Here is a 57,093-nt window from a genome sequence, read left to right as displayed (position 1 = left end):
AAGAAACGCCCATCAACTGCTATGAATTCGCCAAGCTGGTGGCCGAGACTGACCTGCCAGCGGGGGTGTTCAACGTGGTCGGTGGCAAGGGGGCCAGCGTCGGCCATGGGCTGTCGAGCCATGCCGGTATCGACCTGGTCAGCTTTACCGGCAGCGTCGCTACGGGGGCACGGATCATGGCGGCGGCAGCGCCGAACATCACCAAGCTCAACCTTGAACTGGGCGGCAAGGCCCCGGCGATTGTGCTCGCGGACGCTGACCTGGACTTGGCGACGAAAGCCATTGTTGCCTCGCGGGTGATCAATACGGGCCAAGTGTGCAACTGCGCCGAGCGGGTGTACGTGGCGCGCAAGGTGGCCGACGCCTTCGTCGACAAGGTGGCCAAGGCCATGGCAGCGACCCGATACGGCGACCCGTCGCGCCAGGCTGACCTGGACATGGGGCCACTGATCAATCAGGCCGGTCTCGACAAGGTAGCGCAGATGGTGCGCACGGCGGTCGGGCAGGGCGCCCAGTTGGTGACCGGCGGGCAGGTAGCGGACCTGGGGGCCGGGTTCCATTACCAACCGACCGTGCTCGCGGGCTGCGCCGCCGACATGGAGATCATGCGCAAGGAAATTTTTGGGCCGGTGCTGCCGATCCAGGTGGTCGATGACCTGGACGAGGCGATTGCCTTGGCCAATGACAGCGAGTACGGGCTGACGTCTTCGCTGTACACCCGCGACCTGAACGCGGCGTTGAAGGCTAGCCGCGAGATCGATTTTGGCGAGACCTACATCAACCGCGAGAACTTCGAGGCCATGCAGGGCTTCCATGCCGGGGCGCGCAAGTCCGGGATCGGCGGGGCGGATGGCAAGCACGGGTTGTATGAGTACACGCGCACGCAGGTGGTGTACATCCAGGGATAAGGGTTGGCTTTTCTGGCCTCTTCGCGGGCAAGCCCGCTCCTACAGGTGAGTCCACAGGCTTGAAAACTGTGGTGTACCTGTGGGAGTGGGCTTGCCCGCGAAGAGGCCGGTACAGTCACCCCAACTGGTTCGGCTGAACGATCCCGTACCGCTTCATTTTCCGATACAACGTCGACCGCGAAATTCCCGCAGCCTCTGCCGCCAGGCTCATGTTCCAGCGCTCTCGCTTTAAAACCTCCAGCAAGTGCCGCGCCTCGGCATCTTCGACCTGCTGTTCCAGCACTTTTGGCCTGGCAGGCACTGCACGGTCCAGTAGCTCCTCCGGCAAATCTGCCAGCTCAATGACCCCACCTTCCCCCAGCGCGACCGCCTGGCGCAATGTATTGAGCAACTGCCGCACGTTCCCCGGCCAGGCATACCCCAGCAAGCAACGCTGGGCCTGATCGCTCAAGCGCAACACAGCCCCTCCCGGCAACCCCGCCAACAACCGCTCGATCAATTCACGTCGGTCACTGCGCTCACGCAATGCCGGCAACGTCATGCGCATGCCGCATAGCCGGTAGTAAAGGTCTTCGCGAAAGCCTTTATCGCCAATCATGGCTGGCAGGTCCTGGTGCGTTGCCGAAATCACCTGAATATCCAGCGTCACCGGCGCCTCTGCGCCCAGTGGTACCAGTTCGCGTTCGGCAAGCACCCGCAGCAGGCGCGTTTGCAGGTGCGTTGGCATGTCGCCGATCTCATCCAGGAACAACGTGCCGCCATTGGCCTGCTCCAGCTTGCCTTTCATGCCCTTGCGATTGGCACCTGTAAAGCTGCCAGCGCGGTAGCCGAACAGTTCGCTCTCGATCAGCGACTCGGGTATCGCCGCACAGTTGAGCGCGACGAAGGGTTTGGCGTGGCGCTGGCTAGCCTGGTGCAAGGCACGGGCGAAGGCCTCCTTGCCAGTACCGGTTTCGCCGTTCAGCAAAATGGCGATGTCCTTGTCGAGCACCTTGCGCAGGCGTTTCACCCCCTGTTGCAACTGTGCATCCTCGCCTGCCAATTGCTCAAGCGTGGGGTACGCCGCCCGCGCGGGCAGGGGCCGCGACGGCGTGGATTGGCGGTAGCCGGCCGGTATGCGCAGGCCGACGTCCAGCAGATGCGCTTGCACATGCCCGTGCAATTGAGTGCCACGGGCTCCGCCGCGCGTAAGGTCGAGCAACTGGTCAATGTTGGCGGGCAGCACCTGCTCGATCGCCACGCCCAACAGCGTGCCGGCATGCGCCAGGAAGGCAGCCCGATTGGCGCCGATCACCCGGCCGCCTTCGTCCAGGGCCAGCAGTTGCTCGGCGGCAAGGTCGGAGAAATCATCACGCGGCTTGATGGCCAAGGTCAGGCAGTCGCGGTAGCGCTGGCGGAAATGGCTGTTCTCGATCAGCCGGGCGTACAGCGTCACCAACTGCAAGGTCAGGTGCTGGGCCTGCTTGGGGCCGTCGTTATAGAGGCAGGTCGCGTTGAGGCAGCCGAGCAGTTGGTTATGGGCATCGAAGATCGGTGCCACCGAGCAACTGAGCCGGGCGTTGGTTGCCAGGAAGTGTTCCTGACGGTGGATGGTCAGCGCTTGCTGCGAGGCCAGTGCAGTGCCGATGCCGTTGGTACCGGCGATCGACTCGTCCCAGCGCGCGCCGACAATCAACCCGGAGCGGGTGTAACGCTGGTGGTCGGCTGGCAGGCGGGCATCAAGGGTGATGCCGTCGGCGTCGCTGAGCAGCACGGCAAAACCGGCGTCCACCACACGCCTTGCCAGGCCACTGACGCCTTGGCTGGCGATGCTCAGGTAGGCCTCGTGTTGGGCCTGGTGCTGGCGGATTTCGGCAGCGCTGAGGATGTTGTCGACGTGGCGCAGTTCAGGGTGCAGGCGGTGCTGGGTGATGCTGCGGTACCAGGATTCGGCAATCACCGGTTCTGGCGTCAGGCCGCGCTCGGCGAAGTGGCAGTCGACGAAGGCGGCCAGTTCACTGGCGCGGGGTGAAGGGGTGTGCGCGGCCATGGGCGCTCCACGAAATACTTGTTATTAGAGGTGGGGAAACCATAGCTGATTTTTTCCCGGAAAAGTCAGCCAATCAGCTTCAGCGCCTCGTCCAGGCGCAACGGCCGCTTCATCCGCTGCGACAGCTGCGCCATGGCATCCGAGTAGCCCTTGGCGATGACGGCCTCGACTTGCTCATCCACGCATTGCAGCGCGACGAAATCGCCTTGCTCCGGCTGGCCAACGAACTCGATGCGGTTCCAGTCCCGTGCATGCCCCAGGACTTCATAGGTGCGCCCATGCTGGTAGGTCCAGAAGAACGGCACATCTTCGTAGCGGCGCTGCTCGCCGAGCATGTTGGCCGCAGCGATCACGCCGTGTTGCTGGGCCAGGCGCCAGTGTTCGATGCGCACGGGCCGGCCAGCCAGGGGGAAGGTGGCGATATCACCAGCGGCCCACAGCCCGGGTGCCGCACGCATTTCGGCATTGACCGGCAGCGATTTATCGTCGGCCAGCGCCACCCCTTGCACATAGGCTGTGGCAGGTTTGACCCCGGTGCCCAGCAATACCAATGGCGCCTGCAGCCGTTCACCGTTGGCCAGCAACACGGCCTCCACCTTAGCCTGGCCTTCGAAACGTTCGACTTCGGTGGGGCCGTGAAAGACCACGCCTTTGCGTTCGGGCAGTTCGCGAATGCTGCGCCCGATACGTTCACCCAACTGTTTGGCCAACGGCACCTCATGGCGGGTGACCAGGTGCACCTGCAGGCCGTACTTGCGCAGTGCAGCGGCGGCCTCCAGGCCGATGAAACCGTCGCCGACGATCACCACCGGCTGCCCGGGTTCTGCAGCGTCGAGCAACAGCGCGGCGTCCTCACGTGAGCGCAGGGTGAATACACCCGGCAGATCTGCCCCCGGGAGCGCTGGACGTTGCGCTTTACCGCCCGTTGCCAGTAGGCAAGCGTCATAGTCGATGTGCTGGCCGTCGGCAAGGATGATCTGGCGTTTCTCGCTGTTGAGTGTGCGGACCTTGCCGTGCTGACGGATCAGGTGGCCTTTGCGCAAGTCATCCGCTTCGAGCAGGGCAGGGACTTCATCAGGTGGCATTTGCCCAGCAATGACGAATTTACTAAGCGCGGTCCGGTCGTAGGCTGGCTGGTGTTCCTGGTCGAGCCAGACCAGACGGCCGGCGAAACCGTGCTGCAGCAGGGTAGCGACGGCGGCACTGCCGGCGGCGCCGGCACCGACTACCACGAAACAACGGGCATCGCTGTGCCGCGGTGGCTCGGCCTTGGCCAGGGGTTGGTCATCCACCCACACCTCATCACCTTTGACCCACGCACGGTAGCGGCGCAGGTCGGCCAGTGCCGGCGGTTCGCACACCGCACCTTCGTCCACGGCAAACGCCGCCTTGTGCCATGGGCAGACCAACAGCCCCGAGCAGATCACGCCCTCTTCGAGCGGGGCGCCAGCGTGCGGGCAGTTGGCCTGGTAGGCATGCACCAGGTCGCCCTGGCGGATCAGGATGAGTTCTTCACTGCCGGCCTGCACACGCAGGGGGCGGTTGGGGTCGAGCTGATCGAGGCGGGCCACGGCGTGCTGGGTCATGGGGGTTCTCCAAAGGGGCCTTTGGAACCATTTGACGCCTGTGGTGATGAGTTGCTGACCCGAGCCGACGATCGGGGGCATTGCCCTGTAGGAGCAGCCTTGTGCTGCGAAGAGGCCGGTGATCACACAGCAAATGTTCGCTGCTATCACCGGCCTCTTCGCAGCACAAGGCTGCTCCTACACAGGCGTTCTAGTTGGCCTTGGCCGTGACCAACGCCCCTGCGCGCGTTACCCGCAGCGCCACCAGGCTACCGACCACGATCAATGCCGCCAACGAATACAGCGCAGCATCGGTCGAGCCGGTCTGGTCCTTGATGAAACCCACCAGGTACGGGCTGAGGAAGCCGGCCATCTGGCCCACCGAGTTGATCAGCGCAAGGCCGGCCACGGCTGCACCCGCGCTGAGCAGGGCGGTAGGCATTGGCCAGAACATCGGCAGGCCGGTGAGGGCGCCCATGGTGGCGATCGACAGGCCAAGAATGGCGATGGTCGGGTTGCCGGCGAAGTTGACCGCAATCAACAGGCCAATGGCGCCCATCAGCATCGGCACGACCAAGTGCCAGCGACGTTCGTTGCGCCGGTCTGCCGAACGCCCGCAGACGATCATGAACACACCCGCCAGCAGGTACGGAATGGCGCTCAGCCAGCCAATCAACAAGGGGTTGTCGAAGCCCATGTTCTTGATGATCGACGGCAGCCAGAAGTTGATCGCGTACACACCGCTCTGGATGCAGAAGTAGACGAAGCCGAACGTCCAGATCAACGGGTTGGTCAACACCGCGAGCACGCCGTCACCGGTGGTGGCGGGTTTGCTCGCGGCATCGGCCTTCAGGTCGGCTTCGATCAATTGGCGTTCGGCCGGGCTCAGCCAGGCGGCTTTCTGGTAGCCGTCGCTGAGCAGGCGAATTGCCAGGCAACCCAGAACGACGGTGGGTAGGCCCTGAATCAGGAACAGCCATTGCCAGCCGGCAAGGCCATGCTGGCCGGCGGCGAAATGTTCGAGGATCCAGCCGGAAAACGGCCCGCCCAACAGCCCCGACACCGGGATCGCCGACATGAACAAGGCCATGATGCCGCCGCGACGGGCCGCCGGGAACCAGCGCGAGAGGTACAGCACCACGCCAGGGAAGAAGCCGGCTTCAGCCGCGCCGGTCAGCAGGCGCAGGGTGTAGAACTCGGTGGGGGTGGTGACGAACAGCAGGCAGGTCGAGAGGCTGCCCCAGGCGATCATCATCAGCGCGATCCAGCGCCGTGGGCCGAAGCGGTTGAGCGCCAGGTTGCTCGGCAGGCCGCAGAGGACGTAGCCGATGAAGAAGATACCGGCGCCAAGGCCGTATACCGTTTCGCTGAATTTAAGCGCGTCGAGCATCTGCAGCTTGGCAAAGCCGACGTTGACGCGGTCCAGGTAGTTGAACAGGTAGCAGATGAAAATGAACGGAATCAGCCGCAAGGTGATGCGCCGGTACAGCGCATTGCGGGTGGTGTCCGTGCCTTGGTCAGGGGCGGGGCTGTGTGCCATGATCGGGTTCTCTGTTGTTATGGTTGTCACCGCGTCGCCTGTTCCGGCGCTCGCCCTGACGAGTCTCGGGGACAGCGGCGTGCCTGTCTTTGTGCTTTTGCACAGCGATTGACCAGGGGCGCTGTGCCAGGGACCAAAGCCTACCACCCTAAGGACCCTTGAATGTTCGAACTCGACCATGACCTGGCGCAGGATATCGTTGATCGTGCGATGGCCATTTTGCCGTGCAACGTCAATGTCATGGACAGCCAGGGGTTGATCCTGGGCAGTGGCGAGCCGGAGCGCATCAACACCCGCCACGAGGGCGCGCAACTGGTGCTGGCCAACGGCCGGATCGTCGAGCTCGACGTGGACGCGGCCAAGTGCCTCAAGGGCGTGCAGCCCGGGGTGAACCTGCCATTGATGCTCGATGGCCGGCTGATGGGGGTATTGGGCCTGACCGGCGACCCGCAGCAGCTGCGTACCTATGGCGAACTGGTGCGCATGACTGCTGAAATGCTCCTGGCCCAGCGCCACCTGCAGGTTGAACAGCAATGGCGGCGGCAACGCTGCGACGACCTGCTGGCCTTGCTGTTAGGCGGCAGCGGCGATTCGCCTCGGCTGCTCGATGAAGCCCGTCAGCTTGGCCTGAAGCCGCAACTGCCAAGGGTACCTTGCCTGTTCGAGCTGGAATCAGGGCCGCCTGCCGAAGCCCTGTCGTCCTGGCTGATGAGCCGTTACCCGGACAGCTGGTGCGTCAGCCCCGCACGGCAATCGCTGCTGTGGTGTCGCCCGGCGGGCCTGGTGCTGGACGACGCGCGGTTGCTGGAGCGCCTCGAACGTCACGGCTGGCAGGTTGAGCGCTTGGCCCTGGGGTGCATGGCGCAAAGCCTGGAGCAACTGCGCCGTGGTTATCGCCGGGTGCGCGACCTGCTGGCTTATGGGCAAGAGGTGCTGCCGGCCGAGCGCCTGCTCAGCCTTGAGCGGTACCGGCTACCGGCCTTGCTGTGGCGGCATCGTAATGACGATGCGCTGGATGAGCTGTTGCAGCCGCTGCAACGCATCCGCGCCAAGGACGCCAGTGGTCAGCTGATTGCGACCTTGCGCGCCTGGTGTGCCCATGATGGCCAGAGCCAGGCCTGTGCCGACGCCTTGGGCATTCACCGCAACAGCCTGCGCTACCGGCTGGAGCGGATCGCCGAGCTGGGCGAGGTCGACCCCTTGCGGATGGAGGGGATGCTCAGCCTGTACCTGGGGTTGCAGTTGTTGCGAGCTGAGTGAAACGCGGGCCGAAGGCATTTGCCCAAACAACGCCTCCGCCGTCTTGTGCATTTGACCGAGGCCACCTTGCCAGGCAACTGTCAGCATGCCGCTCATCTGGACAGGAGAATCCCCATGAAGATCGTCATCGCCCCCGACTCGTTCAAGGACAGCCTCGACGCTGCCGGTGTCGCCCGCGCCATTGCCACTGGCCTGGCCGAGGTGTGGCCGGATGCCGAACTGGTCGAATGCCCCATGGCCGACGGCGGTGAAGGCACCATGGACGCCATCTTGGCCGCCAGCCAGGGCGAATTACGCCGCCTGGCTGTACGTGGGCCGTTGGGGCACAGCGTCGAGGCCGGCTGGGGTTGGCTGCCGCAGAGCCGCACGGCGATTATCGAAATGGCCCAGGCCAGTGGCCTGCAATTGGTGCCCACCCAGCAGCGTGATGCCTGCCGCAGCAGCACCTGGGGTACGGGCGAACTGATCGCCGCCGCCTTGGCTGCGGGTGCCCGCCGCATTGTCTTGGCCATTGGCGGCAGCGCGACCAATGACGGCGGCAGTGGCATGCTGCGCGCCCTGGGGCTGCGGCTGCTGGATGCCGAGGGGCAAGCACTGGAAGAAGGGGGGCTGGCCCTGGCAAAGCTGGCACGTATCGATGCCAGCGACCTCGACCCTCGGCTGGCCGAGGTCCAGGTCGAGGTTGCGGCCGACGTCGACAACCCACTCTGCGGTGCCAATGGCGCTTCGGCAATATTCGGCCCGCAGAAAGGGGCAAACCCGCAGCAAGTAGAAGCACTGGACCAGGCACTGGGGCACTTTGCCGATCACTGTGCGCAATTGCTGGGCGAGGACGTGCGTGATTTCCCGGGCTGCGGCGCTGCAGGCGGCATGGGCTTTGCGGCCAAGGCGTTCATGGGCGCGCAGTTCCGACCTGGCGTCGAGGTGGTGGCTGAGTTGGCCGGCCTGGACGGGCTGGTACAAGGCGCCGACCTGGTGCTGACCGGCGAGGGGCGTTTCGATGCCCAGACCCTACGTGGCAAGACGCCAATGGGCGTGGCACGGGTCGCCAAGCGCCATGGTGTACCGGTGGTGGTGCTGGCAGGCACGCTGGGGGAGGGGTATCAGCAGTTGTATGGCCATGGCATCGACGCGGCTTTTGCGTTGGCGAGCGGGCCGATGAGCCTGGAGCAGGCGTGCGCCAACGCCCGCGAGCTGCTGCAGGCGCGCGCCGGTGATATCGCCCGGCTGTGGCGCTGCGCGGTGTAAGCGCGGTCAGAGATTTCCGTGTAAGTGCAACTAGTGTGGGGGCTGCTTTGCAGCCCTTTCGCGCCCTAAGGCCGCGCCTTCACGTCCATGCCGAAGTTATGAGACTTGGCAAATATGGAAATTATCTTTGTTTGATATCTCGCCATAAACAAAGGCCGAATCGCTGATTTCGATCAGAAAAGCACTACATACAACCCACGCAAAAAGCTCTATTTCGGCCCAGTAATACCGCCCGACTCTCACCGCTACTTACTATTAAGTATTTTACTTAACCCCCGTCGCTCGCCAATTCTCTGCACTGTTTATTCGAGAGGGCGAGTCGATGTTAGTTCATGGTGATAATGATTTCGGCGTGTTGAAGGATGCCGAGGGCGAACTTCAACAGCAGGTCGGGCGTGTGCCCGATGCCGCATTCTATGAACGCAAGTTGCAAGCAGTCTGGACGCGTGCACAACACAGTAGCCATTACGCAGGGATTGGCCCCTACAGCTTCACAGCGTTCCAGCAATTGCCGCTGACCGCCAAGGCCGCGCTGAAAAGCCAACCCCTGGCGTTTTGCACCGTAGCCCTTGGCGATGCGGCCAAGTACTACGCCACCACCGGCACCACCGGCGAGCCAACCCCAACCCCGCGCCTGAAACACGACATCATCTGGAATGCCGTCAGCGTCGCCAGCCACTGGCGAGCGGTACTGCAGCCCGGGGCGCGGGTGGCCAACCTGATGCCATCGGACATCGTGCCGGTCGGCGACCTGATCGCCAACGTCTGCGAATACCTCGACGTGTCGCATGTACGGCTCTATCCCTTTACCACCGGCATCACCGACTGGGAACGGGTGTGCACGACCTTCGACACCTACCGGCCCACGGTGCTGTTCATCGCCCCCGGCGTACTGGTGCAACTGACCCGCTACCTCAAGCAGCGGGAGCTGCTCGACACGTTTGCTCAGTCGGTGCGCACGATCATGCTGCTGGGCGAGGTCAACACCCAGCCGTTTCGTGACCGTTTGGCCCGCGGGTGGCACTGCGAGGTACACGACGCCAGTTATGGCAGTACCGAGACCGGCACGCTGGCAGCCGTAGGCGCGGACCAGCAGATGCGCCTGGCCACGGCCACCAATTATTTCGAGCTGCTGTTGCCGGACGGCAGGCTGGTAACGCCCGCCGAAGGCCTGACCGGCCGCCTCGTCGTCACCCCGCTGAACCTGTACGCGCGGCCGTTACTGCGGCTGGACACCGGCGACAGCGTCACCCTTACCGCGCCTTGGCAAGCCGGGCAGAGCAGCCCCAGCCTGTTGGTCAATGGCCGCGACAGCGACAGCATTGCGGTGGCCGGGGTGGACCTTGAGATTCGCGCCGTCGAAGAGGTGGTCTACGGCGCCTGCGACGCCACCGGTTATGTGATCGAAATCGATCGCCAGAACGACAGCGCCGCGTTAATCCTTGAACGTGACGTGCACTGGGACAACGCCCAGGAAGGCCCATTGCAAGCGCAGCTGCTGGCACGTTCCGAGCAACTGATGGGGCTGCGCTGGAGCCGTGTGCTGTTCGTCAACAACTTGTCGGCCATCAACAAGAGCGGTGGCTCGCAAAAAAGCTGGAAGAAGACCAACCTGCGCTTCGTGGGGGGCAAGCAATGACCACGTCACCCCTTGCCCAAGGGCACGGCCTGGGCAACGGCCAGCCTGACTTGTGGTGCACGTACGCCGCGATCCGCAGCCTGGCCTGGGTCGAGCGCCTCGACAGCGTCGATACGCCGGCCCTGCACAGCTATATCCAGTCCCGGCGTAACCGCGACGGGGGGTTCGCCTGGAGCAAGGGCATGCCATCCGACGCCTGGGCGACTTTTTATTGCACCGAAACGCTCAAGGACCTGGGTATCGCCATCGACCATGGCGCCCAAACTGCCGATTGGCTGCAAACGCTGTTCGACGGTGATGCTTACGCCATGTGCCCCGGGCAGACGGCGGATGTCTGGGCCACCCACTATGCCGTGCGCACGTTAATCGAGGTGTGCCAGGGGCAGGTGGCCGATGCCCCGGCGTTGTACGCCTGGCTGGAAGGGCTGCAGTGCAGCAATGGCGGCCTCAGTTGGTCCGCGGACTTTGCCCAGCGCAACTTGGCCGACACCCGTGCCTGCTTCTACGGCGTAATGGCCGCACGAGCCCTGGCCCAGCAAGGGCTGCCCGCACCGCGGTGGGACCTGCCGCGGTTGATTGCCTGGTTGCAGGCGCAGCAGGTGGAAAGCGGCGGCTTTCGTTTCAGCGAGGCTGCCGAGCAGCCGTGCCTGTGGGCGACCTACCGCGCCACGGCTAGCCTTGCGGCATTGCACGCGCAGCCGTTGGCGCGCCACGCGTGTATCGCCTGGATCGACGCACTGCGTCGGCCCAGTGGCGCTTTCGTGCGTTGGCAGGGCTATGACGGCGAGGACGTCTGGGCCGCTTTTTGCGCGGTGGGCTCGCTCAAGGCGTTGGGAGAGCCGGTGGCCCACCTGGCAGATGACATTGCACGGTTCATCGCGACCTTGGCGCTGCCTCAGAGTGGCTACACCTATCGGCAAATCGACAGCGCGGCGGATGTGCTGACCACGGCGGCTGCCGTGCTTGGCGATCAGCTGAGCGCTGCGCAGCGGGCGGCAGCCTTGCACTGGATCGAAGGCTGCCAGATGCCTAACGAGCCTGGGCTCATGTACATGCCAGGGCGGGGCGCTGAAGTCCGCTGCACCAATTGGGGCCTGGCGGCGGGCGCCTTCGCCGGCCAGCCAGCGGCGCGCAAGGCGGTGGGGCACTGGCTGGCCTCATTGCAGAACCCCGATGGTGGCTTCGGGTTCTGGGAGGGGCGCGGGTCGGACTTGGTGTCCACGGCGTCTGCGGTGGCGATCCTCCAGCAACTGGGCAATAACGCTGGGGTCGACCTCGTGGCGCTGGAGGCCTTTGTGGCCAGTTGCGCTCAGCAAGGTGGGCACGCCGCCTACCCACGAGGGCAGGCGTCCTTGCGTGCCAGCCTGCAAGCCTTGATCTGCCTGAACCATGTGGGCTGGGATGTGCGCGAGCAGGCAAACGAACTGCTGGTTGCGCACAAGGTGCGCCAGGGCGGCTTCGCCAACCTGGGGCAGCGCATCCCTGATTTGCTCAGCACCTACCAGGCCGTGGCGTTTGGCGCCGCGCAGGGGTTGCCGGTCGACCGCGCGCACCTGCAGTTCTTTCTCGACAAGGTGCGCAGCGGCCAAGGCCATGCCTGGTCGCCGCTGTACCTGGAGGGCCACGACGCACTGTCCGATTGCCTGGGGCGCCTGTTGCAGGCGTTTGCCGAAGGCAGGCGTCAGCACCTGCCCAACCTGCAGCTGTCGTGAGGAGCAGGCATGCCAACCATTACTGTTACCTGCGCACCACTGCAGCCCATCGAGCGCAAGCGCCTGGCCCTGGCGTTCACCCGCCTGCTGAAAGCGCAGGGCGCCTATACCGCGCACTGCATGGTGTTTTTCAATCCGCTGGAACCGGGGTGCGTGTTCAGCGCCGGCATGCCGTTGCCGACCGTGGATGGCAGCGGCGTGGCGTTGCAGTTCTACCTGCGCATCACCCTGTCGGTGGCGCGCGACGGGCTGGCCCATGCGGCCTTGGCCGAAGGCCTGCACCGTTGCCTGGTCAGTCACTACCCGAACGCTTTCATCTATTTGCAGTTTGATCCGATCCTGCCAGAACACGTGTTCTACAGCGCGGGAACGGCATTGATCAATGCCCACCATCAACAAGGAAAACCAGGCGCGTGAGCAACCTTTCTATTGAGCAGCAGATTCGTCAGGCACTGGCGCAACTACTCGGCGACGAGGTCAACGCCATCGATAAGCGCGACAGCTTCCGCGATTTTCTAGGCGAACGCTTCGACAGCCTGATGGCCGTCGAAGTCATCACCGCCATTGAAGCCTGTTTCGCCATCGAAGTGGATTACCTGAGTGACGACGTTCGCTACTGGTTTGAAACACTGGAAAAGATGGAGCAGTTCGTCGCCCAGAAACGCGAAGACCAATTGACCCTGCAGGCCACCCCGTGAGCGGCGATCATCTGTTCACCACGTCGGGCTCCACCGGCGCGCCACGCCACTGGCTACGAAGCCACGCGCAGATGGTCGACGAGGCCGCGCTGATTCTCGGCCGCTGGGCGGCTGACGCGACCGAGGTCCTGTCGTTCGCGCCGAGCTGCCACAGCTATGGGATGATCCTGGGCGAGGTCGGTGCGCAATGGCTGAGCGCGCGGTTACAGGCCTGCTCGCTGGAACAGCAGCAGTTACCGCAACTCGATGGCGACGGGCCCTGTGTGATCCTCGCCATTGCCAGCACCTGGCGGCTCTTACCTGCACTGCTGGCGCGCCTGTCAGCACGGCGTTCAGTACTGGTGGTGCACAGCGCATCGCTGTTGCCACCGGACGCATTGGCCACCGTGCACCGTTTCGCAGGGCCGCAGGTGCGCTTCATCGAGCTGCTGGGTGCCACCGAAACCGGCGCCATGGCCTATCGCGCGCTGGATGCGCAGAGTACCGCAGAGCAACCGTGGACGCTGCTGAGCGATGTCGAGTTGCTGAGCCCGATCGGCGCAGCCGGCCCGCTGGACGTCAGCAGCCCACGCATCGCGCGGGAGCAGGGCGCTGCAACCCCGGCACACCATCATCGTTGCGATGACCTGGTACTGCCATTGGACGCGCGACGCTTTCAATGGCTGGGCCGGGCCAGCAGCCTGATCAAGGTCAACGGGGTTCGGCTCGACCTGGCGCGCCTGGCCAGCGAGTTCGGCCAACGCCTGCAGTGCCCGACCCTGGCCTGCGTGGCGGTGCGCGATGGGTTGCGCGCCGAAGCGTTCGAAGTGCTGTTCAGTTCGCCAACGTTAACCGAACAGGCCGTGCGCGAAGCGCTCAAGCACTGGCCTGCGCACCACCCGCGACCGGTCGCCGTGCGCCGGGTCGCGCACCTGCCGCTGTCTGCCACTGGCAAGCCCCAACCGTGGGCCGCCTCATCCACTGTCAAGGACTACACCCATGAGCCACGCTGATACCCAGGGCACCATCGCCCATTACCTGAACCACTGCGGTGCGCCGCTGGCCAGTGGCCGCGAACAGCCCGAATACCTCGGCCTAAGCCTGCGCAAGCGCCTCGAACTGCTGGAACGCAGCCCTGCGCTGGCGGCTGATTGGGCTGCACAGTATGAGGCGTGGCGCGATCACGCCGACAGCCACTATCGCTGCCTGACCAGCACCCGCCCAGCCGAAGCGCCGTGGGTCCGGCTGGGGGTGAAGGACACCGTGGACGTCGCCGGCCTGCCGACCCGCCTGGGGCTGCGCAGCTACCGTCACTACCCGCAACGCAGCGCCGAGGCGCTGAGCCACCTCGACCCGCGTATCGCGCTGACCAGCAAGGTGGCGACCACCGAGCTGAACATCGCGTTCGGCGCAGGCTGCCGCAACCCGCATTTCCCGACCATCGACCCATCGGGTTCCAGCACCGGTTCTGCGGTTTCCGTGGCTGCAGGCCTGTGCGACATCTCGTTGGGTACCGATGTGCTGGGCTCGGTGCGTTGGCCGGCGTCCCACTGTGGCATGGTCGGCCTGCGCATGACCCACAAGGCCGCCAGCCTGGCCGGTGTATTCCCGCTGTCGCCACGCATGGACGCCTTGGGTTGGGTGACTCGCAGCGCCGACGACCTTGCCCTGCTGCTGCCGATGCTGGGCTTGGGGCCGTTGCTGGGCGATCAGCAGCCGCTCAAGCAGCAGTACCGTGTCGGCGTGCTTGAACACGCGCTCGACCCTGCGCTGACCAGCGCACCAATGCTCGACATGTTGAGCCAGGACCGTATTGCACTGGCCGACCTGGGCATGGCCCCGCGTGAAGTGGCCATGCCCGACCTGTGGGCCTGCCGTGGCGATGCTTGGCAGCTGTGCGCGCGCGACGCTTGGCTGGCATCTGCGGCCTGGGCGCGGCGCTTCGACTGCGAACTGCATTGGTCAACGCTTAGCGCGCTCAAGGTGGGTGAAGGGGTAAGCGACAGCGACTACTCGCGCATTCATGCCCGCATGGACGCCGTGCGGGCGGGTATCGATGCCTGGTTCGAGGCCGCCCAGGTGGATGTCGTTATTTTCCCGATGGACCCGAACCGGCCCTTCGACCGGCGTAGCCCACAACCAGGTGATTCGACCATTCCGTCTCCGGACGATCACGACTACGCCCAGAAAATCGGTTTCACCCCTCTGGCCAGTTTCAGCGGCCTGCCGGCGATTACCGTGCCGATCGCCCTCAGCGCTGACGGCAAGGCGCCCCTGGCGATACAGATCATGGGTCGACGCGACAGCGAGCAACAGTTGCTGGACATCGCCAAACGTGTGCAGGCGTTGATCGGCCTGCTGCCTACCCGTCGTCTTCAGGTGTAAGGGGCGAACCATGTGCGGAATTACAGGCTGGGTGGACTACACCCGCGACCTCGCGCAACAGCGCCAGGTGCTCGGCGCCCTGACCGATACCCTGGCCTTGCGCGGGCCGGATGCCAGCGGCAGCTGGCAGCACCGCAACGCCTTGCTGGGGCATCGGCGCCTGGCCATCATCGACCTGAGCGGTGGCGTGCAGCCCATGACCTACCGCTTCGCCACGGGTGAGGAAGTCGCACTGGTGTACACCGGCGAGGTCTATAACCACCATGCTCTGCGCGAGCGGTTGCGCCAGGCCGGGCATGTGTTTAAAACACGCAGCGACACCGAGGTGGTGCTGCACGCCTACCTGGAGTGGGGCGAGCTGTGCTGCGACCATCTCAATGGCATGTTCGCCTTCGCCGTGTTCGATGGGCGCGATGGCCACTTTCTGCTGGTGCGTGACCGCTTGGGGGTCAAGCCGCTGTACTATGCCCGTCACCAGCAGGGGCTGCTGTTCGGCTCTGAGATCAAGGCGATTCTTGCTCACCCCGAGGTTGCCAGCACCCTGGACGCGGTCGGCTTGGTGGATGCCTTGAGCCTGTCCCGTGGCACCACCCGCACGGCCTTTCGCGGGGTCAGCGAATTGCCGCCGGGGCATCGGTTGTCCTGGCGGCCCCAGGGGCAGGTGAAGATCAGCCGCTACTGGCAGTTGCAACGCCGTGAGCATCAGGACGACCTGACGACCACGGTCGAACACACCCGCGAGCTGCTCGACAATGCCTTGGGCGAGCAGTTGCATGCTGATGTGCCGGTTTGCTCGCTGCTGTCCGGTGGCCTGGACTCGACCCTGCTGACCGCCATGGCGCAACAGCGGTTAGTGGCCGAGCAGGGCGGGGCGGTGAATTCGTTCTCGGTGGATTTCGTCGGCCAGGCCGAGCAGTTTCAGAGTGATGCGTTTCGCCCCGAACGTGACCAGCCTTATGCCCTGGCGGCGGCCCAGTATATTGGCAGCCGGCACCAGACCATCCTCATCGACAACCGGGAGTTGGTGTCGGACCCGGCCCGCCTGGCGGTGTATCGCGCCAACGACAGCGCGGCCACCTTCGGCGACGTAGACACCTCGTTGTACCTGTTGTTCAAGGCGATCCGCGCGCATTCCACGGTGGCCATCTCCGGTGAGGCGGCAGATGAAGTGTTTGGGGGCTACGCCTGGTTCCGCGACCCGCAGGCCGTGGCCGCAGCGCGCTTCCCTTGGTTGTCGCGCATGCAACTGCTGCAGCCCGAGCTGATCAACCCTGAGTTCAACCGGGCCTGCGATTTTGCCCAGTATCAGGACAGCTGTTATCACCAGGCCCTGGACAGCGTCGAGCATCTGTCAGGGGACAGCCCGCAGGAACGGCGCATGCGCGAAATCTGCCACATGCACCTGCAGCGCTGGCTGCCGATTCTGCTCGACCGCAAGGACCGCCTGAGCATGGCCGCGAGCCTTGAGGTGCGGGTGCCGTTCACTGATCATTCACTGGTGGAGTACGTGTACAACGTGCCGTGGTCGATCAAGGGCAAGGATGGCGAGGAAAAATGGCTGCTCAAGCAGGCCGGCGCCGACCGGGTTCCGCCTGCGGTGTTGCAACGGCGCAAAAGCCCGTACCCAACGTCGGCGAACCTGGCCTATGAGCGCTTTCTGCGCGAGCGCATTCGGCAGTTGCTGAAGGCGCCAGACAGGCCCGTGTTCCAGGTCATCGACCACGGCCGGCTGGCCGCCGAGTTGCGCCAGCCCGAGGGCTATTTCAACTCGCAACTGCGGCGTAACAACCTGGAGACGGCCCTGGCGCTGGACACCTGGCTACGTGAGTACCGGTTGACGGTGTAGGGCTACAGGATCAGAGGGTTCTGCAGGGTGTCGCTGAAGCGCTTCGGCGCGCCCTGGTCGAGCATGGCGATGAAACTGCCCAGGGCCGGCGAAGCGTTCTGGATGTTCCAGTTCATGTACAGGCCCATGGTTGGGGTGGGCTGGTCCTTGATCGGGCGGATCGGGCGGAATTGCACGCGCTCACGCAGCGTCGAGTAAGCGATCGATTCCGGCACCAGGGCCACGCCGAAGCCACAGGCGACCAGGCCGATCAGGGTGTGGATCTGCGCCGCCTCCTGCACCACCTTGGGGTAGAAACCGGCCGATTCGCACAGGGCGATCAACTGGCTGTGGTAGCCACTGCCCAGGGCTTGCGGGGTGAAGACGAAGTCCTCTTCGGCAAAGTCGCGCAGGTCGACCAGCGGCTGATGGGCCCTGGCGTGGTTGGCGGGCAGGGCCATGATGATCTGCTCGTTGAGCAACAGCCGCGACTCGATGGTATCGGGCGGCATCGGCAGCTTGCGCATGAAACCGATGTCGGCTTCGCCGGCCATCAAGGCCTTGGCCTGCGAGGCTGAGGGCATCTCGCGGATGGTCAGGCGCACATTCGGGTAGACCTCGCGGAACCTGCGCAAGGTCGTGAGCAGCGACTCGTAATACGCAATGGAGATGGCCGTGATGGTCAGCTTGCCGCAGATCCCTTCCGAGACATTGCGCGCGTACTCGATGCCTTGCTCCAGCTCTTTGAGCGTGCGGTAGGCGGTTTCCAGAAAGGCCATGCCAGCGGCAGTCAGCTTGACCCCGCGCTTGTTGCGCAGAAACAGGCTGAAGCCGAGCTTTTCTTCAAGGCGGTTGATCGCTTGGCTCAGGGGCGGCTGCGCCATGTGCAGGCGGATGGCGGCCTTGTGGAAGTGCAGTTCTTCGGCCACGGCGATGAACTGCCTGAGCAAACGTGTCTCGATCATTCTATGTTCCTTCATCGACTTGCCGGGGTGCCTGGCAGGCGCCCCCCCTGCAAGGCGGCCATCATAGTGCGTGGCCACCGAGTGACAAAGCCTCGGTGATATCCCTGAGATATCAAAGTTGCATGCTTTTAATATTAAGTCATTGATTTTTTTATTGTTATCCTAAAAAAGGAGAATCGAAGGTGCCCTGCAATGCCAATCACAGACCCATTCAAGAACAAAGTCGCGATCATCACCGGTGCTGCTCGGGGCTGGGCCTGGCTTACGCCATGGCACTGGCCGAGCGAGGCGCCCGCGTGGTCATCAGCGACCTGGGGACTGACCGGGCAGGCCAGGGCGAGGACCCGTCGGCGCTGGCCCAGGCACTCGCGGCCCTGCAGGCCAAGGGCTACAACGCGATCGCCCATGCCGGGCAACTGGAAGACGAAGGCGCCTGCCAACAATTGATCGAGCTGGCCATCGCGCAGTTTGGCGCACTGGATATCCTCATTCACAATGCAGGCTGGGTCGATTACCAGGGCATCGAAGCGCAGGAAGAAGCCTTTCTTCAGCGCGCGCTGGGCATCAGCGTGCACGCCCCGGTGTGGCTGGCCAAGCATGCCTGGAAGTACCTCAAGCATTCCGCCGCCCCGCGCGTGGTGCTGACCACCTCGGACCGCGCCATGTACCAGCGCTATTCGCAGCCGGGGCTGGTGGCCTATTCAGCCGGCAAGATGGCCCAGGTCGGCATCATGAACGCCTTGAGCATGGAAGGGATGGAGCACGGCATCCTGGTCAATGCCATCTCGCCCGTGGCCAAGACTCGCATGTGGGGCGTGACCCAGGCACCGGAAGAGCTCAAGCCCGAATGGGTCACCCCAGGGTTGTTGTACCTGGCCAGCTCGCTGTGCCGCGATACGGGCTACATCCTGCGTGCCAGCAACGGGCAGTTCACCGCCACCCGTTTCACCGAGAACAGCGGCGTCAGCTACCCACGCGACCTGGCGCGGGTACAGGCGGGCAACTTCAAGGAAGTGGCCGAACGCTGGAGCCGCATCAAGGAATGCCACTACGTACCGGTCAAGGTCGCCAACACCCGCGCCGACCTGGGCGAGAGCCCGGTTTGGGACGCGCGCAGCGGCGCGCTGTACTTCGTCGATATCACCGATGGGCGCATCAATCGGTTGAACCCGGACGGCGAGGTCGAAAGCCTGTATGAGTCGGCCGCACGCATTGGCGCCCTGGCCCTGACCGACCAGGGCAACCTAATCTTCACCGAGGATTCCAGTGTCGCCATTCTGGACGTGAACGCGCGCAAGGTGCGGCAATACTCCGTGCCGGTTCACCCGCGTTCCACCTACCGTTTCAACGATGGTGCCTGCGACCCCCAGGGCCGTTTCGTCAGCGGCCTGATGGACGAAGCCCCAAGTGGCAAGACCGGCGCCTTGTTCCGTTTCGACGCGGAACTGAGCGACCAGGTGATCCACGATGGCATGGCGCTGCCTAACGGGCTGGCCTGGTCGGAAGACGGGCACAGCGTTTACTTCGTCGACTCGGTCGCCCGCGCCATCTACCGCGCCGTGTACCTGCCCGAAGGCCGCTTGACCGAGGTTACGCTGTTTGCCGAAACGCCTGCCGAGCTGGGGCGCCCAGATGGCATTGCGCTAGACCGCGAAGGCGGGCTGTGGGTGTGCCAGTTCAATGGCAGTTGCCTGCTGCGTTACGACCGTCACGGCCACCTGACCGACCAGGTGGTGATGCCGGTGACGCGCCCGACCAGTTGCTGCTTTGGCGGTGAAGGGATGACCACCTTGTATATCACCACCGCGCGGTTCGGCATGAACGCTGTGGAGCTGCGGCACTACCCGGATGCCGGCGACCTCTATGCAATTCGCCCGGAAATCGGCGGCATTGCGCGCCACGCCTTCAAGGAATGATGTTGTGCACCTGGCTGGCCGGTAACACGGCCAACTCGCCAAAGCGTTGCGCCGAGTCAATGTAGCGCAGTGCTGACTTGGCGTCCTTCCAACCCACGTAGCTCATCAACGACTTCAGTTCCCAACCATTGGCCGTGGCCCACGTGGCGAAACCACGGCGCAGCGAGTGGCCGGTGTACAACGCCGCCGGTACCCCGGCACGCTCGAGCATGCGCCGGAGCAGCCCAACCAGGCTGTTGCTGTTGAGCGGCGTGTCGCTGAGGTTGCCCCAGCGGTCGAGCTTGCGAAACACTGGGCCATGGGCGATGCCAGCCACTTCGATCCACTGCAGGTACGCGCTGACCGGGCACAATGCCTTGAGTGCTGGCGTGCGGTGCTGCACGCCAAGTGCTTCGCGGTCACCCTTGCTGCGAGGCAGGAACAAGGTGATACCGACACCGGCTTCAGCCTGGATATGCTCGACGCGCAGGCGCGCCAGCTCATCCCCCCGAAACCCTCGCCAAAACCCCAGCAACAGCAGCGCCGTGTCGCGACGCGCTCGGCGCAGGGTAGTCAAGTCATGGCATTCGCGTGCCTGGCGGGCTTCGTCCTCGAAGCATTGCACGGCGGTTTGCAGGTGTTGCAGCAACAGCGGTGCAGCCTGTTTTGGCGGTGTCGGGTGCAGGGTGCGAATACCGCGCAGTACCTGGCGCACCAGCGGCGCCTTGGTCGGGTCGGGGAAGCCCTGGCTGATGTGCCATTGGCTGAGGGCCGCGAGGCGTTGACGCAAAGTGCTCACCGCGTGCTGCTCGGCGTGGTCGGCCAGGTAACGGGCCACGCCCTCGGCGGTGGCGGGCAGAAAGCCACCCCACTGGGTCTCGAAATGGTCGATGGCAGCCTGGTAGCTGCGCCGCGTGTTGTCACGGGTGGCGGCGCGGACGTAGCGCTCGATGTCGGTCATGGTGCTGCGTTCATCCTCATCCAACGTCCCCATGATATTGGGTATTCAGTATATCGCCGGCTGTAGGGAAATGGACAAATTGATCCGGCTCCCAGGATTGAAGACTGGTAAATTTACCAGTTACCTCTCAGGGAGGGCAGCGGTAAGCTCAAGCATACAGTTCAGTCGACGGTGGGCAGCATGGTTCTCGAAACACAATACTTTTATCAAGGCAGCCACCCAAGTGTTGTGATGAGCACCAGGGGGAAGTTTGTTTTCGTTCGTAGTGGACCTCTGCCGTTGGCTGAGTTTCGGCATGACGAGACCTTAAGCCGTACGTTATTACTGGCTTGTGATGGCAACCACTCGGTACTTGATCGGTCCGATCATACGGCTCACCCACTTGAACCTTGTCGCTACACAGCCTATGGGCATGACAACAATGCCCTCAGTACGAGACTCGGCTTTAATGGGGAGCTACAACGCCTGCAGGAGCATCTTTACCTATTAGGCAATGGCACACGCATTTACAGTCCATCCCTCATGCGCTTCTATACGCCAGATTCTTTTAGCCCTTTCGGTGCAGGCGGTTTCAATGCCTACATCTACTGCAGTAACGATCCGGTAAATTATACGGATCCCTCGGGGCACGCGGGGAAACCCAGAGGAATGAATACGCCAGAAAGAATCCACCCTCCCAGTTCCCCCATTGGCGCACCGCTCTCGACGCCTAGTTGGGATGCTAGTTGGGATGAGGGTTTATATCCTCTGCCATCTCCTGCTGCCATACCTACCTCCCCAGTGCCCGCGCCGGCTGTTTCAAACAGTCCCGTAGCAAGCCCCCTCGCACAGACGGGTAGGCAATCACCCGATCCCGTAACAATCCCCCCCGCACAGATGGGTAGGCAATCACCCGTTCCCGGAACTTCCTCAGCTTTGTATCAACCACTTGGGCCGCTCGTCAGGCGTTACGGTTTTACAATGACTAAAGAGGGCATTGCAATAGCCCAGGTCCCAGCGTTGCTGAGGTGGAACGATTCTATGACTACCTCCGTGGGAAAATTAAGTGTTGAGCAAACTAAGTTGGCTCGCAAGTTAGTGATCGAAGGTAAAATGCAGGGTTCATCTGGAAATATAGAATGGCACAAGTTGGGCTTTATTGTTGAAGTGCCTGTCCGCAAGGGCATCTGGCAATCAGTATTGGCCAAAGCGAAAAGACTACGGAAATCTAATTAGTTGCGGGCCGTGCAGCGGTATAAGTAGGTTGATGACGGTAAGATTATTTGCCATCAAGGTTTCGCTGTATCCGCCAAAGGCGTCTGCAAGCGTGTGGTTTCTTCTTCGATGTAGGTCATCAGCGCAGCGACCTCGGCATCGCCCAGGCGCATGTTGGGCATCGCCAGGCGGTTGTATTGCTCGTACAGCAGCATCGCCAGTGGGTCTTTTTGCGCAAGCATCTGATCTGGCTCTTTCAGCCAGCGGCTCAGCCAGCGGGCATCGCGTTGCCGGGTCACGCCTAACAGGTCGGGGCCGATGCCCCGTTGCACGCCTGGCTCGGCGTCGCCCAGGGTATGGCAGGAAGAGCAGCGGGTGCGGAAGATCTGCTCGCCGCTGCTGGGCGAGCGGACTTCCGGCGCATGGGCGTAGTCGTTGGCCATGGCACTGGCTTGCTTCCAGTTGTGCAAGCTGTTGCCCAGGCGGTCGGCGAGGATGTAGGGGCTCTCGAAGGGCGAGGCTTTCATCCAGCGGCCGGTGGCCTGGTTGCCGATGATCAGGCTCAGGTTGTGGTCTTTGGAGCGGCCGTTTTCCAGGCCTTCTATGTACAGGCCCAAGCTTCTGCGCAATTGCTCGATATCGGCAGGCTCGCCGGTAAGCAAGGTCCAGCCAGGCCCAATGGCGAATTTTTCGGCGTAACGTTTGAGGGTGGCCGGCGTGTCGTTGTAGGGGTCGATGCTGATGGAGTAGAGGAATATGTCCTTGCCGACCCGGTCGCCGAGGATTTTCTGCACCTGGCGCAGGCGCGCGGTTTCCACCGGGCAGGAGTCGGAGCAGCCGCTGAAGATGAAGTTGATGGCGACGACCTTGTCTTTGATCAGGTCATCGAAGAAGTGCACTTTTTCACCGTCCTGGGTCAGCAGGGGGGTATTGGGGAAGTAGTCGGCGCCCCAGGGGGTGGCGGTTTCTTGGGGTGGGGCTTGCCGGGGTTGCACGGGCCAGAACGGGATGCTGGCAGCGAACAGCGACAGCACGAGCAGAACACGCCATGAGCCAGTCATGAAGTCGTCCTCCGTAAAAGATCCTACACAAACCGTTGTAGGAGCAGCCTTGCGCTGCGAAAAGGCCAGTGAAAGCACCGAAATTGCATTGTGTTGTCACTGGCCTCTTCGCAGCACAAGGCTGCTCCTACAGCTGATTTGCCTACTTGATGCTGATTGGCGCTGTCACGCTTTGCCCCAGCGTCGACGTCACGGTCGCTGTCGCCGGTGTTGCTGGCCCGTTGCCGGTAGTGGTGGCCGACAACCTCCAACGGGCACCTGTGGTGGCCGCGGTCAGCGTGGCAGCACCCAGGTTCAACGGCCCGCTGGTGGTGGCCACCGTCACGTTGATGGCATTGCCGGTAGCCACCGAGGTGGTGCCCGCCAACTCCCAGGTGTAGCGGTTGCCGCTGCGTACTTGCACCGAGGCACTGCTGACCTGGATGTTGTCGACCGGTACTGCCGGGCTCACCGCGATGCTGACCGCCGCCGGGGCGACCGACTCGGCACCCTTGGCGTCGCGCGCCGAGTAGTTGAAGCTGGCGGTAAACGGTTTGGCGACGGTGGCCGGTGGGGTGTAGGTCACCGTGGTGCCGTCGGTGCTGGTGGTACCCATGCCCGAATCCGGCTGGCTGAGGCCAATGACGGTCAAGGGCAGGTTGCGCTCGGGGTCGGTGTCATTGGCCAGCACATTGAGCGTGATCGCCTTGCCGGCCATGGTGGCAGCACTGTCGTTGACCGCAACCGGTGGCTTGTTGGTATCGTCGTTATCATTGTGGCCAGACGTACGGAAAGTCGGTAGGCCTACAGAAGCGACATATTCCACACCGTCCCAACCCGGCAACGGGGTAGGCATCACCTGGAACTGGCCAGGGTGTTCCAGGTCCCAGCGCAGCAGCATCGACGAGTCTTCGTGCTGGGTGTTGTGGCAGTGCTCCATGTAGGTGCCGGCAAACTCGCGGAAGCGGATGGCCATTTCCACTTCTTCCGACGAATCGGCATCCGGCCCGATGCGGTAGACGTCCTTACGCGCCCACTTTTCCCACTCTGGCGGTGCCTTGCCGTCGCGGCTGAGCACGATGCCTTCCTCGAAGTGCACATGCACCGGGTGGCTCCAGCCGTTGCCGCCGTTCTTGATCTTCCACACTTCCAGGGTGCCGTCGCCGCTAAAGCCGCCTTGGGTGGCTTCGCTGGCCAGTTGCGGCGCTGCGTTGATGCGACGTGGGTCCATGCTGTAGCCGAAGCCGCCATCGGTCTTGATGGTCCAAGGGTCGGTGTCGGTGCCGTCTGAACGGCCGAAGATGAACTCGCGGTGGCGGGCATCCTTGAGCTTGGCCTGGTCGGCCACAGCGTTGCGGTCGAGGGTCAGCGGGATCATCTTCAGGCCTGCGGCCTTGCCCGGCTTGGCCGGTTCATAAGCGACTGGGTCCATGCTCAGGTCCTGGCCGCTGTAGGGTTGCACCAACAGTTGCAGGAACTTGCCCACCACCGGGTCGCCTTGGTCCCACTGCGGGCCCTTGCTGGTCTGCTTGATGACCGCCTTGTATTTCTCCGACAGCACGTCCGCCAGCGAAATAGCCTGGTTCGGGCCCTTGCCTGACTGGTGTTCCATCAGGTTGACGAAGTACAGCTTGTCGCCTGCCTTGATGCCGTTCTTGGCGAAGTTGATGATGATGTCGTAACGCTCGGCGATGGCTTGCAGCGGCAGAATGCCGTTGTTGTCCTTGAGGTCACCGTCACCGTTGAGGTCCAGGGTGCCGTCGAATGGCACGGCATGTTCCATGATGTTGCCGTCGTTGGCGATCATGTGGAACGGCACGCGGGCATACGACACATTGGAGCCAGTCGGCCCCTTGAATTCGCCACTGCTGCCAGCGATTTCACGCACCACGGCAAATTTGAAGTAGCGCGACACCGACCCATTGAGGATGCGGAAACGGTAGCTACGCGCCCGTACTTTCAGCTTGGGTTGGTACTGCCAGTTGACCAGGATCTGGTCGCCGAGGAAGCCGTCGGTGTTGAACGGGTTGAACCACAATTGGCCGTTGGCATCCCAGGCTTTGTCGGCAATCACCAGGTTGACGTCGTAGTCGCGGTTGCCCCACGGCATGGCCGAACCACTGGGGAAGCGCAGGTTGACGCCATCCTGCAGGGCCTCGTTGCCGCGGTCCAGGGCGCTGTAGTAGTTCATCATCACGGCGTTGCCTTTGTAGACGTTCTGCGCCGTGAAATCCATCATGTGGTCGTGGAACCAATGGGTACTCATGGTTTCGCGCCAGTCGCCACGAATCTTGATGCTGCCGTTTTCGCAGGTTTTAAGGCCCGGCGAGGCGTCGTTGACGTACAGCGTTTCGCCCGGTGAGCAGGGGAACGCCGCGCGCGGGTCCTGGGCGCGGGTGTTGATGGTGTCGTAACCGGCCAACTGCACCGGCCACCGGTAGTCGTAGTACTGGCCGGGAAAGAAGTAGGCGTTGGCAAAGCCATCGCTTTCGGCCGGGGAGTGGCCGTTGTGCTCGTGGGTGGAGATGGTGTGCAGGCCAAAGCCGCCGTTGGCCGACGGGTCGATCGGCAAGGCGTTGTAATGGCGCATCAAGATCGGCTGACCATAGCGGACCATCAGCAGCTTGGGCGGGAAGGTGCCGTCGAAGGTCCACAGCGATTTGTGGTTTTGTAGAGGGAAACTTGGGTGGAAGCGGGTGTCGATGCCCTTGGTGGTGCCCAACGTGGTGGGGATGTCCGAGGTCTGGTAGTACAGCCCGCCCGGCGCGAACTCGCCGACCGCATAGTTGTGCATTTGCTTGCGGTCACGCAACCCTAGGTTGATGCGTGCGCCAGCTTGGGCGGTCTTGAACGCAGCCTGAGGGTAGAACTCGTTCCAACGCTGATGGGACCAGCCTTTTCCTGGGGGGCGGCCTTCAGCCGGCGAGCCGACCGGGTGGCGGTTGAGAAACATCTCGATCTGCGCCTTCCGGGTCCAGCGACGTACCTGGGTCTTGTGGCACGAAGCCGACCAGCCGGCCACGACGGGTTTGCCAGTCGCGCTCATTGAAGGTGTCGAGTGCCTGGCCCTGCAGCCACAGTTGGCCGTTTTGCCGTGCTGTAGCCGGCAGCAGACCCGCCAGGGCGGCAGCGGTGGTGGACTTGCCTGAGCCGGACTCGCCGACCAGGCAGACGATTTCGCCCGCGCCAATCTCCAGGTCCAACGCCTGTACGGCGGGTTGTTGGCTGCCGGGGTAGTCGACGCGGAACTGGCGGATACGAACCAGTGGCGAACTCATCACGCTGCTCCTTGAAGTTGTTGCAGGCTACGCGCCAGGTGTTGAGTAGCCAGGACCACCGCAGCCACCACCAGGCCCGGCAAGGTGGTGTACCACCAGGCGACGACCATGTAGTTGCGCCCCTCGGCGATCAGCAAGCCCCATTCCGGCTGGGGCGGCGGCGCGCCGAAGCCCAGAAAGCTAAGCGCCGAGACGGCCAGCACAGCGCTGGCGAATTCCAGTGCGGCCAGGGCCAGCAACGGCCCCGCGGCATGTGGCAGCACGTGGCGGCAAAGGTTGGTCCAACTGCCAACCCCGGCCACCTGCGCCGCTTCGACAAAGCTGCGGCGGCGCCAGCGCAAGACTTCGCCACGGGCGAGGCGGGCGAACATCGCCACCGAGGAAAGCCCCACGGCGAGGGCGATTTCCAGCGTGCCGAAACCCAGGGCGGTGACGATGGCCATCGCCAACAACAAGGCAGGAATCGCCATCAGGACTTCCACCCCCATCACCAGCAGCCGGTCGGCGACGCCACCGAACCAGCCGGCAATGCCCCCCAGCAGGCTGCCGGCGACCAGGGCGATCAGTACCGCGATGCTGGTGGCCTGCAGCGACAGTGCCGCGCCATGCACACAACGCGCATACAGGTCGCGGCCCAGGTGGTCCGTGCCGAACCAGTGGTCGGCGGAGGGGGCTTGCAGGGCCTGGCGTGGGTCAGCCAGCAGCGGGTCGGCGCTGCTGAACAGGTTCGGCCAGAAGGCCCAGCCCAGCACCACGATGAACAAGGCCACGCTCAGCGTCAGTGGCAGGCTGGGCCAGCGCACCGGGCGTGCCAAGCGGTAGGCAGGTTGCAGGATCATAGGCGGCTTCCTTGGCGGATACGGGGGTCGAGCAACGGGTAGGCCAGGTCGGTCAGCACGTTGGTCAGCACGTACAAGGCGGCGGCCAGCAGTACTACGCCCTGGACCACAGCGATGTCCTGGCTGGCAACAGCACCTTGGGCCAAGCGCCCGATGCCATCACGGGAGAACACGGTTTCAGTCACCACCGCGCCGGCCAGCAGATTGCCCAGCAGGGTGCCGGCCAGGCTCAGCAAGGGGATCGCTGCGTTGTGCAGAATATGCCCGCCAAGCAGCCGCCATGGCCCGACACCCTTGCTGCGCAGGGCCTGAACAAAGGGCTGTTGGCTGACCGTGACGATCGAGCGGCCAAGCACCTGGGCGATCATCGCCGCGCACGGCAGGGCCAAGGTCACGGCCGGCAGAACCAGGCTGGCCAGGCCTTGCCCACCCATGGCCGGCAACCAGTGCAGTTGAAAGGAAAACAGTTGCAGCAGCACCAGCCCGACCCAGAAGGTCGGCAGCGACACCACCACAGCGGGGGCATTGTGCAGCACGCTCTGCAACGGTCGCTGGCGCACGCGATGGGCCGCGAGCGCTAGGCAGATGCCCAGTGGCAGCGCCAGGCCAAGCGCCGTCAAGGCCAACGCCAGCGTGGCCGGCAATGCCGCTGCAAGGGCTGCGTTGACCGGCTTGCCGGTCTGCAGCGAAGTACCCAGGTCTAGCTGCAGCAACCGCCACAGGGCACCGGTGTACTGCTGCCAGAGGCTGCCGTCGAGGTGATAGCGAGCGCGCAGCTCAGCGACCTTGACCGGGTCTGCCGAGCCCGGTTCGCCGCTTTGCGCCAGCAGGATCGCTACCGGGTCACCGGGCAGCCCATAAAGGATGGCAAACGACAGGCTAAACGCTGCCCACAGCACCAGCAGTGACTGGGCCAGGCGCCACAGGTGCGCGGGGTGATGGTTCAGGGCGTTCATCGGTCAGTGACTCCCCGGCTGTGCCAGCCAGGTGTCGTAGAACTGCAAGCGGGTCGAGGCCTCGTAATGCAGGCCGCGCACCGCATCGCGGAACGCCGTGACCGTAGCGGCCTCGACCAGCGGGATCACGTGGCCCTGCTCGAGCAGCTCGCGGCTGGCCTGGTGGATCAACGCTCCGCGCCTTTGCACATCGAGGCTGGCGGCCGAATCGATCAGGGTCTGGTCCAGTGCCAGCGGGCCTCGCACGTTGACGTTGCGCCCGCTGGCGAGGAACACCGTGCGCAGCACGTCCGGGTCGGCGCGGGTCAGGTTGAAGAACCACAGTTCGTAGTTCAGCGATGCCTGCAGCAGGCTGACTTGGCCGATGGTGGACTTGTTCAGGCGCAGCTCGATGCCGGCCTGGCGCAGTTGCTGCTGTACCAATTCCAGCACCGGTGTGCTGGCCTGCCAGTAGTCGAGGGCAAAGCTCAAGCGCTTGCCTTCACGCTGCCGCCAACCGTCGGCGCCCTTGTGCCAGCCGGCGCTGTCCAGCAATTGGCCGGCACCTTGTGGGTCGTAGGCGAGCACCGCGCTTAGGTCCTGGTAGTAGGGCGTGCTACTGGCGAGCACGGAACTTGCTGGTTTCTGGTAGCGGGAGATCACGCCCTTGAACTGGCTGCGGTCGATCGCCTTGTTCAGTGCCTGACGCACCTTGGCATCGTCCAGCGGCGGGCGGGACTCGTTGGGCGTCAGGTTGAAGACGATGCCTGGGTTGGACCGCGCGATGGACGCAATACCCTGGGCCTGCAGCACCGCTTCGTCCTGTACCGGCACGCTGGTGTTCACGTCGATTTGCCCGGACAGCAGGCTGCCCAGGCGCACACCGGACTCGGGCAGGATGTGAAACTCGATAGCCTCCAGCCAGGCACGGCCCTTGTGTTCGGCCAGCGAAGACGGCCAGGCGTAATCGGCGCGGGCCTCGATGCGCACCAGGCGGTTGTGCTCGAAGCTTTTTACGTTGAATGGCCCGGAGCCCACCAAGGCGCCCTGACAGCGTTGTTCGGCGCTACGTGCCAGGGTACTGGGTGCCAGCAGCCCCAGGCTCATGGTCGAGGTCGCCTGAAGGAACTGCGCGTTGGCCTGTTTGAAGCGGATGCGCACGCTCAGCGGCCCAATGACTTCGACGGTTTCAAGGCCAGCCAAGTAAGTGCTGGCCAGTTGTGCCTGGGCACCGAGGGCGACGATGGCCTCGAAATTGGCCTTGACCGCTGCGGCGTCCAGCACGCTGCCGTCGCTGAAGGTCACCCCTTCACGCAGGTGAAAGGTGAACTGGCGCGAGTCGTCGCTGACTTCCCAGCGCTCGGCCAGCCAGGGCACTATCTCGGCGGTCTGCGGGTCTTGGTCGGTCAGCGAGTCCACCAGTTGCCGGCCAACGTTGAGGGCGGTGTTGTTGCCCGCCTGTTGCGGGTCGATGCAGTTGGGGTCGCCGTCGAACGCCACCCGCAGCACGCCGCCATGCTGCGGCTGCGCCGGGGCGCCCGTGTTGGCCTGCTGCACGCTTTTACCATCGCAGCCGGCCAGGCTCAGGGCGATGGCCAGGCTCAGTGTCGCCAGGGGTCGGAACATGGGCTCTCCTTAAAAGAAGCGGTTGGCGCGGTAAGGCAGGCCTAGGTTTTGCCGCAGGGTGGTGCCGGCGTATTCGCGCTGGAACAGGCCGCGGCGTTGCAGCTCTGGGATCACGCCATCTACGAAGTCATCGATGGCTGAGTGCAGGCCGCTGAACATGATGTTGAAGCCATCGGCGGCGCCGGCTTCGTACCAGGCCTGCAGGTCGTCGGCGATGCTCTGCGGGGTGCCGATCAGGATGCGATGGCCGCCGGAGGTGAGTTGGTTGAACAGTTGACGCACGGTCGGCCGCTCGCGGCGGATCAGGTCGAACACCAGCTTTTGCCGGCTCTGGTGGGTGTTGGTGGTGAAAGTCTCTGGGGGCAGGGGCACTGCTTCGTCGAAGGGCAACTCCGAGAGGTCGTAGCCGAGGCTGGCGAAACGCGAGATGGAACTGAGAAAGGCTTTGGGCTCCAGCAGTTCTTGCTGGCGGTCGTACTTGCCCTGGGCTTCAGCCTGTGTCTTGCCCACTACCGGCGAGACGCCCGGCAACACTTTCAGTGCATCGGCACGGCGCCCAAAACCGGCGGCGGCCTGCTTGGTCTCCTGGTAGAACGCCTGGCCTTGGGCGATGGTGTGCTGGGCGGTGAAGATCAATTCGCCAACCCGCGCTGCCAGCCGCTTGCCAGCCACAGAAGCGCCGGCCTGGGCGACAACCGGATGACCTTGCGGCGATCGCGCCACGTTGAGCGGCCCGCGCACTTGGAAGTGTTCGCCTTGATGTTCGAGCACATGCAGTTTGTCGATGTCCAGCCAGGTACCAGTGGCCTTGTCCTGGACAAACGCATCGTCGGCCCAGCTGTCCCACAGGCCGCTGACCACGTCGTAGAACTCTTCGGCACGGGCGTAGCGGTCATCGTGTTCGACGTGCTCCTGGCGGTTGAAGTTTTCGCCGCCGCCCAGCGACGTCACCAGGTTCCAGCCGGCTCGGCCTCCGCTCAGGTGGTCCAGTGCAGCGTATTTGCGGGCGATGTTGTAGGGCTCGTTATAAGTACTGCTGGCCGTGGCGATCAGGCCGATATGGCGGGTGCTGGCGGCCAGCGCCGGGGCAAGGATCAAAGGGTCCCAACGCACGCTGTTGGGGCCACGCTGCAGGGCCAGGTCGAGTTTGACGTCGAGGGTGTCGTTGAAAAAAAGCGCGTGAAACCGCCCGGCTTCCAGCTTGCGGGCAATGTATTGGTAATGCTCCAGGCTCTTGAAGGTATCGAGCGGTGCCTCCGGTAGGCGCCAGGCGCTGCCGCTGAGGGTGCCGGGGATGAACGCGCCGAGTATGAACGGGCCGTGGCTCATGGTGTTTCTCCTGGCGCCCGCCACACACGGCGGGCGCTGTGTAGGTAGGGTCAGAAGTTGTAGGCGATGCGCGTGTACCAGAAGCCGCCGTAAGGGTCGAACGGCGAAATGGCACCGAACTTGGGGAAGCCATTGGTATCGCCGGCGGGGTAGCCGTTGTTGTCGGCACGCACGTCGAACAGGTTGTTGGCACCCACGGCGACATCGAAGTGGTCGGTCAGGGCGTAGGCGACTTCCAGGTCAGTCAGCCACTTGGCGCCGTAGGTCACGTCATAATCGGGGTTGGCGTCGCGGGCGATGACTTTGTCGTAGCGGGTCAGGCCGGCGTTGATGGTGAAGCGCTCGATCTGCCAGTTGGCGCTGAGCATCAGCTTGGTCTTGGGGTTGGCCACGGTCAGGTAACCCTGGGCGACGCGGTCGAACAGTTCGAGGTTGTTGCCTGCGGCGCGCAGCGATGCCGGTGTCTGCTTGATGTCGTCGATGATGGTCTTGTTGTAGTTGACCCCCAGGCCGTACTTGACCCGGCCAAAGCGCCCATAGTCGACGCGGTAGTCGGCCACCAGGTCGACGCCACGGGTGGTGGTGTCAGCTGCGTTGGTGAAGTACTTGACGCGGTAGCCTGGCTTGTAGCCGTTGGCGACCAGTTGCTGATCGACGCCGTTGCCATAAAGAAAGCCCGTCAATGCAATGCGGTCGCGGATTTCGATCTGGTAGGCATCCAGGGTCACGCTGGCCTGCGGCAAGGGTTGCCAGGTCAGGCCGAGGCTGATGTTGCGTGACTTTTCCGGGCTGAGGTCTTCGGCGCCCAGGGCTTTGGCCAACGGCGAATCAACCCGCACGGTCTTGGCTTCGACGAACTGCGCCACACCGTCGACGGTGGTGTACTGGTTGGCGGTCTGGGCGTAGACCGACTGCGACAGCGACGGGGCGCGAAAGCCGTTGCTGAGGGTGCCGCGCAGGGCAAAGGTTGGGGTGAAGTCGTACCGTGCGGAAAACTTGCCGCTGCGGGTATTGCCGCTGCTGTCATCGTATTTTTCGAAGCGCGCGGCCACGCCGAGCCAGAGTTTTTCCGTCGGGGTCAGGCCCAGGTCGAGGTAGCTGGCGTAGCTGTTGCGGCTGAGTTGGCCTTCATCTTCCGGGGTCAGGGTAATGGCGCCTTGGGCGCCCACCGCTGCCGGTTGGCCTGCCAAGGGGCCGCTGGGGTAGAAGTAGCCGCCGTTGATGTACGAGAGCGGGTCGTCGGACTCGGTCTTGTAACGTTCGTGGCGGTGTTCCAGGCCCCAGGAAACCTGCAAGGGCTTGGCCAAGCCAACCTCGAAGGCGCGGGTCAGGTCGAGGTTGTTGGTCCACTGGTCGAAGGTATTGGTATAGGTGTCGAAGCGGGTCGGGCTGGTCGGGCCGAGCGAGGCGTTGAGGGTCTCGTCGGCACCGGCTTGGCCTTTGTCGCGGCCGAAGGTGGAGCTCAGGTCCCAGTGCCATTCGGCGAACTCACCCTTGCCACCGGCGGCTGCCTGGTAGTCGGTTTCTTCCAGGGTGTAGAAGGGGGCGGTGCCGTCCGGGTAGATCTCGGGGATGATGTTGGTGGAATTGGGCCGGCGGTAGTTTTGCCCGCCGCGGGCATCACGCTTGCTGAAGGTCGAGAAGGAATACAGGGTCAGCGCGTCGCTCACCGGCAGTTCGGCGTTATACGACAGGTTGATGGCCTTGATCTTGGGCAGGCCGTTTTTTTGCACTTCGCGGTCGGCGGTGTCGTTGCGGGGGTCGCCGGCGAAATACAGGTTGCCGGTGGCGGCGCGTGAGCGGGTGGCGGTCTGGACCGACTTGGCGTCCAACGCATAGTTTAAGAAGCCGCCGTTGTCGCCCAGGGCCAGGCCCTGGTTGAGGGTTTGGCGCAGGTTACCGCCGTCGCCGTCCTCATAGTATTGGCCGTACTGGGTGCTGGCCGATCCGCCGTTGTCGCGCTGCTTGAGGATGATGTTGATCACCCCGGCGATGGCGTCGGAGCCGTACTGCGCCGAGGCGCCGTCGCGCAGTACTTCGACGTGGTCGATGGCACTGATGGGGATCATGTCCAGGTCCACCGGGTTGGTCCCGTAGGCGGCGGTGGAGTCGAGGTTGATCACTGCGCTGTTGTGGCGGCGCTTGCCGTTGACCAGCACCAGTACGTTGGAGCCATTAAGCCCGCGCAAGCTATAGGGGCGGGCGATGCTGTCATTGGACGAACCGGAAGGGCGCTGGGAAAACGATGGCAGCGTTTTCTGCAGGGCACCGCGCAGGCTGGACTCGCCGGTTTGCTCCAGTTGCTTGCTGTCGATGACGTCGATCGGTGCCGGGCTGCTGGTGACGGTACGCACTTCGCTGCCCCGCGAGCCGGTGACGATCACTGTGTCGAGGGCGGCATCATCCTCCGCTGCCATGGCCAGGGGGGTGAGCAGGTAGCCAGCGAATACGGCGGGTGCCAGCGTTAAAGAGGTAAACACAGACTTCATGACTGTTCCTTGGGTTCGATTGGCAGATCAGGCCCTGGATGTGCGATCGAACGGGCTCTCATAAGGTGTTTCACGCAGTGCAGGCGCAGCCTGGCCCGCAGGAGGTCCGTTGCTCCCGTGGCTAGGTGCCTGTGAATCGTCCGGCGCGCGCCGGTGCGGGGTGCCGCGCGGGTCTCTAGCCGCTGAGCAAGGGGGTGAAGCGGTCGTCCCAGAAGCCCCGCACATCCAGTGCCTGGCGAATCAACCCACTGTCGTGGAACAGGTCGGCGATGTGTTGCTGGGCAACGATGTCTGCCTCGCTGACGGGCAATAGCCGACAGGGCTGCTGACGTTGCGCGAACTGTTGCAAATAGAGGTCGCTGGAAATCCCGGTAAGGGCATGGTTACGTGCAGCCCATTCATGGGGGTTGTGCTCGACCCAGTCCCAAGTGGCTTTTTCGCGCTGCAAAAAGTCGCGAATGGCGGCCTGTTTGCCCGGCTGCTGCAACGCCTGGGCGGTGGTTGCAATCAGGTAGTTGCCGCAGTGATAGGGGCTGGCGTCGGCCAGCGCCATGCCATCCATGGCCGTCTGCGCTTGCAGGGCACCGATACCGCCGGCGACGATGGCGTCCAGGTGGCCGTTTTGAAATGCCACCAGCGCATCCCGGGCAGGCATGGGCCTGGCCTGGATATCGGCAAGGGTCAGGCCGTTGTCGCGCAGCAGGTTGAGCATCAGGTAGTGGGTGTCGGTGGCGCGGACGAAGCTCACGCGCTTGCCCTTGAGGTCAGCGATGGAGGCGATGCCGCTGCTGCGTTTGACGATCACACTGCTGCGGTTCTGCTCGCCTTGGTAGCTGGCGATCAACACCAGCGGGTTACCGGCCACGCTGGCGAACAGGGGTAGCACCGGGCTCATGAAGGCGTAGTCGAGGCTGTTGCTGGCAAAGGCCTCCAGCACCATGGCGCCCCCGGGCACGTCTACCCAGTGCAGCGGGTAGGGTGTTTGCGCTTGCCCCGCGTCGGCGAGAAAACTCGCGGCCTGGCCCTTGTAGCGCCAAACCCGCAAGGCTTCATTGGCGCGTACCAGGGCGGGGGCCAAGCCTACGGCCAGCCCGGCAATGGCGCTGTGGCGTAGCAAGGTGCGGCGGCTGATGCTGATTGCCATGGGGTGCGCCTCAGTCCAACAGGTCGGGTTGTTGCTGGACGATGCGGTCCCACAGCGGCAGGAAGTTTAGCCAACCGAACAGCTCGCGCTGGGCAGGGTCGACTTGGGCTTCGTCCAGGTCCGGGATACGCGGTTGGCCGGCAGCGTAAGCCAGCAGGTGGGCGCGGGCGCTGTCGTCGGCGAGGATGAAGCGCCAGGCGGCGCTTTCCACAGTCTGGCCCGTGGTCCACAGGCCATGGTTCTGCCAGACCAGCAGGTTGTTGTCGGCGAAGGTTTCGACGAAGGCTTGTGCCACTTGGTCGCGGTCTTGCAGCAGGCCGCCTTCCGGCGTGCGCAGGGCGTGGCGGTCGAACAGCACCTGCTCACCGGCGAAGGCAGACGACTCTGCAGTGATTGGCTGGAACAAGCGCCCCAGCGCTGACCAGACCCGCCCATGGAAGCCATGCAGGTGCGCAATACCCACCACGTCAGGCCGGGCGCGTTGCAACGCGTAATGCAGCTCAAGGGCGCTGGTATTAAGCAGGCCGTCACCTTCGACCACCTGGCCTTCGCCGTTTACCCGCAGCAGGTCACGGGTGCGGATGTGCGAGAACGGCACTCCCAAGGGGTTGATCCAGTAGTGGTCGGTCTCGATCGGGTCGCGTGCCGTAAAATGGCCGGCCAGGCCTACTTCAAAGCCCAGGTCGGCGAACAGCCGATAGGACGCTGCAAGGCGCTGCTTGCGGTGCAGGCGCTCGGCGAGCGGGTCGCTTAACGTGGGCGCAGCGGTGATTTGCAGGCGATGGTCGAGGTTGGGCAGGCGGGCGACACTGTGGCGCGCAGCAGGTTGGCTCATGGCAGTACCTCACGGAGGAAATGATCGTTTGCCGATCATCCGTTCTGCCATGTCCGCCGTTTCAAGGGCAGGGTTCGCAGGTGGATGAATCGGGGCCTCCACCATGCGAGGGGTCGGGTCTGAGGGGACTGTAGCAAGGGGGTAGGGGCGGGAAGAAATACTGTTTTGATCTATTTTTATTATTATTTTTACGAATAAAAATTAGCGCTGATATTTGAATAATGCATGTAAGGCGTGTGCTTGCCCGTGACGCGGGGCCTTACGGGCAAAGCCCTGGCTGAAGCATGGGTGAAAACTACTCAGCGCTGTTCACCTTTGGTGCGTAAATGCCTCAAATCAAGGCAGCTGGCACACATCATCTCGACTCATTCGATGCTTAAATGTGCAAAGTGCACAGTATTGTCTGTGCTGTTCGCCCGTTGCGCTTCGGTTTCCATCCCTTGTAAAACCGGCCCGCATATTGCTCTTCCTGCTCCCGTCTACCACCCGGAGCCCCGTGCAATGAGCTCACCAACCGAATTCCCGCTTTGCGAAGCCCCGCAGTCGTCCCGCAAGGGCCTGCTACCGATAGCCATGGTGCTGTTCAGTTTCACGTTCTTCACTGGCACGATGTTCGCCGGTGGCAAATTGGGCATGGCCTTCAACTTCGTCGACATGCTGTGGGTTGCCACGGTCGGCAACACGCTGTTGGCGTTATACGCCGCAACCCTCGCGTTCATCGCGTCACGCAGTGGGCTGAACACCGTGTTGATGGGCCGCTTCTGCTTCGGTGAAGCGGGCAGCCGACTCTCCGACTTCTTGCTGGGGTTCGCTGAACTGGGCTGGTACGCCTGGGGCACCGCGACCGTGGCGATCGTGCTGGTCAAATTGTTGGGCCTGGCGAGCGGCTTCACTGTGCCGCTGATGGTGCTGTTCGGCCTGGGCTTCAGTATTACGGCCATTATCGGCTTCAAAGGGCTGGACCTGTTGTCGCGGGTATCAGTGCCCTTGATGTTCGTGCTGTTGCTGGTGTCGATGTACATCGCCACCCACGATGCCGGTGGCTTTGCTGGCCTTGCCGCGGTGGTGCCACACGAGACCATGACTTTTTCGGCGGCCGTGACCATGGTTTTCGGCACCTTCGCCAGTGGCGCCACCCAGGCCACCAACTGGACACGCCTGGCACGCAGCGGGCGGGTGGCGGTGGTTGCCAGCATCGTTGCGTTTCTGCTGGGCAACGGCCTGATGGTGGTTGCCGGTGCCTGGTGCGCGATGGTGTATCAGCAGGCCGACATCGTCGAGGTGATGATGCTGCAGGGCCTGTCGTTCGCGGCGGTGGTGATGCTCTGCCTGAACCTTTGGACCATCCAGGGCCCGACCATCTACAACGTGTCGGCAGCTGCCTGCCACCTGCTGCGCAGTGAGCGGCGGCGGACCGCGACGCTGGTGGCGGCAGGGGTGGGCATTGTGCTGGCGATCGGCGGCATGTACGAATTGCTGATTCCGTTTTTGGTGCTGTTGGGGTCGGTCATCCCGCCAGTAGGTGGGGTGATCATGGCCGATTTCTGGTATCGCCACCGTGGCCAGTATCCCGCATTGGCCACAGCCACCCTGCCGCGTTACAACCTGAGGGGGCTTTGTGCCTATGCCGTCGGCGCGGTACTGGCGTATGCCTCGCCCTGGGTTGCGCCGTTGGTAGGTATTGCTGCCTCGGCGCTGTGCTACATCCTCTTGCTTGAACTGAGCGGCCGGCGCCGGGTGGTGGGCGAGGCCGGTGTCGAGCCGTGAGCCTGGCACTGGAAGACATTCTGCACCTGCCTGGCTTGCAGGAGATGACCGTGCGCGCAGGCGCACGCAACCTGCAGCGTCGGGTGCGCTGGCCTTACGTCGCAGAGAACGAGGGCATCGCCGAGTGGGTGATGGGCGGCGAACTGGTGTTCGTCACCGGCATCAACCACCCGCGTGGCGAGGCCAACCTGCTGAGCCTGGTGGAAGACGGCGAGGCCGAGGGTATTGCCGGCTTGGTGATCCTCACTGGCGGCACTTTCATCCAGGCAATCCCGCCAGCGGTGGTTGCCCGCGCCGAGCAACTGGGCTTGCCGTTGATTGAGCAGCCCTATGCGCTGAAAATGGTCGTGGTCACCCACCTGATCGGCACGGCCCTGGTGCAGATGACCCAGGTGCGCCGCTCGCGCAACGACATCCTCGGGCAGCTGTTGACCGGCGACTACCCAAGCCTGGCCATCGCCCGGCAACGGGCAACGCACCTGGCCCTGGCGCTGGACGAGCCGCGACGCCTGCTGGCGCTGCGTTTGTCGGGCGTCGATGGCGTATTCGAGCGCCATGGGCTGGCCCAAGGCGAGCGCTTGTGGCAAGGCATTCGCCAAGCCCTTGAAGACCAGCTGGAGGCCTGGTGCCGCAGCTGGCCGGGCAGCGTGACGGCCCACTTGCCGGGTGACCTGTTCGTACTGTTGCTGCCCGATGCACCGGGCTTGCCTGCTACGCTGGCCGCGCTGCACCGGCAATTGGCGGGCGTGGCAGGGGAGTTGGGCCTCTATATGGGGCTGTCGAGCCTCGCGGAAGATTGCGCGCACTACCGCCGCGCGCTCAACGAGGCCCGCCAGGCCCTGGAAGTGGCGCAAAACCTGCGTCCCGCCAATGGCTATTGCGATTTCAGCGAGCTGGGCGTGCTGCGCCTGCTGCAAGGGATCGTCGATCGGTCGTTGATCGACGACTTCGTTGCCCAGACACTAGGGCCGCTGATCGCGCCCGGCCGCAAGCACCCGAATACACTGGTGCATACCCTTGATGCCCTGCTCAAGGAAAACGGCAACGGCCTGAAAGCCGCGCAACGCCTGGGGCTGCACCGCAATACCATCAATCAACGCATTCAACGCATCGAACACCTGAGTGGGCAGTCGCTGGACGACCCGCTTTTCCGTATGAATGCTTCGGTCGCCATGCTGGTGTGGCGCATGACCGAAGCCCAAGGCAAGGAGTAACGCCATGAACATCATCAACGCAAAACTGCGAGGCAAGGCTGGCCTGTTTCGCATCGAACTGAACGGTGACCGCATCGCCAGCATCACGCCACAGGGCGACCCGGTGGCGCCAGGCGGCGCTGATGACCTGGATGCCAAACAGAACCTGGTGGTAGCGCCCTTTGTCGAGCCGCACATTCACCTGGATGCCACCCTGACGGCCGGCGAGCCGAAGTGGAACATGAGCGGCACGTTGTTCGAAGGCATCGAACGCTGGGCCGAGCGCAAGGAAATCACCACCCACGAAGACATCAAGGGCCGCGCCAAGAAGACCATCAACATGCTGGTGGACCACGGTATCCAGCATGTGCGCACCCATGTCGACGTCACCGACCCCAAGCTCACTGCCCTCAAGGCCATGGTCGAAGTGCGTGAGGAGGTGCGCCATTTGGTCGACCTGCAGATCGTCGCCTTCCCGCAGGAGGGCATCGAGTCGTATGCCAACGGGCGGGCGCTGATGACCGAAGCCGTGGCCATCGGCGCCGACGTGGTCGGCGGTATTCCGCATTTCGAAAACACCCGCGACCAGGGCGTGTCGTCGGTCAAGTTCCTGATGGACCTGGCCGAGCGAACCGGCTGCCTGGTGGACGTGCACTGCGACGAAACCGACGACCCGCAGTCGCGCTTTCTCGAAGTGCTGGCCGAAGAAGCGCGGGTGCGCGACATGGGCGCCCGGGTCACGGCCAGCCATACCGTGGCCATGGGCTCCTACGACAACGCCTACTGCTACAAGCTGTTCCGTTTGCTCAAGTTGTCGGGCATCAACTTCGTCTCGTGCCCGACCGAGAGCATTCACCTGCAAGGGCGCTTCGACAGCTACCCCAAGCGCCGCGGCGTGACCCGCGTGGCGGAGATCGACCGGGCGGGCATGAACGTGTGCTTTGGCCAGGACTCGATCGTCGACCCGTGGTACCCGTTGGGCAATGGCAACATCTTGCGCATTCTTGAAGCCGGGCTGCACATCTGCCACATGCTCGGCTACGAAGACTTGCAACGCTGCCTGGACCTGATCACCGACAACAGCGCCCGCACGCTCAACCTGGGGGAGCGTTATGGCATCGAGGTGGGGCGGCCGGCGAACCTGCTGCTGCTGTCGGCGCCGGATGATTACGAGATGGTGCGCAGCCAGGGGCATGCGCTGGTGTCGGTGCGCAACGGCAAGGTGCTGATGCGGCGTACGCCGGCGCAGGTCGAACGCCTGGCCTGACACCGCTGCACGCTGCAAACGCAACGCCCCGCTGGCTTTTGCCAGGCGGGGCGTTTTGCTTTCTGCGCTTCGTGTACGCGTTTCCCAGTCAAAAACCGCTTATTCAGCCCTTCACATGCGATAAGCCGTGATTATTCCATGTTAGATATCACTTGAATTAGAGGTGATGAACGGTCAAAATTAGTACGTAATTACATATTACGTATTCCAGTACAAAATCGTAGGAGCACGCATGGCCCGGGGCGGTATCAACAAGGTGGTAGTGCAGCAAGCGCGTCAGGCGCTGATCGCCCGCGGGGAGAACCCCAGCATCGATGCGGTACGTATCGAGCTGGGCAACACCGGCTCGAAAAGCACGATTCATCGCTACCTGAAGGAGCTCAATGGCCAGCAAACCGTGGCCACGGCGGGCGCCCCTGGGTTGAGCGACACGCTTGGGCGTTTTGTCGGGCAGGTGGCAACACAGCTACAGGAAGAGGCGGATATACGCATCGAAGAGGCCGAAAGCGTTTTCACCCAGCAACGCGAACAGCTCGAAGCACAATTGCAGCTGGCCCAAGAAGCGCTGGCTGCGGCGCATCAACAGCAAAAGATCCAGGGCGCGGCACTGGCTGCCGAATCGGAGAAACTGCTGTCCACGCAAAGCACCTTGCAGGCTGAGCAACTGCGCAGTGCCAGCCTCAATCAGTCATTGGGCGAGTTGCAGTTGCGCCTGAACGACAAGGAAGAGCAGGTGCGGTCACTCGAAGACAAGCATCGCCACGCCCGAGATGCCCTGGAGCACTACCGCAGCGCCAGCCGCGAACAGCGCGAGCAGGACCAGCGCCGCCACGAGGCGCAACTGCAACAGTTGCAAGTTGAAGTACGGCAACTGCAGCAGGGCATGATGGTCAAGCAGGACGAACTGACCCGCCTGCACCGTGATAACGAGCGCTTGCTCGGCGAGCATCGCCAGGCCACCAGCGAACGCAAGGCACGTGACGAACTGCTTGAACAGCGGGACGCGCAGATTCAGGGCCTGCGAACGATTTTGGCTCAAGCCCAAGGGGCGACCGAGGAAATGCGGCGGCAGTTGGATGTGCAAACGCAAAACCTGGAAGACAAGCGCGAACTGTATGCCGAACAGGTGCGCCAAGTGCAGCGTCTGCAGGATGAGCTGCTAGAGCGCGATGAGGCGCTGAAGGCGGTTCGCTCGCAATTGAGCGAAGCCACTCAAGCAAAATGAGCTACTGATAAATCAAACTTCCTCGGGCTGATGCTTTCTTCCGTATACATTCACAGGAGAAAGTGCCATGCCAACGCCTGGAAAGCAGCACACACAGCAAGAGGGGCCTCATTCTTCCGATCACGGTGACAAACAGGAAGACCTGGGGTTCGACCCGGACTCACCAGACTTGGAAGACCCGCAGGTTGACCCGCAAGGCCCGGCTATCGCCCCGCGTGACGTCGAGAAAGATAAATGAGAGAAGGGGCCGCTGAGCGGCCCCGCATTCACGTTGGCTAGCGCGCCAATTGCTTCGCGGCTTCTACCCCCGAAGCGGACAGCTTTATCGGATACTGCAGGCTAATGCGGTGATCACCGTCTATGGCAACGGCGCCATCGTGAATCAATCCGTGGTCCTGGAGTGTCTTCAACATGCCGGCCACCGCTTTTTCACCGCGGTAGTTGTCCAGCACCTCCTTGCCCAACCCCTCGGGGTGGGCATGCAGCAGACGGGTCAACACTTCCGAGCGCAATGCATCATTACTCATATCTGGCCTCACTTACCGTGCTTGGCCTGAAGTGCCTTGGCATGCTCCAGGTGCTGTTCGAGTTTAGGCAGCGTAGCGCTGGCGAATGCCTTCAGTTCAGCCTTATCGGACGATGCCGCTTCTTTCTTGAACAGTTCGACGGCCTTCTCATGGGCATCGACCTGGTTGTTGATATAAGACTTGTCGAAGGATTCATCACGCCATTCCAAGATCATCTTCTTGACCTTGTCGGTCAGCGCTGCTTCATCCGGGACAGAAATATCGAGTTTACGGGCAATGTCGCCAAGCTTCTGGTTGGCCTGGGTATGGTCAGTCACCATCTGCTGTGCGAATGATTTGATATCGGCGCTCTGGCTTTTCTCTTTGGCCAGGTTGCCTGTCACCACCTCCGCAATACCCGCTTCGGTGGCCGCGTCAACGAAATCATCGGAACTCGCTGCCATCGCATGCACAGAGGCCAGGCCCAATGCTATCGACAACCCGATGCGCTTGATCAATAAATTGCTCATGCTTCACTCCTTAACCGTTGGCGCGACTTCAGTGTCGCTTACAGTTGAGCGCTCGCAGGCGGCAAAGGTTTAAAGAGTTTGCCGGCCGGCTCCTTTTCTCAGTGAGGTTGAACGCTGGCGCAGGGCAAGGCTCACACATTCAAAGCGGGTAGCGAGGAGCCACGCACATGAGCATTGAACGCAGCATTCCTGAGTTGCGGGCTTGGTACGCCCAGTATGACGATGTCAGTTACCAGCGCGAGTCACCGGATGCCTATCATCATGAACTGGTGCGCACGGCCGAAGCCCTGCGTGATGACGGCGCCATCGACTGGGATGACTGGTTGCAGCTCAAGGCCATGGCCGACCAGGCACACATCAACGCGCTCGAAGATGCAGTACAGGCGCATATCGACGACCCTGACGCATGAAAGCGCTGAAGATCGCAACCTTCAATATCAACGGTATTCGCAGCCGATTGCCGGCATTGATCGCCTGGCTAGAGCGAGAGAAGCCTGACATCGCCTGCCTGCAAGAGCTGAAAGCGCCCGACCAGCAGTTCCCGCGTGAAGCGCTAAAAACGGTGGGTTACGGGTGTTTGTACCAAGGGCAGCCTTCGTGGAACGGCGTTGCCATTCTCGCGCGTGGCAGTGAGCCACTCGAAGTGCGCCGCGGCCTACCCGGCATGGAGGATGACGACCAGAGCCGCTACCTGGAGGCAGCCGTGCAGGGGCTGATCATCGGCTGCCTCTACCTGCCCAACGGCAACCCGCAACCCGGGCCTAAGTTCGACTATAAACTGCGCTGGTTCCAATGCCTGATCGACCATGCGGCCAGTTTGCAAAAGAGCGGGCACCCGGCAGTGTTAGCCGGCGATTTCAACGTCGTCCCCACCGATGTCGACATCTATAACCCGCGCTCCTGGCTCAAGGACGCGTTGCTGCAACCTGAGACCCGCGATTGCTACCAGCGTTTGCTCAACCAGGGCTGGACAGATGCGCTGCGCCACCTGCACCCTGACGAGCGGGTTTATACCTTCTGGGACTATTTTCGCAATCACTGGCAGCGTAACGCCGGGCTGCGCATCGACCATGTGATGCTCAACCCTGAACTTGCGCCTTACCTAAAGGCTGCAGGCGTGGACGCCTGGGTACGCAACGAACCCAAGGCCAGCGACCATGCACCGGTGTGGATCGAGCTGGCTTCGCGTAAGCAGCGCTGAACTATAGTCATAAGCGGCGAACGCGAGACAACAAGGGAATAGGATGTGCGCAGCCAGGAAACAGGATGACGATGGGCACCTCGCGGTAGCGGGCGAGGGCCGCGCTGTGGCGTTGTTCCGCCAGGTCCTGGCGTTCATGGTGGTGGTGATGCTGGCCTTCGTGATGGTAGAAGGCTGGCGAATCTGGCGTGATTACCGTCACGCGTTCAGCAATGCCGAAAACATGGTGACCAACCTGGCTCGGGCGACGGCGCAACACGCCGAGGACGCCATTCGCCAAGTGGATGTCGTCAGCGCGTCCTTGGCCGAGCGCCTGGAGGGCGATGGTTTCGAGCATATGAACCGCCCGCGCCTGCAGGCATTGCTTGCGCGGCAAAAAGCGCTCATGCCGCAGTTGCACGGGCTGTTCGTGTATGGCGCGGATGGCCGCTGGCTGGTTACCGACCAGGCGACCCTACCGCCCAACCTCAACAATGCTGACCGCGACTATTTCGTTTACCACCGCAATCATCGCGACCGGCAGGTACGCATCGGTTCGGTGGTGCGAAGCCGCTCGACTGGCGACTTGATCATCCCCATCTCGCGGCGCCTGGAGTACCCCGACGGGCATTTTGCCGGGGTGCTGTTGGGCACGATCAAAGTGGACTGGTTCGTGCGCTATTACGGCGATTTCAAGATCGACGAGCGTGGCGCGCTGGTGCTGGCCAAACGTGACGGCACGATTCTGGTCCGTCGCCCGTTCGTTTCGAGGGTCGTTGGGCGCACATTGGCCAACAGCGAAGTCTTTCGCAACCACTTGCCCTATGCCGATGAAGGGCTGGTCGAGGCAGTCGCGGTAGTCGATGGCACGCCTCGCCTATATGCCTACCGGGCGCTGTCGAGTTACCCGTTGGTGGTAGAGGCTGGCCTGTCGCGGGAATCCATAGTGGCGCCCTGGCGGCACGACGCGATCAAATCAGTGGCTGTGCTGTTGCTGTTGTTAGTGGGGTTGGCAGCGTTCGGCGGGGTAGTGTTGCGCCAACTGCGCGAACGCATTGTGATAGAGCGCGCCTTGCACCAGGCGCACCAGACGCTGAAATCCCTGGCCATGACCGACAGCCTGACTGGGCTTGGCAACCGCCGGCGGCTGGATGCAGTGTTCGAGCCCGAGGTGCGGCGGGCTCGACGGCAAGGTTACCCAGTAGCGCTGGTGATGCTCGACCTCGACTACTTCAAGGCTTACAACGACCGTTACGGGCACCTTGCCGGCGACGAGTGCCTGCGGCGTTTCGCCGAGCTGCTGCAACAGGCGTTGAAGCGCCCGGCAGACCTGGCGGTGCGCTTCGGTGGCGAGGAGTTCACGCTATTGATGCCCGACACCGATGGGCCGGGCGCCGAGCTTATCGTGCAGGAAATACAGCAGGTGTTGCGCCGCCATGTGATCGAGCACGGTGGCAGCCCCTTGGGGCGGGTGACGTTCAGTGCCGGCATTGCCATCGGCGACCCGGCTCGGCAAGCCATAACGCCCGAGCGCCTGATGGCGGCGGCAGATAGCGCGTTGTACCAGGCCAAGGGGCAGGGGCGGGACGGTTACTGCGTGGCTAACAATGCCTCGGCAGGTGTAGACCCATGATCGCCCATCAAGGGCGAGCACGGCAGGCGCTGTTCAATCGATGCTCATGCGCATTGCACAACGCCCGACAAGCCCATGGGCATGCTCGTTGGCCAGAATATCCCGCAGCCGCGTGCACAACAGGCCTTCATCAATAGCCTCGAACCCATAGCGTGCATAGAAAGGTGCATTCCAGGGCACGTCGACAAAGGTGGTCAAGGTCAGTTCTCGAACGCCGGCGGCTTGCGCCGCGTCAACCAGTTGATTCAGCAGCAGGCGCCCGATCCCTTGCCCTTGAGCCTCCCGGCGCACGGAAACTTCATGAATGTGCAATGCCTGTTGCTCCCGCCGTGCGCACACAAAGCCTAGGATCTGCCCGGCGTCACCCTCCGCCAGCCAGCTTGCGCCTGCATCGACGAATCCTTGATGCGCTGTGCTGTCCAGCACATCGCCTTGTGCCAGCCACGCCAGCGCCGGCAGTTGGGCGAAGGCCTGGGCGGCTGAACGCTCGACCTCGGCCAGCCAGGGGATGTCGCGGGTGAGGGTAGGGCGTATATGCACAGTCGGGTCCTGCAAACCGTGGGATGGGTGGGCGTCAGTCTGCCGCCACCTCTTGTGGCTGCAACTGCCAGCGCACCGAGCTTACACCTTTTTCCAGGCTCACCCGGCTGACCAGCCGTTCCAGCTGCGCCGGTGCCTGCGGGTTGCCCAGCAGTTCGGCGCGTACTTCGAGGCGCGCCGGGTTGGGCAGGTCCTCGCTGTGCAGCGATTGCAGGCGCAGCTCCGGGTCGCCCAGGCTGTGCAGCATCAGGCTGCGAACCTGGATTTCATCCTCGGCACGGCACACAACACGCACTTCGAAGCGTTGCTCCACTTCAGTGGCCGGGACGATGTCCTGGCGGTCCAGGCGCTGGGCGATGTCGCGCAGCAGGATGTTGGCGCACAACACGGCCAGGCTGCCCAGTGTCGCTTCCAGCAGCAGCCCAAGGCTGCACAATACGCCAACGGCGGCCGTGCACCACAGCGTGGCGGCAGTGTTCAGGCCGCGCACGTTGAAACCGTCGCGCATGATCACGCCGCCCCCGAGAAAGCCGATCCCCGACACCACATAAGCGGCGACGCGCGAGGCGTCGTTGGGGGCCATGCCCGGCACAGCCTGGGTCATCAGTACGAAAAGGCAAGCGCCGGTACTGACCAGCGCATTGGTACGCAAGCCAGTGAGGCGTTGACGCAGTTGACGCTCGGCGCCGATCAGGGCACCCAGCAGCAGGGCGATGCTGACACGCAGCAGAAAGACTTTCCAATCCATAGCAAACCTCTTCCACGGGCACACGCCCGCATGAACGCCATCTGGTGTTGGCGTGGTTGAATAACCAGAAAATGCGCAGGACCACAGAAGGGAAGAAAAGAGGAAGCTGCAGCCACGGGGGCTGAAGAAATCCACCATCAAGCCATGACGGCGAGACAGTGGCAGGGCACTGCCGGACTAGCTCGCCAAGTGGGCCTGTCGCAAGCGACTGGGGCTACTGTCCAATGCAGGACTCCTGTTTGGGGATGCGAAATTGCGTCGCGGACCTTACGCCCCGAGATAGGCGAGGTCAAGGGTAAAAACATGACAAGGGCTTCATCAGGAAAGTGCCTACAGCCCGTCACGCCTGCATGGAAAAATAGGCGGGTAGTCGGTAACCTTGCGCCTTCCCTTGCGATCACCCGGACCCGTTACATGCTGTTCAATCTCGCCGTGCTGCTCGGCACACTGGTGGCCATGGAGGGTGTCGGCACACTGGCGCACAAGTACATCATGCATGGCTGGGGCTGGTGGCTGCACCGCTCGCACCATGAGCCACACCTGGGCATGCTCGAGACCAATGATGTTTACCTGCTTGCGCTGGGGCTGATCGCCGCGGGCCTGGTGGCGCTGGGTAAAGCCGGGTACGCCCCCTTGCAGTGGGTGGGTGGGGGCGTGGCGGGGTACGGCCTGTTGTATGTGCTGGCTCACGACGGCTTCTTTCATCGTCACTGGCCCAAAAAACCGCGGCCAGTCAGCCGCTACCTCAAGCGCCTGCATCGTGCCCATCGGCTTCACCATGCGGTCAAAGGCCGGCAAGGCAGCGTGTCGTTCGGCTTTTTCTACGCTCCGCCCCTTGCAGTGCTCAAGCGCCAGTTGCGCGACCGACGCGAGCGGCCCTGACCGTCACGGCGCTCAGTTGACCGCGTTGCCCTCAGCCTCAACGGTTTCTGCCACGTGCCCGCGGCTCACCCACCAGCCAAACCCTGCCGCCGTGAAGAACATGATCAGGCTGTACAGCGCCGCCGGCACCGCCATGGTGGCGTTGTTCAGCAACGAAGGGCTCAAGGCCAGCGCGATCGCCAGGGTACCGTTGTGGATGCCGATTTCCATGCCGATGGCGATGGCCTGGCGCTTGGGAATCTTCAACAGCCGGGGCACCCAGTAGCCTACGGCCAGGCTCAGTACGTTGAACAACAGGGCAGCCAGGCCTACCACGGGGGCGTACTCGACCACCGTCTGCCAGTCCTTGGCCAGCGCGAGGATGATGGTGAAGGCCAGAAACAGTGCCGCCACCAGCTTCATCGGTTTTTCCATGCGTGCGGCAAAGCGCGGGGCAAAGTGGCGGATCAACATGCCCAGCGCCACCGGCAGGAGGACAATCGCGAACACCTGCAACACCTTGGCAAACTGCAGCGGGATGGCCTGGTCCGAGGCCATGAACCAGCCTAGCGACAGGTTCACCAGCAGCGGCATGGTGAGGATCGCAATCAACGAGTTGACCGCCGTCAAGGTGATGTTCAATGCCACATCGCCGTGGGCCAGGTGGCTGAACAGATTGGCCGTGGTCCCCCCCGGCGAGGCCGCCAGCAGCATCAGCCCCACCGCCAGGGCGGACTCCAGGCCAAAGCCGTTGGCGATCAGGAAGCACACCAGCGGCAGCAACAGGATCTGGCAGACCAGGCCAATCACCACAGGCTTGGGGTATTTCACCACACGGGCGAAATCGGCCAGGGTCAGCGACAGCCCGAGGCCGAGCATGATGATGCCCAGGGCCAGGGGCAGAAATGCGGTGAGCAGGGGCGAGGCAGTCATGAAGGGGCTCTCGGATCAGGGAGTCGCACAAAGGATTCCGAGGAGTGTAGGTGGCACTGCATTGATAGCTAATTGCAAAGCGCCACCTCTTGGTAACCTTTTGTTACCGAGTGCACCGTGCGCAGCGTCTGCATGCCGCGTTGCGATGGGCGTCCCGGCGCAGTAGCATGCGCGCTTTTACCGAGGATTAGCCTGTCATGCCGTTTCAGCAAGGTCTGCTTGCCACGCCGGTGCCGGCCCATGCCCGCCACCTGTTCTTCACGCTGCACTCGCCCGAAGCGCTGCCCGCCGCACTCGACGCCTTGCTGCCGCAGGTCGACGGCCAACAGTTGATCCTGGGCGTCGGCGCGCCCTTGGCCAAGGCCCTGGGCCGTGACGTGCCGGGTTTGCGTGCCTTCCCGCTGCTGGACGCCGCCGTGGAGAACCCCAGCACCCAGCACGCCTTGTGGCTGTGGCTGCGGGGTAACGAGCGTGGCGACCTGCTGCTGCGGGCCCAGGCCCTGGAACACGCGCTGGCACCGGCGTTGCGCCTGGCAGACAGCGTCGATGGCTTTTTGCACCGGGGTGGCCACGACCTGACCGGCTATGAAGACGGCACCGAGAACCCGGTGGACGAAGACGCCGTGCAAGCCGCCATCGTTGACGACGCGCCCCCTGGCCTCAACGGTTCCAGCTTTGCCGCGTTCCAACTGTGGAAGCATGACTTGGAGTACTTCAAGTCGCTGCCCCAGGCGGACCAGGACAACATCATCGGCCGCCGCCTCAGCGACAACGAAGAGCTTGACGACGCCCCGGCGTCCGCGCACGTCAAACGCACCGCCCAGGAAAGCTTCGAACCTGAGGCGTTCATGGTCCGTCGCTCGGTCGCCTGGGCTGACGCCCGTGGTGCTGGCCTTGCCTTCGTGGCGCTGGGCCACAGCTTCGATGCCTTCGAAGTGCAACTGCGGCGCATGAGCGGCCTGGAAGACGGCATCATCGACGGCCTCTACCGTTTCAGCCGGCCACTGACCGGTGGTTATTACTGGTGCCCGCCGATGGGTGAAACCGGCCTGGACCTGCGCCTGCTGTTGCAGGCCTGATCGCTAACATCCAGATACAGAATCACTCGCCGAGGCGGGGTAGAGCGGCTAGCCTTGAAAGTTTCCGGTTCATGACGGGGGCTTTTCCATGTATGCACGTCGTGATGTCCTACGCGCCGGTGCAGCCTTGGGGTTGCTGGCCGCAAGCCCTTGGCTGCACGCAGGGGCGGCGAGTGGCCTGCTGACGCGCACTATCCCTTCCACCGGCGAGGCCTTGCCGGTCATCGGTGCCGGTACCTCTGGCAGTTTCGAGGTCGAGGCCGGCTCGCCTCAGTACCAGCAGCTCGGCGCGGTGCTCAAGGCCTTCTTCGAAGGTGGCGGCAGGGTCATCGACACCTCGCCCAACTACGGGGGGGCCGACAGCATTCTGGGCCAGTTGCTGGAAGAGGGCGGCTGGCACAAGCAGTGTTTTTTAGCCACCAAGATCGCCGCCGACAGCCAGGCCGACGCACAAGCGCAGTGGCAAAGCAGCCTGCGCAGCTTGCGCACCGACAAGGTCGACCTGCTGCAGATCCACAACCTGCGCGATTGGCAGACCCAACTGCCCTACGCCCGCGAACTCAAGCAGCAGGGCAAGACCCGCTACGTCGGCATCACCCATTACCTGAACAGCGGCCAGGATGAAGTGGCCAGGATCGTACGTAGCGAACCGCTCGACTTCATTCAAATCAACTACTCGGTCAACGCCCCACAGGCCGCGCGTGAGCTGCTGCCATTGTGCCAAGACAAGGGCGTCGCGGTGCTGATCAACCGGGCGTTCGATGACGGCCGGCTGTTTGCCCGGGTCAAGGACCAACCGTTGCCTGGCTGGGCGTCAGAAGTGGGCATCGGCAGCTGGGCACAGCTGTTTCTGAAGTTCGCCATCAGCCACCCGGCAGTGACCACGGTCATTCCCGCCACCAGCCGCCCTGATCGCCAGCTCGATCAGCTCAAGGCCGGGCATACGCCATTGCTCAGCCAGGCGCAGCAACAGGCGCTGATCGAACAGTTCGGCTGACACCATGCAAGGCTGGCGGCGGCGTCTGGACCAAGGGCTGAACATACAACCGGGCGAAGGGCCGGCGGTGGTTGCCGGCCTGTTGTTGTTCTACTTGCTGTTCACCGGCTACTTCATGCTGCGCCCGGTGCGCGAGACCATGGGTGTGGCCGGTGGCGTGGATAACCTGCAGTGGCTGTTCACCGGCACCTTCGTCGCCACCCTGGCATGCCTGCCGCTGTTCGGCTGGCTGGCATCCAAGGTGAGGCGGCGGCAAATCCTGCCCTGGACCTACGGGTTCTTCACCAGCAACCTGTTGCTGTTCGCGGTGCTGTTTGCCCAGGCCCCGGACGATGTATGGACTGCGCGCGCGTTCTATATCTGGCTGTCGGTGTTCAACTTGCTGACCATTTCACTGGCCTGGAGCGTGCTCGCGGACCTGTTTGCCACCGAACAAGGCAAACGGTTGTTTGGCCTGCTGGCAGCGGGTGCCAGCCTGGGCGGCCTCTGCGGGCCGATCCTGGGTACCTTGCTGGTGGGCCCGCTGGGGCATGAAGGCCTGCTGGTACTGGCCGGGCTATTTCTGCTAGGCAGCACCGGCGCTGCCCTGTTTTTGCAGCGCTGGCGAGACCGTCATCCGCTGCCGGCCCATCTGCAGCGCTCGACGTCCAAGCCGTTGGGTGGCAACCCGTTCGCGGGGGCTACTGCCGTGCTGCGCTCTCCTTATTTGTTGGGCATCGCGCTGTTCGTGGTGCTGCTGGCCAGTGTCAGCACGTTCCTGTACTTCGAACAGGCGCGTATTGTCAGCGAAACCTTCACCGACCGTACCCGGCAAACTCAAGTGTTCGGCCTGATCGACACCGTTGTCCAGGCCTTGGCGATACTCACGCAGGTGTTTCTGACCGGGCGCCTGGCGAAAAGGATGGGCGTGGGCGTATTGCTGGTGGCGGTGCCGTTGATGATGGCCGCAGGCTTTGTCTGGCTGGCAGTGGCCCCAGTGTTCGCCGCCTTCGTGGTGGTGATGGTGGTGCGTCGGGCCGGTGAATATGCGCTCGTCCGGCCGGGGCGGGAGATGCTCTTCACCGTGTTGTCGGCAGAAGACAAGTACAAAGCCAAGAACTTCATCGACACTGTGGTCTACCGCGGCGGTGACGCCCTCAGCGGTTGGCTCAAGCGGGCATTGGATGTGCTGGGGGAGCACCCGCAACTGGCGATGCTGATTGGCGCGGCCATTGCGTTGGGCTGGGCGGCAACAGGCGGCTGGCTGGGCCGTTGCCAAGTCAAGCTGGACCCGTCCGGCGCTGAGTAAAGCGCCGGAGCGCTTGGCGCGCCAAATAAGCAACCACTGCTTATTTAATGCCACCGGTCCGAACCTCTCGCAATAAAACGAATCCCTCGATATCGCCGAACTCCGAAGCTATGTACGGCAAAACGCCGTGCTTCCTGAAGTCATATGAGGTTTCACGACCATGGCTAACAAAGAGAACAGCCGCACCGGCACCCAGGGCAAGGAAGGCAGCCAAGGCGGCAGCAAGAACCCAGGCAACTTCGCCAACGACCGCGAGAAGGCTTCTGAAGCCGGACGCAAAGGCGGTCAGTCTTCGGGCGGCAACATGCCCAACGACACCAGCCGTAAAGGCGGCCGTTCGTAACTGAGGAATACGCAGTGCCGGGGCGACCTGGCACTGCATTCAGAGGAACACGGCATGACGGTGCTGACCCGCAAGACCGCTATACATGAAAGGTCTATGACCGCAAGCCATAGCCTGCAGCACAGGTACCAGAGCCTTTTGCAAGGTCACGACGGCACAAGCGCTGTGTGGCTTGATGAACAGATCACCCGCGTCGAGCAGCACCCCGACGACCTTCCGCCCAGCCCCTCACAGCTCCCTGCCTGGAGCGCGCAGCATGCCGCCGAGGTTGCCAAAGCCTATGCCGAATACTTACAGCAGCGACGCGAAGGGGGAGCACGCCGGTATTTCAGCAACCGCGCCCATGCGTTGTGGTTTCTGCAACAAATCGCGCCGACCAAAGCCGTGGATGGGGCGTGGCTGCACGGCACCCTCCAGCATTGGCAGGACCCGCGTTACCACGGGCTGATCCGCACTTACCTTGAAGAGCTGGGCAATGGCGATCCGCGTTGTAACCACGTGTTGATCTACCAACGGCTACTGAGCCGTCTTGGCTGCCTGGAACCGTCACATCTGGATGACAGTCGCTATCTGCAGGGCGCCGTGCAGCTCGCCCTTGGCGCGCACGGTGACGCTTTTTTACCCGAAGTACTGGGTTATAACCTGGGCTATGAGCAGCCGCCACTGCACCTGCTGATTACCACGTATGAATTGGCAGAGCTGGGTATCGATGGCCACTACTTCCAACTGCATGTGACCATTGATAACGCTGCCAGTGGCCATGCTCATCTGTCTATCCAGGCTTTACAACAGCTGTGCCCGGCAGAAGATCCGCAGACCTTCTATCAACGGGTGCGACGCGGTTACAGGCTTAACGAACTCGGTACGCCAGCGGCCACCCTGATCGGTGAATTCGACCTGCAGGCGCAGTTGTTCGCTGCCCTGGAGCGCAAGCGCCAGTATGGTCAATACATGCACTCCGACCACTGCCGCTTGCAAAAGCGCACCATCAATCAATGGTTGGCAGAACCGGGCACCATGCCAGCTTTCGTCGATGCGCTGCAGGCCCAAGGCTGGATTCGGCGTGGAGAAAACCCAGTGCACAGCCGCTGGTGGGCACTGATCGATGGGCCTACTGCGCCCATGTTCGGGGTATTCACCGCGTACGAAAAGCAGTTGTGGCATGACTGGATCGCTGACAGCTGGCAAGCCAGCACGCGACGCGTGATGCCGGGCAGTTGGGACACGGGTTTGCCAGGTGAGAGCCTGCCCGATTTCAACCAGCAGACGGCCTCGCTGGATACCCTGGTAGAGCGCATGGCCGGCAATCGTCATGCATTGCCTGAGGGGTTGCTGGCCACTCAAGCTTTCGTCCGTGCAACCGGCCTGGCTCAAGAAGGATGCCATTGATGCTGCTTGAAACAGACCTGTCCCAGGCAGACCAGGCACTGCTGCAACTGGGCCAGCGCCTGCGTGCCGACGGCTACCGCTTTACCTGCGTCAGCCCGGCCACCCATGCCCGCAACAATGCCCGCGATGACGCCAGGCAGGCGACGAACGTGCGCGACGTGTTCGGCTGGAGCCGACCGTTTGCGCCTTCGCAGATGCCTGCCGACCAATTAGCCCCGTTGAAGCGCGCGCAAGTGCTGGAGCACCACGGCGGGCTGATGGCCAGCTCGGTGCGCTGGTCCACGCTGGATGACCTGCTGCTGGTCCATTCGGCTTACCCGACCCACGCCTGCGACGCAGTATTCTTCGGCCCCGACAGCTACCGCTTTGCCCAGGTCATCCACGATCACCTGCGGCACAGCCCGTGTCGGGTGGAGCATGCGGTCGACATCGGTTGCGGTACCGGCGTGGGCGCGTTGATCATCGCGCGCGCCGCTCAGCATGCGCAGGTCAGCGCGGTCGACATCAACCCGCTTGCGTTACGCTACACCACCATCAATGCCGCCTTGGCGGGTATCAACAACGTGTCGGTGGCGGCCAGTGACCTGCTCGACGGCCTAAGCGGGCGATTCGACTTGATCGTCGCCAATCCCCCTTACATGCTGGACCTCAGCGCGCGCACCTACCGCCACGGCGGTGGGGCGCTGGGCGAAGCGCTGTCGCTGCGTATCATCGAACAGGCTCTGGAGCGCCTGAGCCCTCGGGGCACCTTGTTGTTGTATACCGGTGTGGCGATCGTCGAAGGCCGCGACCCGCTGCTTGAGGCTGTTCGTTTGCGCTTGGCGGGCCAGGCGTGGTCTTGGGTCTACCGGGAAATCGACCCTGATGTGTTCGGCGAGCAACTGGCCGAACCCGGCTATGAACACGTCGAGCGCATAGCCGCCGTAGCGCTTACTGTTACCCGCGACGGCTGAACCAGCATGCTCCGGCCTTGCACGTTTGGCCTCGAAGAGGAATACCTGTTGGTGGACCTTGCCACCGGCAAGGTCCCAACGTTGCCAGCGTCGAGCCTGGCCAGGCACTGCCGAGAGGTATTGGGGCCGTACTTTGCCCAAGAGATGTTCCGCTGCCAGATAGAAGTCGCCTCACCGGTGTTCGTTAACCTGTACCAGGCACGGGAATTCTTCGTGCATGCGCGGCAGCGGCTGACCGACGTACTGGCGGCGCAGGGTATGGGCCTGTATGGCGCAGCCAGCCACCCCAATGCACCTTGGTTACGGCATAAGCCGGCAGCCTCGGCACACTACCGCCAGCTGTTCGACGACTACCGGCATGTGGCACGGCGCAGCCTGCTCAACGGTTTGCACGTGCACGTAGGCGTACCGGCTGACTGCGATCGCATGCAACTGATCAATCGCCTGGTGCCCTGGTTGCCGTTGCTACTCGTGCTCAGCACATCGTCACCCTTATGGCTGGGCCAGGCGACCGGCTACATGAGCTACCGGCGGGTCATTTGTGGCGAGTGGCCCCACATGGGGTTGCCAGAGCCATTAGCGGATTGGCCCGCCTACGAGCGCTACCGAGCCTTGCTGCAAAGGACCGGCTCACTGGCAGAAAAGGGTGATTTCTGGTGGGCGATCAGGCCTTCGCAGCGCTTTCCGACAGTCGAGTTACGTATCTGCGATGGTTGCCCTTGCCTTGAGGACGCATTGAGCATTGCCGGCGTGTTTCGCCACTTGGTCGAGCACAGCCTGCAGCCAAGGCATGAACGTAGCCCCTTCAATCGCGAGCTGCGCTGGGTCGCACAGGAAAACTACTGGCGAGCCATGCGCTATGGGCGCCATGGCCAATTCATCGGTGCCGATGCGCAGCAGCCGGTCACGGCGCAAGGCTGGCTTGGGCAGTTGCAGGGCCAGTTTCCGGTCGACACTGTCGACGCCGAAAGCGCCTTCCTGCATGCCCACGGCATTCTGCGCGAGGGCACCAGCGCGGACCGGCAATTGCACTGCCTGGAGCGCGCCCAAGCCGATGGGCAAAGCGCAGCACACGCTTTACAGGCCGTGGTCGAGCAAGTGGTGACGCAAGGACACGCCGGATTGCCAACGGCTGGGGTTGCAATTACACAGGGTTGACCGAAAATGGCCGCGCCCTTTGCAGCCACTCGGAACGTCCTGCGCCATGATGCTGATCAAGCAATTTCCCCAGATCACCCCGACCGACACGCTTTTTGTCTTCGCCCTCGAGGCAGAGGCGGGCACTGTGTTTGCCGATGTGAACACCGTGTTCACCGGCATCGGCAAGGTCAATGCCGCCATCGCACTGACCAAGGCCATTGCCCAGCGCAAGCCCAAGTTGATCGTCAACCTGGGCTCTGCCGGCAGCCAACGCTATGGCAAGGGCGAGGTGGTGTGCTGTACCCGTTTCGTGCAGCGCGACATGGACGTCACGCCATTGGGCTTTGCCCGGTACGAGACGCCGCTGTCTGACATCCCGGTGCTGCTGGAACACGGCGAGGAAATCCCCGGGCTTGCCCTGGGTACCTGCGGCAGTGGTGACAGTTTCGAAGTCAGTCACGGCGAGGCACCTTACGATATCGTCGACATGGAAGCCTATGTGCTGGCCCTGATCGCCCGTGACGAAGGCATTCCGTTCGTGTGCCTCAAGTACATTTCAGACGATGCCGGCAGCGACGCGGCAGACGACTGGTCGGTGCAGGTTCACTTGGCCGCCGAAGCCTTCAAGCGTGTGCTGTTCAGCTAATCCAACGGCGCTGCCCGCCGCAGGGCAGCCTGACTAAACCTTCCAGGCGCGCCGCAGTCACTTCCAGTAGAAGCCCCGATAGACGCGGGGCCTGGCGGGAGGTGATTAACGATGGCTAGGGCAATCTGGAAAGGCGCGATCAGCTTTGGGCTGGTGCACATCCCTGTCTCGCTCAATACCGCGGTGCGCACCGAGCGGGTGGATTTCGACTGGCTCGACAAACGCAGCATGGAGCCGGTCGGGTACAAGCGGGTCAACAAGGTCACAGGCAAGGAAATCGACAAGGAGCACATCGTCAAAGGTGTGGAGTATGAAAAAGGCCGCTATGTGGTGATCAGCGAGGAGGAGATCCGCACGGCCCGGCCAGAAGCGACCCAGACCATTGATATTTTCTCGTTCGTCGATGCCGGTGAAATCCCCCTTCAGCACTTCGATACCCCGTATTACCTGGCCCCCGACCGCCGTGGCGGCAAGGTTTACGCGCTGCTGCGCGAGACCCTGGCGAGTACCGGCAAGGTGGCCTTGGCCACGGTGGTGTTGCATACCCGTCAGCACCTGACGCTGCTGCGCCCGCTGGACGATGCACTGGTGATGATCACCTTGCGCTGGCCAGAGGAAGTGCGAGGGCTGGAGACGCTGGAACTGGACAAGAGCGTGACCGACACCAAGGTAGACAAGCGTGAACTGGACATGGCCAAGCGGCTGGTGGAGGACATGAGCGGGCCGTGGCAGCCGGATGAATACCACGATGCGTTTCGCCAGACGATCATGGACCTGGTGGAAGAGAAGGCCAGTAAAGGCAAGATCAGCGTGGTCGAGAAGGGCGAGGGCGGCAGTGCAGAGAAAAGTGCCGACATCATCGACCTTACCGAGTTGCTCAAGCGCAGTTTGGGGGGCAAGGGTGGGGCTACTGGCAAGAAGAAGCCTGCCAAGCGGACCCGGAAGGCTTCTTGATCTTTCCATCTATGTATCGGCAGCCCACTCCTGTGGGAGCGCTATAAGCCTGCGACTCAGGAGGGGGAGGCTTCAAGGCCTGCCAGAAAATCCCCAAACCCTTCCCGGGCGCGGCTGTCGCGTCGGCTGCTGGTCGCCACGCTGTGCCGTGCCGTCCAGGAGATCTGCGCACCGTGCGCCTCCAGGTCGCGCACCAGTTGTACGTCTTCATGGGCCGGCAACGGCTGGAACCCCCCGATACGCAAATACGCCTGTGCACTGACCCCAAGGTTGGCGCCATGGATATGCCGGTGCCCCTCTCGCGCCTGATAATGGCTCAGGTACAACCGGCGCAACGCGGCATTCTGCCTGGGCTGCCAGCGCTCCACATGCACGGTGCCACAGACCACGTCCGCACCACACGCCAGTTGCGACAGCAACCAATGCGGCGGCACCTGGCTGTCGGCATCGGTACAGGCCAGCCAGCTGGCGCCCTGTTCGATCATCTGTGCCGCGCCGGCACTGCGCGCCATGCCAACATTGCCTGCGTGCACTTCCAGTGTCTGCACCTGGTGCCGCCTGGCAACCGCCGCGCTATCATCGCTGCAGCGGTCCAGTACCACC

50 protein-coding genes and 3 pseudogenes (2 of these 53 running past the window's edge) are annotated in these 57,093 nt (G+C 63.2%); 32 read left to right on the top strand and 21 right to left on the bottom strand.

Features of this window, described 5'->3' with window-relative positions:
- Positions 1 to 908, top strand: partial view of an aldehyde dehydrogenase gene (gene aldA, locus HU750_RS18395; protein ID WP_186681642.1) — the 3' portion only. 526 nt of this gene lie to the left of the window's left edge; only the last 908 of its 1,434 coding nucleotides appear in the window; the start codon falls outside the window, past its left edge; it ends in the stop codon at positions 906 to 908.
- 115 nt (positions 909 to 1,023) lie between these two features.
- Here the strand turns inward: aldA and HU750_RS18390 are convergent, their stop codons facing one another.
- From HU750_RS18390 to HU750_RS18380, 3 genes are all read right to left on the bottom strand, one after another.
- Positions 1,024 to 2,937, bottom strand: coding sequence for a sigma-54-dependent Fis family transcriptional regulator (locus HU750_RS18390; RefSeq protein ID WP_186681640.1), 1,914 nt, complete (start codon positions 2,935 to 2,937; stop codon positions 1,024 to 1,026).
- 65 nt (positions 2,938 to 3,002) lie between these two features.
- Entirely contained in the window at positions 3,003 to 4,523 is a 1,521-nt protein-coding gene (locus tag HU750_RS18385) for an FAD-dependent oxidoreductase (RefSeq protein ID WP_186681638.1), read from the bottom strand.
- A gap of 190 nt (positions 4,524 to 4,713) precedes the next feature.
- Positions 4,714 to 6,042: an MFS transporter gene (locus tag HU750_RS18380; protein ID WP_186681636.1), complete on the bottom strand. Its 1,329-nt coding sequence runs from the start codon at positions 6,040 to 6,042 to the stop codon at positions 4,714 to 4,716.
- Between the two features lie 162 nt (positions 6,043 to 6,204).
- On the opposite strand from HU750_RS18380, the gene HU750_RS18375 reads away from it, so the two are divergent.
- The 9 genes from HU750_RS18375 (at position 6,205) to asnB (ending at position 16,809) form a co-directional block, all read left to right on the top strand.
- Positions 6,205 to 7,302 (top strand): sugar diacid recognition domain-containing protein, encoded by a 1,098-nt coding sequence (locus HU750_RS18375; RefSeq protein ID WP_099454070.1) that lies wholly within the window; start codon positions 6,205 to 6,207, stop codon positions 7,300 to 7,302.
- A 114-nt stretch (positions 7,303 to 7,416) separates the two neighbouring features.
- Positions 7,417 to 8,550 carry a glycerate kinase gene (locus tag HU750_RS18370; protein ID WP_186681634.1) on the top strand — a complete coding sequence of 378 codons (1,134 nt, stop codon included), beginning with the start codon at positions 7,417 to 7,419 and terminating at the stop codon, positions 8,548 to 8,550.
- A 352-nt stretch (positions 8,551 to 8,902) separates the two neighbouring features.
- Positions 8,903 to 10,189: a phenylacetate--CoA ligase family protein gene (locus HU750_RS18365; RefSeq protein WP_338109069.1), complete on the top strand. Its 1,287-nt coding sequence runs from the start codon at positions 8,903 to 8,905 to the stop codon at positions 10,187 to 10,189.
- Positions 10,186 to 11,901, top strand: a complete 1,716-nt coding sequence (locus tag HU750_RS18360; RefSeq protein ID WP_186681630.1) for a prenyltransferase/squalene oxidase repeat-containing protein — start codon at positions 10,186 to 10,188, stop codon at positions 11,899 to 11,901. The genes HU750_RS18365 and HU750_RS18360 overlap by 4 nt, the downstream gene beginning before the upstream one ends.
- Before the next feature lie 9 nt (positions 11,902 to 11,910).
- Entirely contained in the window at positions 11,911 to 12,318 is a 408-nt protein-coding gene (locus tag HU750_RS18355; protein ID WP_186681628.1) for a hypothetical protein, read from the top strand.
- The gene (locus HU750_RS18350) at positions 12,315 to 12,599 is read left to right on the top strand and encodes an acyl carrier protein (protein WP_027595408.1); all 285 of its coding nucleotides are present in this window, start codon (positions 12,315 to 12,317) and stop codon (positions 12,597 to 12,599) included. Before HU750_RS18355 ends, HU750_RS18350 begins: the two co-directional genes overlap by 4 nt.
- A complete protein-coding gene (locus HU750_RS18345) occupies positions 12,596 to 13,591 on the top strand; it encodes an AMP-binding protein (RefSeq protein ID WP_186681626.1) in 996 nt (331 codons plus the stop codon). Before HU750_RS18350 ends, HU750_RS18345 begins: the two co-directional genes overlap by 4 nt.
- Positions 13,578 to 14,963, top strand: coding sequence for an amidase family protein (locus tag HU750_RS18340; protein ID WP_186681624.1), 1,386 nt, complete (start codon positions 13,578 to 13,580; stop codon positions 14,961 to 14,963). Before HU750_RS18345 ends, HU750_RS18340 begins: the two co-directional genes overlap by 14 nt.
- A 10-nt stretch (positions 14,964 to 14,973) precedes the next feature.
- The gene (gene asnB, locus HU750_RS18335) at positions 14,974 to 16,809 is read left to right on the top strand and encodes an asparagine synthase (glutamine-hydrolyzing) (protein WP_186681622.1); all 1,836 of its coding nucleotides are present in this window, start codon (positions 14,974 to 14,976) and stop codon (positions 16,807 to 16,809) included.
- Between the two features lie 2 nt (positions 16,810 to 16,811).
- Here the strand turns inward: asnB and HU750_RS18330 are convergent, their stop codons facing one another.
- Positions 16,812 to 17,753: a LysR family transcriptional regulator gene (locus HU750_RS18330; RefSeq protein WP_027595404.1), complete on the bottom strand. Its 942-nt coding sequence runs from the start codon at positions 17,751 to 17,753 to the stop codon at positions 16,812 to 16,814.
- A 269-nt stretch (positions 17,754 to 18,022) separates the two neighbouring features.
- Here HU750_RS18330 and HU750_RS27430 point away from each other — a divergent pair.
- Positions 18,023 to 18,544: pseudogene (locus HU750_RS27430) on the top strand (SDR family NAD(P)-dependent oxidoreductase); the annotation flags it as partial.
- Positions 18,545 to 18,616: 72 nt separating this feature from the next.
- Entirely contained in the window at positions 18,617 to 19,669 is a 1,053-nt protein-coding gene (locus tag HU750_RS18325) for an SMP-30/gluconolactonase/LRE family protein (protein WP_420876201.1), read from the top strand.
- On the opposite strand, the gene HU750_RS18320 is transcribed toward HU750_RS18325, so the two are convergent.
- Entirely contained in the window at positions 19,659 to 20,642 is a 984-nt protein-coding gene (locus HU750_RS18320) for a site-specific integrase (protein ID WP_202883854.1), read from the bottom strand. The genes HU750_RS18325 and HU750_RS18320 overlap by 11 nt on opposite strands.
- 147 nt (positions 20,643 to 20,789) lie before the next feature.
- Between HU750_RS18320 and HU750_RS27220 the strand changes: the two are divergent.
- Together HU750_RS27220 and HU750_RS27215 are read left to right on the top strand one after the other, a co-directional pair.
- A pseudogene (locus HU750_RS27220) lies at positions 20,790 to 21,227 on the top strand (RHS repeat-associated core domain-containing protein); the annotation flags it as partial.
- Between the two features lie 402 nt (positions 21,228 to 21,629).
- Entirely contained in the window at positions 21,630 to 21,824 is a 195-nt protein-coding gene (locus HU750_RS27215; protein ID WP_225935773.1) for a hypothetical protein, read from the top strand.
- A gap of 53 nt (positions 21,825 to 21,877) precedes the next feature.
- On the opposite strand, the gene HU750_RS18310 is transcribed toward HU750_RS27215, so the two are convergent.
- The 10 genes and pseudogenes from HU750_RS18310 to HU750_RS18265 all read right to left on the bottom strand — a co-directional run bounded on the left by HU750_RS18310 (position 21,878) and on the right by HU750_RS18265 (position 35,318).
- Positions 21,878 to 22,864, bottom strand: coding sequence for an SCO family protein (locus HU750_RS18310; RefSeq protein WP_186681618.1), 987 nt, complete (start codon positions 22,862 to 22,864; stop codon positions 21,878 to 21,880).
- Between the two features lie 142 nt (positions 22,865 to 23,006).
- A pseudogene (locus HU750_RS18305) lies at positions 23,007 to 25,811 on the bottom strand (Ig-like domain-containing protein); the annotation flags it as partial.
- Positions 25,759 to 26,121, bottom strand: a complete 363-nt coding sequence (locus HU750_RS18300; protein ID WP_238348920.1) for an ATP-binding cassette domain-containing protein — start codon at positions 26,119 to 26,121, stop codon at positions 25,759 to 25,761. The gene HU750_RS18300 and the pseudogene HU750_RS18305, both read right to left, overlap by 53 nt.
- Entirely contained in the window at positions 26,121 to 26,960 is an 840-nt protein-coding gene (locus HU750_RS18295; protein WP_186681616.1) for an ABC transporter permease, read from the bottom strand. Before HU750_RS18295 ends, HU750_RS18300 begins: the two co-directional genes overlap by 1 nt.
- The gene (locus HU750_RS18290) at positions 26,957 to 27,916 is read right to left on the bottom strand and encodes an ABC transporter permease (RefSeq protein ID WP_186681613.1); all 960 of its coding nucleotides are present in this window, start codon (positions 27,914 to 27,916) and stop codon (positions 26,957 to 26,959) included. Before HU750_RS18290 ends, HU750_RS18295 begins: the two co-directional genes overlap by 4 nt.
- Before the next feature lie 3 nt (positions 27,917 to 27,919).
- Entirely contained in the window at positions 27,920 to 29,521 is a 1,602-nt protein-coding gene (locus HU750_RS18285; protein WP_186681610.1) for an ABC transporter substrate-binding protein, read from the bottom strand.
- 9 nt (positions 29,522 to 29,530) lie between these two features.
- Entirely contained in the window at positions 29,531 to 30,850 is a 1,320-nt protein-coding gene (locus HU750_RS18280; RefSeq protein ID WP_186681608.1) for an LLM class flavin-dependent oxidoreductase, read from the bottom strand.
- Positions 30,851 to 30,900: 50 nt separating this feature from the next.
- Positions 30,901 to 33,339 (bottom strand): TonB-dependent receptor plug domain-containing protein, encoded by a 2,439-nt coding sequence (locus tag HU750_RS18275; protein ID WP_186681606.1) that lies wholly within the window; start codon positions 33,337 to 33,339, stop codon positions 30,901 to 30,903.
- 175 nt (positions 33,340 to 33,514) lie between these two features.
- Entirely contained in the window at positions 33,515 to 34,483 is a 969-nt protein-coding gene (locus tag HU750_RS18270; protein WP_186681603.1) for an ABC transporter substrate-binding protein, read from the bottom strand.
- Positions 34,484 to 34,493: 10 nt separating this feature from the next.
- Positions 34,494 to 35,318, bottom strand: a complete 825-nt coding sequence (locus HU750_RS18265) for a class II aldolase/adducin family protein (protein WP_186681601.1) — start codon at positions 35,316 to 35,318, stop codon at positions 34,494 to 34,496.
- A 501-nt stretch (positions 35,319 to 35,819) separates the two neighbouring features.
- Between HU750_RS18265 and codB the strand changes: the two genes are divergently transcribed.
- The 5 genes from codB (at position 35,820) to HU750_RS18240 (ending at position 41,008) form a co-directional block, all read left to right on the top strand.
- On the top strand, positions 35,820 to 37,085 hold the full coding sequence (codB, locus tag HU750_RS18260; RefSeq protein WP_186681598.1) for a cytosine permease: 1,266 nt from the start codon (positions 35,820 to 35,822) through the stop codon (positions 37,083 to 37,085).
- Positions 37,082 to 38,299 (top strand): PucR family transcriptional regulator ligand-binding domain-containing protein, encoded by a 1,218-nt coding sequence (locus HU750_RS18255; protein ID WP_186681596.1) that lies wholly within the window; start codon positions 37,082 to 37,084, stop codon positions 38,297 to 38,299. The genes codB and HU750_RS18255 overlap by 4 nt, the downstream gene beginning before the upstream one ends.
- A 4-nt stretch (positions 38,300 to 38,303) precedes the next feature.
- Positions 38,304 to 39,545, top strand: coding sequence for a cytosine deaminase (codA, locus tag HU750_RS18250; protein WP_186681594.1), 1,242 nt, complete (start codon positions 38,304 to 38,306; stop codon positions 39,543 to 39,545).
- A 232-nt stretch (positions 39,546 to 39,777) separates the two neighbouring features.
- Positions 39,778 to 40,770, top strand: a complete 993-nt coding sequence (locus HU750_RS18245) for a DNA-binding protein (RefSeq protein ID WP_186681592.1) — start codon at positions 39,778 to 39,780, stop codon at positions 40,768 to 40,770.
- Between the two features lie 67 nt (positions 40,771 to 40,837).
- A complete protein-coding gene (locus HU750_RS18240; protein WP_172961362.1) occupies positions 40,838 to 41,008 on the top strand; it encodes a DUF6021 family protein in 171 nt (56 codons plus the stop codon).
- A 37-nt stretch (positions 41,009 to 41,045) separates the two neighbouring features.
- Here the strand turns inward: HU750_RS18240 and HU750_RS18235 are convergent, their stop codons facing one another.
- On the bottom strand, positions 41,046 to 41,297 hold the full coding sequence (locus HU750_RS18235; RefSeq protein WP_099454096.1) for a hypothetical protein: 252 nt from the start codon (positions 41,295 to 41,297) through the stop codon (positions 41,046 to 41,048).
- A gap of 8 nt (positions 41,298 to 41,305) precedes the next feature.
- A complete protein-coding gene (locus HU750_RS18230) occupies positions 41,306 to 41,806 on the bottom strand; it encodes a DUF4142 domain-containing protein (RefSeq protein ID WP_099454097.1) in 501 nt (166 codons plus the stop codon).
- 167 nt (positions 41,807 to 41,973) lie between these two features.
- Here HU750_RS18230 and HU750_RS18225 point away from each other — a divergent pair, with 167 nt between their 5' ends.
- From HU750_RS18225 to HU750_RS18215, 3 genes are read left to right on the top strand one after another with little or no spacing between them, the layout of a single operon-like run.
- Positions 41,974 to 42,216: a hypothetical protein gene (locus HU750_RS18225; protein ID WP_186681590.1), complete on the top strand. Its 243-nt coding sequence runs from the start codon at positions 41,974 to 41,976 to the stop codon at positions 42,214 to 42,216.
- Positions 42,213 to 43,007: an exodeoxyribonuclease III gene (xth, locus tag HU750_RS18220; RefSeq protein ID WP_186681588.1), complete on the top strand. Its 795-nt coding sequence runs from the start codon at positions 42,213 to 42,215 to the stop codon at positions 43,005 to 43,007. Before HU750_RS18225 ends, xth begins: the two co-directional genes overlap by 4 nt.
- A 43-nt stretch (positions 43,008 to 43,050) precedes the next feature.
- A complete protein-coding gene (locus HU750_RS18215; protein ID WP_186681586.1) occupies positions 43,051 to 44,619 on the top strand; it encodes a sensor domain-containing diguanylate cyclase in 1,569 nt (522 codons plus the stop codon).
- Between the two features lie 33 nt (positions 44,620 to 44,652).
- Here the strand turns inward: HU750_RS18215 and HU750_RS18210 are convergent, their stop codons facing one another.
- A complete protein-coding gene (locus HU750_RS18210) occupies positions 44,653 to 45,159 on the bottom strand; it encodes a GNAT family N-acetyltransferase (RefSeq protein WP_186681585.1) in 507 nt (168 codons plus the stop codon).
- 34 nt (positions 45,160 to 45,193) lie between these two features.
- Complete coding sequence (locus HU750_RS18205) at positions 45,194 to 45,907, bottom strand: MgtC/SapB family protein (protein WP_099429372.1); 714 nt, start codon at positions 45,905 to 45,907, stop codon at positions 45,194 to 45,196.
- A 414-nt stretch (positions 45,908 to 46,321) separates the two neighbouring features.
- Here HU750_RS18205 and HU750_RS18200 point away from each other — a divergent pair, with 414 nt between their 5' ends.
- Positions 46,322 to 46,789, top strand: coding sequence for a sterol desaturase family protein (locus HU750_RS18200; RefSeq protein ID WP_186681583.1), 468 nt, complete (start codon positions 46,322 to 46,324; stop codon positions 46,787 to 46,789).
- A gap of 12 nt (positions 46,790 to 46,801) precedes the next feature.
- Here the strand turns inward: HU750_RS18200 and HU750_RS18195 are convergent, their stop codons facing one another.
- On the bottom strand, positions 46,802 to 47,701 hold the full coding sequence (locus HU750_RS18195) for a bile acid:sodium symporter family protein (protein ID WP_027593198.1): 900 nt from the start codon (positions 47,699 to 47,701) through the stop codon (positions 46,802 to 46,804).
- Between the two features lie 197 nt (positions 47,702 to 47,898).
- Here HU750_RS18195 and HU750_RS18190 point away from each other — a divergent pair, with 197 nt between their 5' ends.
- The 9 genes from HU750_RS18190 (at position 47,899) to ku (ending at position 56,490) form a co-directional block, all read left to right on the top strand.
- Positions 47,899 to 48,780: a Dyp-type peroxidase gene (locus tag HU750_RS18190; protein WP_186681581.1), complete on the top strand. Its 882-nt coding sequence runs from the start codon at positions 47,899 to 47,901 to the stop codon at positions 48,778 to 48,780.
- An 88-nt stretch (positions 48,781 to 48,868) separates the two neighbouring features.
- Positions 48,869 to 49,777, top strand: a complete 909-nt coding sequence (locus HU750_RS18185) for an aldo/keto reductase (protein WP_186681579.1) — start codon at positions 48,869 to 48,871, stop codon at positions 49,775 to 49,777.
- A gap of 4 nt (positions 49,778 to 49,781) precedes the next feature.
- Entirely contained in the window at positions 49,782 to 51,065 is a 1,284-nt protein-coding gene (locus HU750_RS18180; RefSeq protein WP_186681577.1) for an NTP/NDP exchange transporter, read from the top strand.
- 160 nt (positions 51,066 to 51,225) lie between these two features.
- Positions 51,226 to 51,408 carry a con-10 family general stress protein gene (locus HU750_RS18175; RefSeq protein ID WP_099454107.1) on the top strand — a complete coding sequence of 61 codons (183 nt, stop codon included), beginning with the start codon at positions 51,226 to 51,228 and terminating at the stop codon, positions 51,406 to 51,408.
- Between the two features lie 54 nt (positions 51,409 to 51,462).
- Entirely contained in the window at positions 51,463 to 52,797 is a 1,335-nt protein-coding gene (locus tag HU750_RS18170; RefSeq protein ID WP_186681575.1) for an iron-containing redox enzyme family protein, read from the top strand.
- The gene (locus HU750_RS18165) at positions 52,797 to 53,750 is read left to right on the top strand and encodes a methyltransferase (protein ID WP_186681573.1); all 954 of its coding nucleotides are present in this window, start codon (positions 52,797 to 52,799) and stop codon (positions 53,748 to 53,750) included. The genes HU750_RS18170 and HU750_RS18165 overlap by 1 nt, the downstream gene beginning before the upstream one ends.
- A 6-nt stretch (positions 53,751 to 53,756) precedes the next feature.
- Positions 53,757 to 54,908, top strand: a complete 1,152-nt coding sequence (locus HU750_RS18160) for a carboxylate-amine ligase (protein ID WP_186681571.1) — start codon at positions 53,757 to 53,759, stop codon at positions 54,906 to 54,908.
- Between the two features lie 46 nt (positions 54,909 to 54,954).
- Entirely contained in the window at positions 54,955 to 55,536 is a 582-nt protein-coding gene (locus tag HU750_RS18155; RefSeq protein WP_027593205.1) for a phosphorylase family protein, read from the top strand.
- Positions 55,537 to 55,647: 111 nt separating this feature from the next.
- Positions 55,648 to 56,490: a non-homologous end joining protein Ku gene (ku, locus tag HU750_RS18150; RefSeq protein ID WP_099429364.1), complete on the top strand. Its 843-nt coding sequence runs from the start codon at positions 55,648 to 55,650 to the stop codon at positions 56,488 to 56,490.
- A 56-nt stretch (positions 56,491 to 56,546) separates the two neighbouring features.
- Here ku and HU750_RS18145 read toward each other — a convergent pair whose 3' ends face one another.
- On the bottom strand, positions 56,547 to 57,093 hold the 3' portion of the coding sequence (locus HU750_RS18145) for a glycosyltransferase family 2 protein (protein WP_186681569.1). The gene runs 116 nt beyond the window's last position; only the last 547 of its 663 coding nucleotides appear in the window; its start codon lies beyond the right edge, outside the window; its stop codon occupies positions 56,547 to 56,549.

The sequence above is a fragment of the Pseudomonas sp. SWRI50 genome (genome assembly GCF_014269095.1).
In the GTDB taxonomy this organism is placed as follows: domain Bacteria; phylum Pseudomonadota; class Gammaproteobacteria; order Pseudomonadales; family Pseudomonadaceae; genus Aquipseudomonas; species Aquipseudomonas kermanshahensis.
The sequence above is the reverse complement of the archived record's forward strand: the minus strand, read 5'-3'. Positions and strand labels throughout refer to the sequence as shown.

Excerpts from the sequence above, each read along its gene's own strand:
- HU750_RS18390 (WP_186681640.1), bottom strand. The coding sequence starts at position 2,937 with ATGGCCGCGCACACCCCTTCACCCCGCGCCAGTGAACTGGCCGCCTTC.
- HU750_RS18385 (WP_186681638.1), bottom strand. The coding sequence starts at position 4,523 with ATGACCCAGCACGCCGTGGCCCGCCTCGATCAGCTCGACCCCAACCGC.
- HU750_RS18380 (WP_186681636.1), bottom strand. The coding sequence starts at position 6,042 with ATGGCACACAGCCCCGCCCCTGACCAAGGCACGGACACCACCCGCAAT.
- HU750_RS18375 (WP_099454070.1), top strand. The coding sequence starts at position 6,205 with ATGTTCGAACTCGACCATGACCTGGCGCAGGATATCGTTGATCGTGCG.
- HU750_RS18370 (WP_186681634.1), top strand. The coding sequence starts at position 7,417 with ATGAAGATCGTCATCGCCCCCGACTCGTTCAAGGACAGCCTCGACGCT.
- HU750_RS18360 (WP_186681630.1), top strand. The coding sequence starts at position 10,186 with ATGACCACGTCACCCCTTGCCCAAGGGCACGGCCTGGGCAACGGCCAG.
- HU750_RS18355 (WP_186681628.1), top strand. The coding sequence starts at position 11,911 with ATGCCAACCATTACTGTTACCTGCGCACCACTGCAGCCCATCGAGCGC.
- HU750_RS18340 (WP_186681624.1), top strand. The coding sequence starts at position 13,578 with ATGAGCCACGCTGATACCCAGGGCACCATCGCCCATTACCTGAACCAC.
- asnB (WP_186681622.1), top strand. The coding sequence starts at position 14,974 with ATGTGCGGAATTACAGGCTGGGTGGACTACACCCGCGACCTCGCGCAA.
- HU750_RS18330 (WP_027595404.1), bottom strand. The coding sequence starts at position 17,753 with ATGATCGAGACACGTTTGCTCAGGCAGTTCATCGCCGTGGCCGAAGAA.
- HU750_RS18320 (WP_202883854.1), bottom strand. The coding sequence starts at position 20,642 with ATGGGGACGTTGGATGAGGATGAACGCAGCACCATGACCGACATCGAG.
- HU750_RS27215 (WP_225935773.1), top strand. The coding sequence starts at position 21,630 with ATGACTACCTCCGTGGGAAAATTAAGTGTTGAGCAAACTAAGTTGGCT.
- HU750_RS18310 (WP_186681618.1), bottom strand. The coding sequence starts at position 22,864 with ATGACTGGCTCATGGCGTGTTCTGCTCGTGCTGTCGCTGTTCGCTGCC.
- HU750_RS18300 (WP_238348920.1), bottom strand. The coding sequence starts at position 26,121 with ATGAGTTCGCCACTGGTTCGTATCCGCCAGTTCCGCGTCGACTACCCC.
- HU750_RS18295 (WP_186681616.1), bottom strand. The coding sequence starts at position 26,960 with ATGATCCTGCAACCTGCCTACCGCTTGGCACGCCCGGTGCGCTGGCCC.
- HU750_RS18290 (WP_186681613.1), bottom strand. The coding sequence starts at position 27,916 with ATGAACGCCCTGAACCATCACCCCGCGCACCTGTGGCGCCTGGCCCAG.
- HU750_RS18285 (WP_186681610.1), bottom strand. The coding sequence starts at position 29,521 with ATGTTCCGACCCCTGGCGACACTGAGCCTGGCCATCGCCCTGAGCCTG.
- HU750_RS18280 (WP_186681608.1), bottom strand. The coding sequence starts at position 30,850 with ATGAGCCACGGCCCGTTCATACTCGGCGCGTTCATCCCCGGCACCCTC.
- HU750_RS18275 (WP_186681606.1), bottom strand. The coding sequence starts at position 33,339 with ATGAAGTCTGTGTTTACCTCTTTAACGCTGGCACCCGCCGTATTCGCT.
- HU750_RS18270 (WP_186681603.1), bottom strand. The coding sequence starts at position 34,483 with ATGGCAATCAGCATCAGCCGCCGCACCTTGCTACGCCACAGCGCCATT.
- HU750_RS18265 (WP_186681601.1), bottom strand. The coding sequence starts at position 35,318 with ATGAGCCAACCTGCTGCGCGCCACAGTGTCGCCCGCCTGCCCAACCTC.
- codB (WP_186681598.1), top strand. The coding sequence starts at position 35,820 with ATGAGCTCACCAACCGAATTCCCGCTTTGCGAAGCCCCGCAGTCGTCC.
- codA (WP_186681594.1), top strand. The coding sequence starts at position 38,304 with ATGAACATCATCAACGCAAAACTGCGAGGCAAGGCTGGCCTGTTTCGC.
- HU750_RS18245 (WP_186681592.1), top strand. The coding sequence starts at position 39,778 with ATGGCCCGGGGCGGTATCAACAAGGTGGTAGTGCAGCAAGCGCGTCAG.
- HU750_RS18240 (WP_172961362.1), top strand. The coding sequence starts at position 40,838 with ATGCCAACGCCTGGAAAGCAGCACACACAGCAAGAGGGGCCTCATTCT.
- HU750_RS18235 (WP_099454096.1), bottom strand. The coding sequence starts at position 41,297 with ATGAGTAATGATGCATTGCGCTCGGAAGTGTTGACCCGTCTGCTGCAT.
- HU750_RS18230 (WP_099454097.1), bottom strand. The coding sequence starts at position 41,806 with ATGAGCAATTTATTGATCAAGCGCATCGGGTTGTCGATAGCATTGGGC.
- HU750_RS18225 (WP_186681590.1), top strand. The coding sequence starts at position 41,974 with ATGAGCATTGAACGCAGCATTCCTGAGTTGCGGGCTTGGTACGCCCAG.
- xth (WP_186681588.1), top strand. The coding sequence starts at position 42,213 with ATGAAAGCGCTGAAGATCGCAACCTTCAATATCAACGGTATTCGCAGC.
- HU750_RS18215 (WP_186681586.1), top strand. The coding sequence starts at position 43,051 with ATGTGCGCAGCCAGGAAACAGGATGACGATGGGCACCTCGCGGTAGCG.
- HU750_RS18205 (WP_099429372.1), bottom strand. The coding sequence starts at position 45,907 with ATGGATTGGAAAGTCTTTCTGCTGCGTGTCAGCATCGCCCTGCTGCTG.
- HU750_RS18200 (WP_186681583.1), top strand. The coding sequence starts at position 46,322 with ATGCTGTTCAATCTCGCCGTGCTGCTCGGCACACTGGTGGCCATGGAG.
- HU750_RS18195 (WP_027593198.1), bottom strand. The coding sequence starts at position 47,701 with ATGACTGCCTCGCCCCTGCTCACCGCATTTCTGCCCCTGGCCCTGGGC.
- HU750_RS18190 (WP_186681581.1), top strand. The coding sequence starts at position 47,899 with ATGCCGTTTCAGCAAGGTCTGCTTGCCACGCCGGTGCCGGCCCATGCC.
- HU750_RS18185 (WP_186681579.1), top strand. The coding sequence starts at position 48,869 with ATGTATGCACGTCGTGATGTCCTACGCGCCGGTGCAGCCTTGGGGTTG.
- HU750_RS18180 (WP_186681577.1), top strand. The coding sequence starts at position 49,782 with ATGCAAGGCTGGCGGCGGCGTCTGGACCAAGGGCTGAACATACAACCG.
- HU750_RS18175 (WP_099454107.1), top strand. The coding sequence starts at position 51,226 with ATGGCTAACAAAGAGAACAGCCGCACCGGCACCCAGGGCAAGGAAGGC.
- HU750_RS18170 (WP_186681575.1), top strand. The coding sequence starts at position 51,463 with ATGACGGTGCTGACCCGCAAGACCGCTATACATGAAAGGTCTATGACC.
- HU750_RS18165 (WP_186681573.1), top strand. The coding sequence starts at position 52,797 with ATGCTGCTTGAAACAGACCTGTCCCAGGCAGACCAGGCACTGCTGCAA.
- HU750_RS18160 (WP_186681571.1), top strand. The coding sequence starts at position 53,757 with ATGCTCCGGCCTTGCACGTTTGGCCTCGAAGAGGAATACCTGTTGGTG.
- HU750_RS18155 (WP_027593205.1), top strand. The coding sequence starts at position 54,955 with ATGATGCTGATCAAGCAATTTCCCCAGATCACCCCGACCGACACGCTT.
- ku (WP_099429364.1), top strand. The coding sequence starts at position 55,648 with ATGGCTAGGGCAATCTGGAAAGGCGCGATCAGCTTTGGGCTGGTGCAC.